The sequence below is a fragment of the Microbacterium sp. NPDC087868 genome, assembly GCF_044900755.1.
Classification (GTDB): Bacteria; Actinomycetota; Actinomycetes; order Actinomycetales; family Microbacteriaceae; genus Microbacterium; species Microbacterium galbinum.
The window spans coordinates 390,932-447,636 of the sequence record NZ_JBJDNO010000001.1 but is presented as its reverse complement, the minus strand read 5'-3'; the positions used below and the strand labels follow the sequence as shown (position 1 = coordinate 447,636).

General features: G+C 68.9%; 54 protein-coding genes and 4 tRNA genes (2 of these 58 running past the window's edge). 17 read left to right on the top strand and 41 right to left on the bottom strand.

The genetic code is table 11. The features are described 5' to 3' along the window. The 24 genes from pyrF to ACI2JZ_RS02135 all read right to left on the bottom strand — a co-directional run. Positions 1-283, bottom strand: partial view of an orotidine-5'-phosphate decarboxylase gene (gene pyrF / locus ACI2JZ_RS02250; protein WP_404596383.1) — the 5' end (the start) only. The gene continues 563 nt to the left of window position 1, outside the view; the window shows 283 of its 846 coding nt (coding positions 1-283); its start codon is at positions 281-283; the stop codon falls past the left edge of the window. Beyond that, positions 280-3,567: a carbamoyl-phosphate synthase large subunit gene (gene carB, locus ACI2JZ_RS02245; protein WP_404596382.1), complete on the bottom strand. Its 3,288-nt coding sequence runs from the start codon at positions 3,565-3,567 to the stop codon at positions 280-282. Before carB ends, pyrF begins: the two co-directional genes overlap by 4 nt. Further along, a complete protein-coding gene (gene carA / locus ACI2JZ_RS02240; protein WP_404596381.1) occupies positions 3,567-4,712 on the bottom strand; it encodes a glutamine-hydrolyzing carbamoyl-phosphate synthase small subunit in 1,146 nt (381 codons plus the stop codon). Before carA ends, carB begins: the two co-directional genes overlap by 1 nt. Continuing rightward, positions 4,709-5,221, bottom strand: coding sequence for a hypothetical protein (locus tag ACI2JZ_RS02235; protein WP_404596380.1), 513 nt, complete (start codon positions 5,219-5,221; stop codon positions 4,709-4,711). Before ACI2JZ_RS02235 ends, carA begins: the two co-directional genes overlap by 4 nt. Beyond that, positions 5,218-6,522, bottom strand: coding sequence for a dihydroorotase (locus tag ACI2JZ_RS02230; RefSeq protein WP_404596379.1), 1,305 nt, complete (start codon positions 6,520-6,522; stop codon positions 5,218-5,220). The genes ACI2JZ_RS02235 and ACI2JZ_RS02230 overlap by 4 nt, the downstream gene beginning before the upstream one ends. Beyond that, positions 6,519-7,484 (bottom strand): aspartate carbamoyltransferase catalytic subunit, encoded by a 966-nt coding sequence (locus tag ACI2JZ_RS02225; RefSeq protein WP_247622448.1) that lies wholly within the window; start codon positions 7,482-7,484, stop codon positions 6,519-6,521. Before ACI2JZ_RS02225 ends, ACI2JZ_RS02230 begins: the two co-directional genes overlap by 4 nt. Next, positions 7,481-8,011, bottom strand: coding sequence for a bifunctional pyr operon transcriptional regulator/uracil phosphoribosyltransferase PyrR (gene pyrR / locus ACI2JZ_RS02220; protein WP_404596378.1), 531 nt, complete (start codon positions 8,009-8,011; stop codon positions 7,481-7,483). Before pyrR ends, ACI2JZ_RS02225 begins: the two co-directional genes overlap by 4 nt. Positions 8,012-8,079: 68 nt before the next feature. Continuing rightward, on the bottom strand, positions 8,080-8,595 hold the full coding sequence (locus ACI2JZ_RS02215) for a hypothetical protein (RefSeq protein WP_404596377.1): 516 nt from the start codon (positions 8,593-8,595) through the stop codon (positions 8,080-8,082). A 4-nt stretch (positions 8,596-8,599) separates the two neighbouring features. Continuing rightward, a complete protein-coding gene (locus tag ACI2JZ_RS02210; protein ID WP_404596376.1) occupies positions 8,600-10,177 on the bottom strand; it encodes a Rieske 2Fe-2S domain-containing protein in 1,578 nt (525 codons plus the stop codon). A gap of 123 nt (positions 10,178-10,300) precedes the next feature. After that, complete coding sequence (locus tag ACI2JZ_RS02205; protein ID WP_404596374.1) at positions 10,301-13,267, bottom strand: DEAD/DEAH box helicase; 2,967 nt, start codon at positions 13,265-13,267, stop codon at positions 10,301-10,303. 54 nt (positions 13,268-13,321) lie between these two features. Further along, positions 13,322-13,732 (bottom strand): transcription antitermination factor NusB, encoded by a 411-nt coding sequence (gene nusB / locus ACI2JZ_RS02200; RefSeq protein ID WP_247622443.1) that lies wholly within the window; start codon positions 13,730-13,732, stop codon positions 13,322-13,324. A 3-nt stretch (positions 13,733-13,735) separates the two neighbouring features. Continuing rightward, entirely contained in the window at positions 13,736-14,296 is a 561-nt protein-coding gene (gene efp, locus ACI2JZ_RS02195; RefSeq protein WP_247622442.1) for an elongation factor P, read from the bottom strand. Positions 14,297-14,369: 73 nt separating this feature from the next. Further along, positions 14,370-14,807: a type II 3-dehydroquinate dehydratase gene (gene aroQ, locus ACI2JZ_RS02190; RefSeq protein ID WP_404596373.1), complete on the bottom strand. Its 438-nt coding sequence runs from the start codon at positions 14,805-14,807 to the stop codon at positions 14,370-14,372. Beyond that, positions 14,804-15,892 (bottom strand): 3-dehydroquinate synthase, encoded by a 1,089-nt coding sequence (gene aroB / locus ACI2JZ_RS02185; RefSeq protein ID WP_247622440.1) that lies wholly within the window; start codon positions 15,890-15,892, stop codon positions 14,804-14,806. Before aroB ends, aroQ begins: the two co-directional genes overlap by 4 nt. Then, positions 15,889-16,407 carry a shikimate kinase gene (locus ACI2JZ_RS02180; protein ID WP_247622439.1) on the bottom strand — a complete coding sequence of 173 codons (519 nt, stop codon included), beginning with the start codon at positions 16,405-16,407 and terminating at the stop codon, positions 15,889-15,891. The genes aroB and ACI2JZ_RS02180 overlap by 4 nt, the downstream gene beginning before the upstream one ends. Beyond that, on the bottom strand, positions 16,391-17,620 hold the full coding sequence (gene aroC, locus ACI2JZ_RS02175) for a chorismate synthase (protein ID WP_404596372.1): 1,230 nt from the start codon (positions 17,618-17,620) through the stop codon (positions 16,391-16,393). The genes ACI2JZ_RS02180 and aroC overlap by 17 nt, the downstream gene beginning before the upstream one ends. A 71-nt stretch (positions 17,621-17,691) precedes the next feature. Beyond that, positions 17,692-18,522 (bottom strand): shikimate dehydrogenase family protein, encoded by an 831-nt coding sequence (locus tag ACI2JZ_RS02170; RefSeq protein WP_404596371.1) that lies wholly within the window; start codon positions 18,520-18,522, stop codon positions 17,692-17,694. Then, on the bottom strand, positions 18,509-20,026 hold the full coding sequence (mltG, locus tag ACI2JZ_RS02165) for an endolytic transglycosylase MltG (RefSeq protein WP_404596370.1): 1,518 nt from the start codon (positions 20,024-20,026) through the stop codon (positions 18,509-18,511). Before mltG ends, ACI2JZ_RS02170 begins: the two co-directional genes overlap by 14 nt. 2 nt (positions 20,027-20,028) lie before the next feature. After that, positions 20,029-20,502, bottom strand: a complete 474-nt coding sequence (ruvX, locus tag ACI2JZ_RS02160) for a Holliday junction resolvase RuvX (protein WP_336640337.1) — start codon at positions 20,500-20,502, stop codon at positions 20,029-20,031. Then, positions 20,499-23,159, bottom strand: a complete 2,661-nt coding sequence (gene alaS / locus ACI2JZ_RS02155; RefSeq protein WP_404596369.1) for an alanine--tRNA ligase — start codon at positions 23,157-23,159, stop codon at positions 20,499-20,501. The genes ruvX and alaS overlap by 4 nt, the downstream gene beginning before the upstream one ends. 58 nt (positions 23,160-23,217) lie before the next feature. Next, on the bottom strand, positions 23,218-23,406 hold the full coding sequence (locus tag ACI2JZ_RS02150) for a hypothetical protein (protein WP_247622433.1): 189 nt from the start codon (positions 23,404-23,406) through the stop codon (positions 23,218-23,220). 121 nt (positions 23,407-23,527) lie between these two features. Then, on the bottom strand, positions 23,528-24,157 hold the full coding sequence (rpsD, locus tag ACI2JZ_RS02145) for a 30S ribosomal protein S4 (protein ID WP_247622432.1): 630 nt from the start codon (positions 24,155-24,157) through the stop codon (positions 23,528-23,530). A 150-nt stretch (positions 24,158-24,307) separates the two neighbouring features. Beyond that, positions 24,308-25,615, bottom strand: a complete 1,308-nt coding sequence (locus tag ACI2JZ_RS02140) for an acyltransferase (protein ID WP_404596368.1) — start codon at positions 25,613-25,615, stop codon at positions 24,308-24,310. 48 nt (positions 25,616-25,663) lie between these two features. Then, positions 25,664-27,103 carry a replication-associated recombination protein A gene (locus tag ACI2JZ_RS02135; RefSeq protein ID WP_404596367.1) on the bottom strand — a complete coding sequence of 480 codons (1,440 nt, stop codon included), beginning with the start codon at positions 27,101-27,103 and terminating at the stop codon, positions 25,664-25,666. Positions 27,104-27,190: 87 nt separating this feature from the next. On the opposite strand from ACI2JZ_RS02135, the gene ACI2JZ_RS02130 reads away from it, so the two are divergent. From ACI2JZ_RS02130 to ACI2JZ_RS02120, 3 genes are all read left to right on the top strand, one after another. Continuing rightward, a complete protein-coding gene (locus ACI2JZ_RS02130) occupies positions 27,191-27,490 on the top strand; it encodes a hypothetical protein (protein WP_247632177.1) in 300 nt (99 codons plus the stop codon). Between the two features lie 112 nt (positions 27,491-27,602). Then, positions 27,603-28,955 carry a DUF349 domain-containing protein gene (locus ACI2JZ_RS02125; protein ID WP_404596366.1) on the top strand — a complete coding sequence of 451 codons (1,353 nt, stop codon included), beginning with the start codon at positions 27,603-27,605 and terminating at the stop codon, positions 28,953-28,955. A 63-nt stretch (positions 28,956-29,018) separates the two neighbouring features. Further along, positions 29,019-29,570: a type IV toxin-antitoxin system AbiEi family antitoxin gene (locus ACI2JZ_RS02120; RefSeq protein WP_404596365.1), complete on the top strand. Its 552-nt coding sequence runs from the start codon at positions 29,019-29,021 to the stop codon at positions 29,568-29,570. On the opposite strand, the gene ACI2JZ_RS02115 is transcribed toward ACI2JZ_RS02120, so the two are convergent. From ACI2JZ_RS02115 to pdxS, 10 genes are all read right to left on the bottom strand, one after another. Continuing rightward, entirely contained in the window at positions 29,557-31,806 is a 2,250-nt protein-coding gene (locus tag ACI2JZ_RS02115; protein WP_404596363.1) for a RelA/SpoT family protein, read from the bottom strand. The two genes, ACI2JZ_RS02120 and ACI2JZ_RS02115, sit on opposite strands and share 14 nt — an antisense overlap. A 75-nt stretch (positions 31,807-31,881) precedes the next feature. Beyond that, positions 31,882-32,871 (bottom strand): protein translocase subunit SecF, encoded by a 990-nt coding sequence (gene secF / locus ACI2JZ_RS02110; RefSeq protein WP_247622425.1) that lies wholly within the window; start codon positions 32,869-32,871, stop codon positions 31,882-31,884. Next, positions 32,871-34,598 (bottom strand): protein translocase subunit SecD, encoded by a 1,728-nt coding sequence (secD, locus tag ACI2JZ_RS02105; protein WP_404596362.1) that lies wholly within the window; start codon positions 34,596-34,598, stop codon positions 32,871-32,873. The genes secF and secD overlap by 1 nt, the downstream gene beginning before the upstream one ends. Positions 34,599-34,653: 55 nt before the next feature. Beyond that, positions 34,654-35,046 (bottom strand): preprotein translocase subunit YajC, encoded by a 393-nt coding sequence (yajC, locus tag ACI2JZ_RS02100; protein WP_247632171.1) that lies wholly within the window; start codon positions 35,044-35,046, stop codon positions 34,654-34,656. Between the two features lie 73 nt (positions 35,047-35,119). Beyond that, positions 35,120-36,145 carry a Holliday junction branch migration DNA helicase RuvB gene (ruvB, locus tag ACI2JZ_RS02095; protein WP_404596361.1) on the bottom strand — a complete coding sequence of 342 codons (1,026 nt, stop codon included), beginning with the start codon at positions 36,143-36,145 and terminating at the stop codon, positions 35,120-35,122. Continuing rightward, entirely contained in the window at positions 36,138-36,740 is a 603-nt protein-coding gene (gene ruvA, locus ACI2JZ_RS02090) for a Holliday junction branch migration protein RuvA (RefSeq protein WP_404596360.1), read from the bottom strand. The genes ruvB and ruvA overlap by 8 nt, the downstream gene beginning before the upstream one ends. Before the next feature lie 9 nt (positions 36,741-36,749). Further along, positions 36,750-37,337 (bottom strand): crossover junction endodeoxyribonuclease RuvC, encoded by a 588-nt coding sequence (ruvC, locus tag ACI2JZ_RS02085; RefSeq protein ID WP_404596359.1) that lies wholly within the window; start codon positions 37,335-37,337, stop codon positions 36,750-36,752. Positions 37,338-37,382: 45 nt separating this feature from the next. Beyond that, positions 37,383-38,144 (bottom strand): YebC/PmpR family DNA-binding transcriptional regulator, encoded by a 762-nt coding sequence (locus tag ACI2JZ_RS02080; RefSeq protein ID WP_247624689.1) that lies wholly within the window; start codon positions 38,142-38,144, stop codon positions 37,383-37,385. 73 nt (positions 38,145-38,217) lie between these two features. Then, a complete protein-coding gene (pdxT, locus tag ACI2JZ_RS02075) occupies positions 38,218-38,826 on the bottom strand; it encodes a pyridoxal 5'-phosphate synthase glutaminase subunit PdxT (RefSeq protein ID WP_247622419.1) in 609 nt (202 codons plus the stop codon). Continuing rightward, on the bottom strand, positions 38,816-39,709 hold the full coding sequence (gene pdxS, locus ACI2JZ_RS02070; RefSeq protein WP_247622418.1) for a pyridoxal 5'-phosphate synthase lyase subunit PdxS: 894 nt from the start codon (positions 39,707-39,709) through the stop codon (positions 38,816-38,818). Before pdxS ends, pdxT begins: the two co-directional genes overlap by 11 nt. A 90-nt stretch (positions 39,710-39,799) precedes the next feature. Here pdxS and ACI2JZ_RS02065 point away from each other — a divergent pair, with 90 nt between their 5' ends. Both ACI2JZ_RS02065 and pdxY read left to right on the top strand, forming a co-directional pair. Then, on the top strand, positions 39,800-41,107 hold the full coding sequence (locus tag ACI2JZ_RS02065; RefSeq protein WP_404596358.1) for an aminotransferase class I/II-fold pyridoxal phosphate-dependent enzyme: 1,308 nt from the start codon (positions 39,800-39,802) through the stop codon (positions 41,105-41,107). Positions 41,108-41,153: 46 nt separating this feature from the next. Continuing rightward, positions 41,154-42,005, top strand: a complete 852-nt coding sequence (pdxY, locus tag ACI2JZ_RS02060) for a pyridoxal kinase PdxY (protein ID WP_404596357.1) — start codon at positions 41,154-41,156, stop codon at positions 42,003-42,005. A 2-nt stretch (positions 42,006-42,007) separates the two neighbouring features. Here the strand turns inward: pdxY and ACI2JZ_RS02055 are convergent, their stop codons facing one another. From ACI2JZ_RS02055 to ACI2JZ_RS02045, 3 genes are all read right to left on the bottom strand, one after another. Continuing rightward, positions 42,008-42,553 (bottom strand): HIT domain-containing protein, encoded by a 546-nt coding sequence (locus tag ACI2JZ_RS02055; protein WP_247622415.1) that lies wholly within the window; start codon positions 42,551-42,553, stop codon positions 42,008-42,010. Further along, positions 42,550-44,475 carry a threonine--tRNA ligase gene (gene thrS / locus ACI2JZ_RS02050; RefSeq protein WP_404596771.1) on the bottom strand — a complete coding sequence of 642 codons (1,926 nt, stop codon included), beginning with the start codon at positions 44,473-44,475 and terminating at the stop codon, positions 42,550-42,552. Before thrS ends, ACI2JZ_RS02055 begins: the two co-directional genes overlap by 4 nt. A gap of 121 nt (positions 44,476-44,596) precedes the next feature. Next, the gene (locus tag ACI2JZ_RS02045; protein ID WP_404596356.1) at positions 44,597-44,956 is read right to left on the bottom strand and encodes a YnfA family protein; all 360 of its coding nucleotides are present in this window, start codon (positions 44,954-44,956) and stop codon (positions 44,597-44,599) included. 149 nt (positions 44,957-45,105) lie between these two features. On the opposite strand from ACI2JZ_RS02045, the gene ACI2JZ_RS02040 reads away from it, so the two are divergent. The 5 genes from ACI2JZ_RS02040 to ACI2JZ_RS02020 all read left to right on the top strand — a co-directional run bounded on the left by ACI2JZ_RS02040 (position 45,106) and on the right by ACI2JZ_RS02020 (position 49,502). Beyond that, a complete protein-coding gene (locus ACI2JZ_RS02040) occupies positions 45,106-46,056 on the top strand; it encodes an alpha/beta fold hydrolase (RefSeq protein WP_404596355.1) in 951 nt (316 codons plus the stop codon). A gap of 19 nt (positions 46,057-46,075) precedes the next feature. Then, entirely contained in the window at positions 46,076-46,480 is a 405-nt protein-coding gene (locus ACI2JZ_RS02035) for a hypothetical protein (protein WP_247622412.1), read from the top strand. A gap of 38 nt (positions 46,481-46,518) precedes the next feature. Continuing rightward, positions 46,519-47,865 carry a cryptochrome/photolyase family protein gene (locus tag ACI2JZ_RS02030; protein ID WP_404596354.1) on the top strand — a complete coding sequence of 449 codons (1,347 nt, stop codon included), beginning with the start codon at positions 46,519-46,521 and terminating at the stop codon, positions 47,863-47,865. A gap of 91 nt (positions 47,866-47,956) precedes the next feature. Then, a complete protein-coding gene (locus tag ACI2JZ_RS02025) occupies positions 47,957-49,120 on the top strand; it encodes a MalY/PatB family protein (protein ID WP_404596353.1) in 1,164 nt (387 codons plus the stop codon). Positions 49,121-49,208: 88 nt separating this feature from the next. After that, positions 49,209-49,502, top strand: a complete 294-nt coding sequence (locus ACI2JZ_RS02020; protein ID WP_247632161.1) for a hypothetical protein — start codon at positions 49,209-49,211, stop codon at positions 49,500-49,502. A 77-nt stretch (positions 49,503-49,579) separates the two neighbouring features. Here ACI2JZ_RS02020 and ACI2JZ_RS02015 read toward each other — a convergent pair. The 3 genes from ACI2JZ_RS02015 to ACI2JZ_RS02005 all read right to left on the bottom strand — a co-directional run bounded on the left by ACI2JZ_RS02015 (position 49,580) and on the right by ACI2JZ_RS02005 (position 49,875). Next, positions 49,580-49,651 (bottom strand) — tRNA-Val (locus ACI2JZ_RS02015). 26 nt (positions 49,652-49,677) lie between these two features. Continuing rightward, positions 49,678-49,748, bottom strand: a tRNA-Cys gene (locus ACI2JZ_RS02010). 54 nt (positions 49,749-49,802) lie between these two features. Then, positions 49,803-49,875 (bottom strand) — tRNA-Gly (locus tag ACI2JZ_RS02005). 151 nt (positions 49,876-50,026) lie between these two features. Here ACI2JZ_RS02005 and ACI2JZ_RS02000 point away from each other — a divergent pair. From ACI2JZ_RS02000 to ACI2JZ_RS01970, 7 genes are all read left to right on the top strand, one after another. Then, a tRNA-Val gene (locus ACI2JZ_RS02000) sits at positions 50,027-50,099 on the top strand. Positions 50,100-50,229: 130 nt separating this feature from the next. Next, a complete protein-coding gene (locus ACI2JZ_RS01995; RefSeq protein ID WP_404596352.1) occupies positions 50,230-51,018 on the top strand; it encodes a helix-turn-helix domain-containing protein in 789 nt (262 codons plus the stop codon). Positions 51,019-51,123: 105 nt separating this feature from the next. Next, positions 51,124-52,089: an ABC transporter substrate-binding protein gene (locus tag ACI2JZ_RS01990; RefSeq protein WP_247622400.1), complete on the top strand. Its 966-nt coding sequence runs from the start codon at positions 51,124-51,126 to the stop codon at positions 52,087-52,089. Next, positions 52,086-52,976 (top strand): siderophore-interacting protein, encoded by an 891-nt coding sequence (locus ACI2JZ_RS01985; RefSeq protein ID WP_404596351.1) that lies wholly within the window; start codon positions 52,086-52,088, stop codon positions 52,974-52,976. Before ACI2JZ_RS01990 ends, ACI2JZ_RS01985 begins: the two co-directional genes overlap by 4 nt. Positions 52,977-52,986: 10 nt before the next feature. Further along, positions 52,987-54,015, top strand: a complete 1,029-nt coding sequence (locus ACI2JZ_RS01980; RefSeq protein ID WP_404596350.1) for an iron chelate uptake ABC transporter family permease subunit — start codon at positions 52,987-52,989, stop codon at positions 54,013-54,015. 56 nt (positions 54,016-54,071) lie between these two features. Then, positions 54,072-55,076, top strand: coding sequence for a FecCD family ABC transporter permease (locus tag ACI2JZ_RS01975; RefSeq protein ID WP_404596770.1), 1,005 nt, complete (start codon positions 54,072-54,074; stop codon positions 55,074-55,076). A 56-nt stretch (positions 55,077-55,132) separates the two neighbouring features. Further along, positions 55,133-55,921, top strand: a complete 789-nt coding sequence (locus tag ACI2JZ_RS01970) for an ABC transporter ATP-binding protein (RefSeq protein WP_404596769.1) — start codon at positions 55,133-55,135, stop codon at positions 55,919-55,921. Between the two features lie 9 nt (positions 55,922-55,930). Here the strand turns inward: ACI2JZ_RS01970 and ACI2JZ_RS01965 are convergent, their stop codons facing one another. Next, a protein-coding gene (locus tag ACI2JZ_RS01965) for an SDR family NAD(P)-dependent oxidoreductase (protein WP_404596349.1) crosses the window boundary here: on the bottom strand, positions 55,931-56,705 show its 3' portion. It continues 2 nt past the right edge of the window; the window shows 775 of its 777 coding nt (coding positions 3-777); the start codon is cut by the window's right edge — 1 of its three bases falls inside, at position 56,705; its stop codon occupies positions 55,931-55,933.

The window sequence follows — 56,705 nt, the reverse complement described above, 5'->3', positions numbered from 1 at the left end:
CGGCGATCACCAGCAGGCCTGCTCGCCGTGCAGCGGCCAGCACGTCCTCGAGGGCCGCGAAGCCCGACGAACCGAAACGCTCGAAGAACGAGACCTGCGGCTTCACGAATGCGACGCGCTCGGCGACGGCATCCACCGTGCGAAGACCGAACTCCCGCACGCCTCGGGCGTCGTCGGCCAGACCCCACGACGCCAGCAGCGCCGCGTGCGGATCGATACCGACGCAGAGCGGGCCGCGCGCGAGGATCCCCGCGCGCGCCCGCTCACCGAAACCTGCACTCACACCGTGGCCTGACGGTCGAGCGCATACTCCTGAAGGCTCTTCACCTGGAAGCCCTCGTCGGCCGCGTCCATACCGCTCACGGCAGCGCCGAGCACGGCCATGGTCGTGAACAGCGCCTTGTCGGCGGCGACGGCCGCCGCGCGGATCTCGTAGCCGTCGGCACGCGCCGTGCCACCCGAGGGGGTGTTCACGACGATGTCGATCGCTCCGTCGTTGATCAGGTCGACGATGTTCTGCGCGCCCGACTCCTGGGTCTCGCTGAACTTCTCCACGACCTGCACCGCGATGCCGTTGCGGGAGAGGATCTCCGCCGTACCCTCGGTCGCGACGATCGTGAAACCGAGCTGCTGCAGCCTGTGCGCGGGCAGGATGACCGCCCGCTTGTCGGAGTCGGCGACCGAGATGAACACGGTGCCCGAGGTGGGCATGCCTCCGTATGCCGCCGCCTGGCTCTTGGCGAAGGCCGTCGGGAAGTCCTTGTCGATGCCCATGACCTCACCGGTCGAGCGCATCTCCGGTCCGAGCACGGAGTCGACGATCTTGCCGTCCTTGGTGCGGAAGCGCTTGAACGGGAGCACGGCTTCCTTCACCGCGACGGGCGAGCCGAGCGGCACCCGCGAACCGTCGTTCTCGGGCAGCATTCCCTCGGACTTCAGCTCGGCGATCGTGGAGCCGGCCATGACGCGACTGGCCGCCTTCGCGAGCGGGATCCCCAGCGCCTTCGAGACGAACGGGACAGTCCGGCTGGCGCGCGGGTTGGCCTCGATCACGTAGAGCACGCCGGCGCTGATCGCGAACTGCACGTTCAGCAGGCCGCGGACTCCGACGCCCTGGGCGATCGCGAGCGTCGCCGTGCGCACCCGATCGATGTCGCTGCGTCCGAGCGAGATGGGCGGAAGGGTGCAGCTCGAGTCGCCGGAGTGGATGCCGGCCTCCTCGAGGTGCTCCATCACGCCGCCGATGTAGAGCTCGGTGCCGTCGAACAGCGCGTCGACGTCGATCTCGATCGCGTCGTCGAGGAAGCGGTCGACGAGAAGGGGCTTGCCCTCCTCGATGACGACCTCGCCGGCGGTGCGCACGAAGTAGTCGCGCAGGCTCTCGGTGTCGTAGACGATCTCCATGCCGCGACCGCCGAGCACGAAGCTCGGGCGCACGAGCACCGGGTAGCCGATGTCCTCGGCGACCGCCACGGCGCCGTCGACGTCGATCGCGGTACCGTGGCGCGGGGCCACGAGCCCGGCGGCGTCGAGGATGCCGCTGAACAGCGCCCGCTCCTCCGCGAGGTCGATCGCGGCAGGACTCGTGCCGAGGATCGTGTACCCCGCCGCCTCGATGCCCTTCGCGAGCCCCAGCGGGGTCTGGCCGCCGAGCTGGCAGACGACACCCAGGATGGTGCCGCTGGCGGCCTCGGCGTCGAGGACCTCGAGGACGTCTTCGAGCGTCAGGGGCTCGAAGTACAGACGGTCCGAGGTGTCGTAGTCGGTCGACACGGTCTCCGGGTTGCAGTTGACCATGACGGTCTCGTACCCGGCATCCGACAGCGCGAACGACGCGTGCACGCACGAGTAGTCGAACTCGACGCCCTGTCCGATGCGGTTCGGTCCCGAGCCGATGATGACGACCTTGGTGCGTTCGGAGGGCTCGACCTCGGTCTCGAAGTCGTAGCTCGAGTAGTGGTACGGCGTGAGGGCGGGGAACTCGCCGGCGCAGGTGTCGACGGTCTTGTAGACCGGGCGGATGCCGAGGCCGCGGCGCACGCCACGGATCTCGTCCTCGCTCTCGCCGCGGATCTCGGCCAGCTGCGCGTCGGAGAAGCCGTGCTCCTTCGCGTAGCGCAGGGTGGCGGCGTCGAGCTCGGGAGCGGTGCGCACGATCTCGGCGACCTCGTTGATGAGGACGATCTGGTCCAGGAACCAGGGGTCGATCGCGGTCGCGTCGAAGGCCTGCTCGATCGTCGCGCCCTTGCGCAGCGCCTGCTGCAGCACCACGATGCGACCGTCCGTCGGCGTCTTCGAGATCTCGAGGAGCTCTTCGACGGAGCGCTCCTCCGGACCCCAGTGGAAGCTCGAGCCGCGCTTCTCGAGCGAACGCAGCGCCTTCTGCAGGGCCGTGGCGTAGTTGCGACCGATGGCCATCGCCTCGCCGACCGACTTCATGGTGGTCGTGAGGGTGACGTCGGCGGCCGGGAACTTCTCGAACGCGAAGCGGGGCACCTTCACCACGACGTAATCGAGCGTGGGCTCGAAGCTCGCCGGCGTCACGCCGGTGATGTCGTTCGGGATCTCGTCGAGGCGGTAGCCGAGGGCGAGCTTCGCCGCGAGCTTCGCGATCGGGAATCCGGTCGCCTTCGAGGCCAGCGCGCTCGAACGCGAGACGCGGGGGTTCATCTCGATCACGATGATGCGCCCGTTCTCGGGGTTCACCGCGAACTGGATGTTGCAGCCACCGGTGTCGACGCCGACGGCGCGGATGATGTCGATGCCGATGTCGCGCAGCTTCTGGTACTCGCGGTCGGTGAGCGTGAGCGCCGGAGCGACGGTGATCGAGTCGCCGGTGTGCACGCCGACCGGGTCGACGTTCTCGATCGAGCAGACGACGACCGTGTTGTCGGACGTGTCGCGCATGAGCTCGAGCTCGTACTCCTTCCAGCCGAGGATCGACTCCTCGAGGAGCACCTCGTTGGTGGGCGAGTCGTGCAGACCCGCGCCGGCGATGCGCCGCAGGTCCTCCTCGTCGTAGGCGAATCCGGAGCCGAGGCCGCCCATGGTGAAGCTCGGGCGCACCACGAGCGGGTACCCGAGCTCGTCGGCGGCCGCCAGCACCTCGTCCATGGTGTGCGCGATGCGCGAGTCGGCGACGTCGGCGCCGGCGTCGAGCACGAGCTGCTTGAAGATCTGGCGGTCCTCGCCCTTGTTGATCGCCTCGAAGTTCGCGCCGATCAGCTCGACGTCGTACTTCTCGAGGATGCCGTGGTTGTGGAGCTGGATCGCCGCGTTGAGCGCGGTCTGGCCGCCGAGGGTCGGAAGGATCGCGTCGGGGCGCTCCTTCGCGATGATGGTCTCGATGACCTCCCAGGTGATCGGCTCGACGTACGTGGCATCGGCGAAGTCCGGGTCGGTCATGATCGTCGCGGGGTTCGAGTTCACGAGGATGACGCGCACGCCCTCCTCGCGGAGCACGCGGCACGCCTGGGTGCCGGAGTAGTCGAACTCGCAGGCCTGGCCGATGACGATCGGGCCGGAGCCGATGACGAGGACGGAGTTGATGTCGTCGCGCTTGGGCATTACTTGGCGTCCTTCTGGCTGGCGATGACCAGGTCGCGGAACCGGTCGAAGAGGTAGTTGGCGTCGTGCGGTCCTGCCGCGGCCTCCGGGTGGTACTGCACCGAGAAGGCGGGGATGTCGAGAGCGCGGAGGCCCTCGACCACGTTGTCGTTGAGGCCGACGTGGCTGACCTCGACCTTGCCGTAGCCGTTCGGGCTGTCGAACGCGCCGTCGAGCGGAGCGTCGACCGCGAACCCGTGGTTGTGCGCGGTGATCTCGACGCGCCCGGTGGACTTGTCGAGCACGGGCTGGTTGATGCCGCGGTGCCCGAACGGCAGCTTGTAGGTGCCGAGGCCGAGCGCGCGCCCCAGCAGCTGGTTGCCGAAGCAGATGCCGAAGAACGGCAGGCCGTCGTCGAGCACGGCGCGCAGGAGCTCGACGTGGTCGCCGGATGCCGCGGGATCACCCGGGCCGTTCGAGTAGAAGACGGCGACGGGGTCGATCGCGCGGATGTCGTCGATGGTCGACGTCTGCGGCATCACGTGCACCTCGAAACCGCGGGAGGCGAGGTTGTCGATCGTGGCCTGCTTGACCCCGAGGTCGAGGACGGCGAGGTTGCCGACCCGCTCCCCCAGCGCCGTCGTGATCGTGACGGCGTCGACCGAGACCTCGGCCGACAGGTTCTGACCCGCCATCTGCGGCGCTTCGCGCACGATGCGCACCTGCTCCTCGGCGTCGAGCGCGGCATCCGCTCCCGAGAAGATGCCGCCGCGCATGGAGCCGGCGGAACGGATGTGGCGCGTGATGGCGCGGGTGTCGATACCGCTGATGCCCACGATCCCGTCCCGCACGAGGACGTCGTCGAGCGAAGCGTTCGCGCGCCAGTTCGAGACGACGCGCGAGGGGTCGCGCACGATGTAGCCGGCGACCCAGATGCGGCGGGACTCGGGGTCCTCGTCGTTCATCCCCGTGTTGCCGATGTGGGGTGCGGTCTGCAGCACGATCTGGCCGGCGTACGACGGGTCGGTGATCGTCTCCTGGTAACCGGACATTCCGGTCGAGAAGACGACCTCGCCGAGGGTGGTGCCGCGCGCGCCGTAGGCGCGGCCGGTGTAACGGGTGCCGTCCTCGAGGACGAGCACGGCGGATTCGGGAAGAGCGGTCATTCTGTGGCTCCTGTGTCGTGAGCGGCGGGGATGAGCCGTCGCAGGTCGGAGATGAGGTTCTGGGGATCGCCGGTGGCGAGTCGCAGGTAGGAGTCGACGACGGTGTGGTCGTCGGCCCGCCAGTCGATCCGCACGAGTCCGCCCGGCTCGACCACGCGGTCGATGGTGACGGTCGCGCGGCCGATGTCGACCAAGCGGGAGGAGGCGAGGAACACGGTCGGTGCCCCGTCGAGGCAGAGCGCCACGCCGCGGTCCGTGATCGCGAGCTCACCGCGTGCGCGGTAGGCCAGCGGCGAGATCGCGAGGCGCTCGAGGGGCTGGTCGTGCTTGGTCGTCGAGACGTAGAGCACTTCGTGACGCGACGCGACCTCGGCGTGCTCGGGCACTCCCAGCGGAGCGACGATCGCCGAATCGCGTCGCTGCCGTCGTCGCCACGAGAGCAGCATCGTCAGCAGGACGAGGAGGGCGACGACGATGGTGATCGCGATCGCGATGTCCCGTGCGCTCATGCGTTCAGGCCCTCGACCAGCGAGCCGGCGTCGACCGTCAGCCGTCCGCCGTGCACCGTGTACTCCACCCGACCGGGCAGGGCCCGACCGAGGTAGGGAGAGTTGGTGCTGCGCCCGTGCAGGTCCCCCTCGCTGAAGACGCCCTCGACCGAGGCGTCGTAGAGCGCGAGCTGCGCGGGCTGCCCGGCGAGGAGCGGTGTGCCGTGACCGGTGAGACGACCGATCCTGGCGGGGGTCGCGCTCATCACCCGAGCGACGTCCTCCCAGCCGAGCAGTCCGGTCTGCACCATCGACTGGTGCACGACGCGCAGGGCGCTCTCGAGCCCCACCATGCCGTTCGCGGCGGCCTGCCACTCGCACGCCTTCGCCTCGCTCGGGTGCGGCGCGTGATCGGTGGCCACGATGTCGATCGTGCCGTCGGCGAGGCCCTCGCGCACGGCGAGCACGTCCTCCTCGCGGCGCAGCGGCGGGTTGACCTTGTAACGGGCGTCGTATCCTCGCACGAGCTCGTCGGTGAGGAGCAGGTGGTGAGGGGTGACCTCGGCGGTCACCGCGATCCCGCGCTTCTTGGCCCAGCGGATGATATCCACCGACCCGGCCGTCGACAGATGGCAGACGTGCAGGCGCGACCCGACGTGCTCGGCGAGCAGCACGTCGCGCGCGATGATCGACTCCTCCGCGACCGCGGGCCAACCCGTGAGCCCGAGCTCCGCCGAGACGGTGCCCTCGTTCATCTGGGCGCCCTCGGTGAGGCGCGGATCCTGTGCGTGCTGGGCGATGACGCCGTCGAAGGACTTCACGTACTCGAGCGCGCGCCGCATGATGAGCGGATCGAAGACGCAGAAGCCGTCGTCGCTGAAGACGCGTACCCGGGCGCGCGAGGAGGCCATCGCGCCGAGCTCGGCCAGCCGCTCGCCCTTCTGCCCGACGGTGACCGCGCCGATCGGCTGCACGGTGGCGTAGCCGGCGGCCTCGCCCAGGGCGAGCTCCTGCTCGACGACACCGGCGGTGTCCGCGACCGGCGAGGTGTTCGGCATCGCGAAGACGGCCGTGAACCCGCCGGATGCCGCGGCCCGCGTGCCGGTGAGGATGGTCTCGGATGCCTCGTAGCCGGGCTCCCGCAGGTGGGTGTGGAGGTCGACCAGGCCCGGCAGTGCGACCAGGCCCTCGGCGTCGATGACTCGAGCGCCGGCGCGGCTGAGACCGCTGCCGATCTCGGCGATCAGGCCGTCCTCGATGATGATGTCGGCACTGACCGTGCCGAGCAGCTTCGCACCGGTGATGACGAGGGTCTCGCTCACAGGTCTCCCCCTCGTTCGTCGTCTCGTTCCCCTGCCAGCAGCAGGTACAGCACCGCCATGCGCACGGATACTCCGTTGGTGACCTGCTCCAGCACCGTGGAGCGGGGCGAATCGGCCGCTTCGGAGGAGATCTCCAGTCCGCGGTTCATCGGTCCAGGGTGCATCACAATGCTACCGTCCGGAAGACCGGCCACACGCCGTGCGTCGAGTCCCCAGCGCCGTGAATACTCCCGCTCAGTGGGGAAATACGCGGCATTCATCCGTTCGAGCTGGATCCGCAGCATCATGACCGCGTCCGGTTCGCCGGCCAGCGCCTCGTCGAGGTCGTAGACCACGCGGATCGGCCACAGCGATACGTTCTGCGGCACGAGCGTCGGCGGCGCGACGACGGTGACGTCGGCGCCGAGGGTCGTGAGGAGCCAGACGTTCGAGCGCGCGACCCGGGAGTGCAGCACGTCGCCGACGATCACGACGCGCACGCCGGAGAGGTCGCGACCGCGGCTGTCGGCACCGAACCGCCGCTTGCGGATCGTGAACGCGTCGAGCAGCGCCTGAGTGGGGTGCTCGTGCGTTCCATCGCCGGCGTTGACGACACCGGCGGAGATCCATCCGCTCGTCGCCAGCGTCTGCGGGGCACCGGAGCCGGGGTGGCGGATGACGACCGCGTCGGCGCCGATCGCCTCGAGGGTCTGGGCCGTGTCCTTGAGGCTCTCGCCCTTCGACACGCTGGAGCCCTTGGCGGCGAAGTTGATGACATCGGCCGAGAGACGCTTGGCCGCGGCTTCGAACGAGATGCGCGTCCGCGTCGAGTCCTCGAAGAAGAGGTTCACGACGGTCTTGCCCCGCAGGGTCGGGAGCTTCTTGACCTCGCGGGACTGCGTGTCGGACATGTCCTCGGCGACATCGAGGATGCGCAGGGCGGTGGCGCGATCGAGGGTGCGGGTATCCAGGAGGTGCCTCATTCGCCGATCGTCACCTCCTCGGCCCCGTCGTTCTCGACGAGACGCACGTTGACGCGCTCGGTGCGCGCGGAGGGGATGTTCTTGCCGACGAAATCGGGACGGATCGGCAGCTCGCGGTGGCCGCGGTCGACCAGGATCGCCAGTCGCACGACGGACGGGCGGCCGATCGACTGGATCGCGTCGAGCGCGGCACGGATGCTCCGACCGGAGAAGAGCACGTCGTCGACGAGCACGACCGTGCGCCCCTCGATACCGCCGGCGGGGATGTCGGTCGGACGCGGAGAACGCGTCGGATGCTTCGCCAGATCGTCGCGGAAGAGCGTGACATCGAGGGCGCCCACCGGAACGGGACGCTGAGCGATGTCGCTGATCAGAGCGCCGAGGCGATGGGCGAGCGTCACTCCGCGGGTCGGGATGCCCAGCAGGACGAGGTCATCGGCCCCTCGATTCGATTCGAGGATCTCGTGCGCGATACGGGTCAGAGCCCGCGAGATATCGGCTTCGTGCAAGACGGTGCGTGCACTCATCAGCCGCTCCCTTCTCCGCCTCACAGGACGGTGTTAAAGGTTGCTTTCCTCACCAGTCTAGCGGGGTGTCAGCGCCATCCGAGCACGTCGCGGGCCCTCGCGTCCGAAGCGGGGCATTCATCCTCGGGCACGGAGCGGAGGCGCTCGTGTGAAAGCATCGCCGACTCGGCACCGGCCGCAGAGGTGATCGCCGCGAGCGCGGCTGCGATGGGAGCCGCCGCCGTCTCGACGATCGCGGGAGCACTCTCCGGCGCGGCGTGCGGATAGACGACGAGCTCGGCTATCCCGCTCGACACGCGCCGTGCCGTCGCGATGATGACGACCTGCGGCGTGCCGGACCGAGAGGATTCCTCCCGGCGTCCGGCCAGGAAGCTCGCCAGGCGACTCCGCCGGTGCGCCGCCGCCCCTCGTCCGCTCGCTTCGAAGGCGACCGCGATCCATCCCGCCTCGTCGGCGGTATCGGCGAACGCGGACTCTCGTACGGCGAAACCCTGCTCGGCGAAGAAGTCCGTTGCGATGCGCAGGAGTCGATCGGTCGTCGAACGCACCACCCACCGCGCGCCCTCGAGGGCCGGGAGCGTCACGCGGTCAGCTCGCCTCGGCGAGCACGTCGCCGGCCGGCTCCTCGAGCTTCGAGGAGCGGATCGGGTGACCGCTCGTCGACAGGCAGCGACCGGTCTTCAGGTCCCACTTCCAGTCGTGCATGCTGCACGTGAGGATGCCGTCGCCGTCGACCGTTCCGGTGCGGGTGAGGTCGGCGCGCAGGTGCGGGCACCGACGCTGCACGAGCCAGTCGCCGATCTCGGCGTCCTCGGTCTGGTCGGTCTGCTCCTGGTACCAGTTCTCGACGTACTCGATGCGGTCGACCGACAGGCACTTGAGGAACGTCGTCAGGAACTCGTTGAACTTGCCGCTGCGCCCGACCTGGAACTGCATCGACAGGAAGATCGAGTTCGACCAGTCGATCTCGTGATCACGGATGTTCGTCGAGACGAGGTCGGCGGGGATCGTGTACCAGTAGACGCACTCCTCCCCCGCGTACTCGCGCACCTTGGCGCGCGGGAAGTCGACCACCATGTCGAGGTCGCCGATCCGGAACCGCACGTTGCCGCCGACGCCGAGACGGATCGTGCGGGACTTCTTCAGCAGCGGCTCCCACCAGTCCTTGATCGCCGCGAGGATCTCCTCCGCGGGCAGCGCCTCGGCGCGCGAGGCCTCTTCGTCGCGGATCTCCTGCTGACGGCTGGCCCGCTGCTCCTCGAGGTAGTCCCACTTCTCGTCGAAGATGTGCGAGATCTCGGCATCCGTGTACAGCGTCTGCTCTGTCGTGACGTCACCCGAGGCGACCGTGACGACCGTGCCGGGGATGAAGAGCTGACCGTCGTACTGCGGCGCCAGCTCCTTCATGTGCGCGAGGAACTGCTTCTGGTCGGTGAAGATCGATTCGCCGCTGCGCCCCGTGCCGTTGAAGTCGAAGAGCTCGTCGCGCAGGAACATGGGCGGTCCCGCCATCGGGAACACGTGCGGCGCATCGACCTTCTCGATGTAGTACATCGCGCGCTTGTTCTGCGCCTCGCGCTTGAGCTGGGCGAAGTTCTGTTTCGCATCCATCGGGAGGTCGTAGACCATCGGCCACCAGATCGCGCCCGAGACCTGGGTGAAATACGCGTCGGGCTTGCCGAAGTGCAGCAGGCTGTCGAGGTCGAGCGGGTGCGAATCGTTCTGGTTCAGCACCGACCCGGTGCCGTCGTCGACGCTGAGCGAGGAGTCGCCGATCGGGCCGTCGCTGGGGGCGCGCAGCGGGGTGATCATGATCTTGAGGTCGCCGCGCTCGATGATCTCGCCCGCGGGCGCGTACGTGATGTTGGTGTAACCGAGGGCGCGGATGTCCTGCTCGAGGTCATCGATCGGGTACTCGGGCAGCAGCACCTCGATGTCCTTGCGGATGTACCGCTCGAGCAGCTTCGGGTCGAAGTGGTCGCGGTGACGGTGCGAGATGTAGAGGAAGTCCGCTTCCCTCCCGAAGCGCTCCCAGTCGAGCGCGCGGTTGTCGGGGAAGGGGAACCAGGAGCCGAAGAAGGACGGTCCGAGCACGGGGTCGCAGATGATGTTCCCGCCGACCGTCTCGATGAACATCCCGGCGTGGCCGAGTCCCGTGATCCGCATTGCGCTCCTCCTGGTGCATCCCGGACGCCCCTGTTCGGGCGCCCTCCTGGACGGCACCGATTCTACCCGCGCCCCGCTGTGCGTCCGCGGCGACCGGGCCGTGGATAACCCGGTGCCGGAGACTCAGTCGTCGAAGAGTCCGCGGATGTCGTCCGCGGTGAGCGCCTGGGCGAAGAGGGCCTCGTCGTCCATCACGGCCGAGAAGAGCCGTGCCTTGCGTCGCTGCAGGTCGAGCACCTTCTCCTCGATCGTGCCCACCGAGATCATGCGATAGACGAAGACCTGCGAGGACTGTCCGATGCGGTGCGTGCGGTCGACGGCCTGCGCCTCGGCCGCCGGGTTCCACCACGGGTCCAGCAGGAAGACGTAGTCGGCCTCGGTGAGCGTCAGGCCGAACCCACCCGCTTTGAGGCTGATGAGGAAGACCGGCTGCGTGCCGTCCCGGAAGCCGTCGACGATCTCCTGTCGGCGCAGGGACGCTCCGTCGAGATGCGCATACGGGATGCCGGCGGCGGTGAGCCGTTCGGCTGCGAGGTCGAGGAACGACGTGAACTGGCTGAAGACGAGGGCGCGGTGGCCCTCCTCCTGCAGTTCGGCCACCCTCTCCAGGAGAACGTCGAGCTTGCGCGACCCGATCCGGCGATCGTTCGCATCGATGAGGGCCGGCGACAGGCTCAGCATCCGCAGCAGCGTCAGCGAACGGAACACGATGAACCGGTTGCGATCGAGATCGGGCAGCAGACCGAGCACCTTCTGACGCTCGCGCTGCAGCACGGCCTGGTACAGCGCGCGATGCGAGGCGCTGAGCTCGACTTCGAGGATCTGCTCCTGCTTCGAGGGGAGGTCGGGGGCCACGTGCTCCTTGGTGCGCCGCAGCACCAGGGGGCGGATCCGTCGCCGCAGCTGCGCGAGACGACGCTGACGGTAGGGGCCGCCCTCCTCGTTCTCGGGGACCTTGCCCAGCTCGATCGGCTGGAGGTAGCGCTCACGGAACTTTCGGGCGGAGGGGAAGAGACCGGGTGCGGTGAGCTGGAGCAGCGCCCAGAGCTCGGTGAGGCTGTTCTCGAGGGGGGTTCCGGTCACGGCGATCGTCACGTCCGAGCGGAAGCCCGCGATCGCGCGGTGCAATTTGGTCGCGGGATTCTTGACGAACTGGGCCTCATCGAGCACGATCCCCGCCCACTCGACCGCGGCGAAGGCATCCGCGTCGAGACGGGCGACCGCGTAGGTGGTGACGACCACGTCGGCGCCGAACGGCTCGGCCAGACCGGACGAGCGCGTCGCGCCGCGCACCTGCACCGTCAGCCCGGGGGCGAACCTGGCCGCCTCGGAATGCCACGTTCCGGCGACCGACGTCGGCGCGATCACGAGGAACGGCCGGCGCTCCCCCGTCTCGCGGGCATGCGCGATCAGCGTGAGGATCTGGAGTGTCTTCCCCAGGCCCATGTCGTCGGCGAGGATCCCGCCCAACCGGTGCTGCCAGAGGAAGGCGAGCCAGTCGAATCCCTCCTTCTGATACGGACGCAGCTCGGCGGTGATCCCCTGCGGCATCGGTGCGGACGGCACACCCGTGGCAGCGCGCAGCCCTTCGGCCGTGGCCCGCCAGGTGACGGCGGGGAGAGCCTGATCGGCGAGATCCTCGAACTCCTCCCAGAGGTCGGTCTGATGACGGCTGATGCGGGGCCCGGTCTCCCACTCGTCGAGGTCGGCGGCCTCCTCGAGCAGTTCGCGCAAGCGATCCAGCGCAGGATGCTGCAGCGAGAAGTAGCTCCCGTCGACGAGGAGAAGTTTCCTACGCCCCTTCGTCAGAGCGGTGAAGAGCGGTTCGAACGGAATCAGTCGGCCGTCGATGCGCACGAGCACGCCGAGGTCGAACCAGTCGGGGTCGGCGGATTCGACCGTCGAGACCGTCACCTCCGGTTCGCCGGTGAGCTCGTGATACGTCTTGCGTCGACCGGACACCCCGACGAGCACCCCCTCGACCTCGAGACGGGGGACGAGATGCGTGACGAACTCGGCGGCTTCGACGTCGTGGAACGCACCCGTCGATGTGAAGCGCTCCCCTGTCGCCCGCTGCCAGACCGCGAGGATCGGTTCGAGGATTGCCGTCTCGGCCGCCCGATCGCGCACGCCGTGGGTGGACTCGTCGAGAGGCACGCGACCGAAGCCCCGGTACTCCCATTCGAACGCGAAGGCGATCGTGTCGCCGCGACGGAACGTGAGCTGGAGCACCGGTGTCGGCAGGGGCAACGGAGGAAGATCGACCCGCGCACTGCCGCGCACCTCGATGCGCCGCGCCAGCAGCGGATACGCCTCGCGCAGGAACGCCTCTTCTTCGGCATGCGGCACGACCAGGGGGCCGGGAGCGGCGACCAGCGCGTGCACCGAGTCGCTGAGCGGTATCTCGGCCAGGACCACCCGCACCCGGTGCCCGCGGGAGGTCACGACGTAGACGCCGCTGCGTCCGATCGGGCGGATGTCTGCGTCGCCGATGGTCTCGCCGTCGAACTCGACCACGGCCGACACCTCGAGGTCGCCCTCGTCGTTCCTGGCGATGTCCGCGCGCACACCCGCACGGTCGGCCAGCACGACCTCGACATCCTTCTGCGTCGGGACGAGCGGGATGCCGAGTGCCGCGCCCGCGCGGAGGTGGGACCACAGCAGACGGGATTCGAGGTGGTCGACCAGCAACCAGTCACCCGCGGTGCCCGAGAGCAGTGAATCGCGCGCGATGCTCAGGAGGTCCGCGAACCAGCGCGAACGCTCACGCCCGTACCGCGCCGACGACCGCCGAACGGCGTCCCACGTGGCGCCGCCCTGCACCCACGCACCGCTGGCGGCGCTGCGCTCCAGAGGACGGATGCCGAGGAGTATCTCCCCCGTGCGCCGGGCGACGTCGCGAGGTGTCGCCGCACGGAGCGGTCGGGCCGCCCAGGGGTTGCCCCCGCGCGACTCGCGGTAGCGGAGCTCGACACCGAGGGCGAGCGGAGCGAGGTCGTCGTCAGCGTCGTCGCGCGAACCGAGCAGCGCGCGCCATCCGTCGTCCGGACGCGACGGGTCGCGTCGCGCGGGATCGATCGGGAGCGCCATGGACCTCATCCTCCCCCGCACCTCCGACACGCGGCGGAGGTGCGATCAGAGCGTTCAGGCCGCGCGGGACACCCGACCGAGGACACCGTGCACGAACGCGCCCGAGTCATCGGTCGAGAACTCCTTGGCGAGCTCCACGGCCTCGTCGATCGCGACGGCCGTCGGGACCTCGTCGTTGTGCAGGATCTCCCAGACGGCGATGCGCAGGAGTGCGCGGTCGACCGCCGGCATCCGCTCGATCTTCCACTCACGGCTGTGCGTGGTGATCTGCTCGTCTATCTCGTCGCGGTGATCGATGATGCCGTCGACGATCTCACGGGCGTACAGCCAGGAGGCCTCGCGAGCAGGTTCGCTCGCCGCCCGCTTGGCCTCAGCCGCGAGGGCGATGGCGACGTCGTCTCCGCGCACGTCGGCGGAGAAGAGGATGTCGAGTGCGCGCTTGCGCGCCTTCGTCCGAGCGCTCACGCCTTACTTCTCGCGACCCAGGTACTCACCCGTGCGGGTGTCGACCTTGATCTTGGTGCCCGTCTCGAGGAACAGTGGAACCTGCATCTCGTAGCCGGTCTCGAGGGTGGCGGGCTTCGTGCCGGCCGACGAGCGGTCGCCCTGCAGACCGGGCTCGGTGTACGTCACCTCGAGGATGACCGACGCCGGAAGGTCGATGTACAGCGGGTTGCCGTTGTTCAGAGCGATCGTGACCTGCTGGTTCTCGAGCAGGAAGTTCTTCGCATCGCCGACCGTGGCCGCGCCGACCGTGAGCTGGTCGAAGTCGGTGGCGTCCATGAAGACGAAGCCGTCGCCGTCGTTGTACAGATAGGTGAAGTCGCGGCGGTCGACGTTCTCGATGTCGATCTTCGCGCCCGCGTTGTAGGTGCGGTCGACGACCTTGCCGGAGACGACGTTCTTGAGCTTGGTGCGCACGAACGCACCGCCCTTTCCGGGCTTCACGTGCTGGAACTCGATGACGCTCCAGAGCTGCCCGTCGATGCTGAGGACGACGCCGTTCTTGATGTCTGCGGTAGATGCCATGCGCTGAGAGTTCCGTTCCTGTGTGGTTTTCGCGGCCGCCCTCGCAGGGCGCGGACCCGGCCGACAGTAGATTCTACGGGATGAGGGCGGTGAGCCGTCGCACGGCCTCGGCGTACCCCTCCACGCCGCGCCCGATCACCCGCACGGCGGCGACGTCCTCGAGGTAGGAGTGGTGGCGGAACTCCTCGCGCGCGTGCACGTCCGAGATGTGCACCTCGGCGAAGGGCAGGGCGATCCCGGTCAATGCGTCACGCAGCGCCACGGACGTGTGGGTGAGCCCGCCGGGGTTGATCACGATCGCGGCGCAGTCCTCGCGGGCGGCCTGGATCGCATCGATCAGGACGCCCTCGTGATTGCTCTGGATCGCCCGGATCTCGTAGCCCGCGGCGGCGGCGGCATCGGTCGCGAGACGCTCGACGTCGGAGAGCGTCGCCGTGCCGTAGACCTCGGGCTCGCGCGTGCCGAGCAGATTGAGGTTGGGGCCGTTGACCAGCAGGATCCGAGCGCTCACGCGCCGACCTCCTGGTAGGCGGCGAAGAGCAGCGACTCGTCGGGAGCCTGGAGAACGGTCGGCTTGGCGATGTCGTCGAGCAGGATGAAGCGGAGCATTCCGCCGCGGCTCTTCTTGTCGCGCTGCATCGTGGCCAGGAGCTGCGGCCAGGCGCCCGCGCGGTACGAGGTCGGGAGCCCGAGCGACTCGAGAACCGCGCGGTGGCGCAGCGCCGCCTCGTCGGAGAGGCGCCCGGCGAGACGGGAGAGCTCGGCGGCGAAGAGCATCCCCACCGAGATCGCCGCGCCGTGGCGCCAGCGGTAGCGCTCGGCATGCTCGATGGCGTGTCCGAGCGTGTGGCCGTAGTTGAGGATCTCACGCTGCCCGGCCTCTCGGAAGTCCTCCGAGACGACGGCGGCCTTCATCCCGATCGCGAGCTCGACGGCGCGGCGGAACTCGTCAGAGGCCGGATCCACGGCGCGTGCGGGATCAGCCTCGACGATGTCGAGGATCTCCGGCGCCCAGATGAAGCCGGCCTTCACGACCTCGGCGAACCCGGCCGTCGCCTCGTTGGCGCTGAGGCTGCGCAGCTCGTCGAGGTCGCCGATCACCGCACGCGGCGCCCAGAACGCCCCGACGAGGTTCTTTCCCTCCGCGGTGTTGATCCCGGTCTTGCCCCCGACGGAGGCGTCGACGAGACCGAGGACGGTGGTGGGCACCTGCACGAGCTGAATGCCGCGCAGCCAGGTCGCGGCCACGAAACCGGCGAGGTCGGTCACCGCTCCCCCGCCGTAGCCGATCACGGCATCCGTGCGCGTGAAGTCCGCCTGACCCATCACCTGCCAGCAGAAGGCCGCCACCTCGATGCGCTTGCCCTGCTCGGCATCCGGGATCTCTGCGAGCAGAACCTCGCGCGGACCGTTCTCGGTGTCGGCGAGGAGTCTGTCGCGCAGTTCGGCCGCCCGCGCGGCGAGCGTCGGAGGGTGCACCACGAGAATCTTGCGCACCGTGGGCGTCAGCGCCTCCGACACGCGGTCGAGGATGTCCCGACCGATCACGATGTCGTAGGCATCGTCTCCGGTGACGCTGATGGTCGTGGTGGTCATCGCTGCTCTCTCCTCCAAATGACGATCTCGTCTGCGATCTTCTGCATCGGCCGGCGCGACGTGTCGAACGTCGCCGTGGCCACTTCCTCGTACCAGTCCCGGCGCGCCTCGAAGATCGAGGTCCATCGCTCCAGGGGATCCTCCGACTCGAGCAGCGGGCGCCCGGCTCCGCGGATCCGATCCGCGACCGCCTCGGGACTCACCGTGAGGAAGACCACGGGATGCGCGCCCAGCAGCGCGCGGGTTCCGGCATCCGTCACGGCGCCGCCGCCGAGGGAGATCACGCCGCCCTCCGCGAGCGCGTCGGCGACCGCGAGCCGTTCCAGCTCGCGGAAGTGATCCTCGCCATGCTCGGCGAAGATCACGGGGATCTGGCCGTGGGCGGCGACGATGCGCTTGTCGGTGTCGATGAACGGCACGCCCAGGCGGCGTGCGACACGCCGCCCCACACTGGTCTTGCCCGCAGCCATGGGACCGACGAGCACCAGTGTGAGCGGATCAGTGCTGTTCGTCATGCGCGAGCAGCGCGGCCTCGGATGCCGGCGCGGTGCGCAGCTCCGCCGGGATCGCTGCGAGGTATCCCTCGAGGTTGCGACGGGTCTCGCCGACGCTGTCGCCGCCGAACTTCTCGAGCACGGCCCGGGCGAGCTCGATGGCGACCATCGCCTCGGCCACGACGCCCGCCGCGGGTACGGCGCACACGTCGGAGCGCTGGTGGTGGGCCGTCGCGTCGTCGCCGGTCGCGATGTCGATCGTGCGCAGCGCATGCGGCACCGTGGCGATCGGCTTCATGCCGGCGCGCACGCGCAGCACGGTGCCGGTCGACATCCCGCCCTCGGTTCCGCCGGCACGGTCGGAGCCGCGGGTGATGCCGCCGTCGGTCGCGAAGAGCTCGTCGTGGGCGGCTGAGCCGCGCCGACGTGTGGTCTCGAATCCGTCGCCGACCTCGACCCCCTTGATGGCCTGGATGCTCATGAGCGCCTGGGCGAGGCGGGCATCGAGCCGTCGGTCCCAGTGCACGTGCGAGCCGAGCCCCGGCGGAAGGCCGTAGGCGAGCACCTCGACGATGCCGCCGAGGGTGTCACCGTCCTTCTTCGCGTCGTCGACCTCGGCGACCATCAGCGCGGAGGTGGCGGCGTCGAAGCACCGGAGCGGATCGGCGTCGAGGGCGTCGACGTCGTCCGGCGTCGGCAGCGGTGACTCCGCAGGCACGGCGACCGGGCCGATCGAGAGGGTGTGGCTCACGAGACGGATGCCGAGCTCGCTGAGGAAGGAACGGGCGACGGCACCCAGCGCGACGCGGGCGGCGGTCTCCCGAGCACTCGCACGCTCGAGGATCGGGCGGGCCTCGTCGAAGTCGTACTTCTGCATGCCCACGAGGTCGGCGTGACCCGGGCGGGGGCGTGTGAGCGGGGCGCCGCGGCCGCGCGACTTGTCGGTGAGCTCGGCGGGCTCGGGGTTCATCACCTCGGTCCACTTCGGCCACTCGGTGTTGCCGATCCGCAACGCGATCGGACTCCCCAGGGTCCTGCCGTGGCGGACGCCGCCGGAGATGCTCAGCTCGTCCTGCTCGAACTTCATGCGCGAGCCGCGCCCGTAGCCGAGTTTCCGACGCTGGAGGTCGGCCTGGATCGCCTCGGAGGAGATCGGGACACCGGAGGGAAGGCCCTCCATGATGGCGATGAGTTCGGGGCCGTGCGATTCGCCGGCCGTCAGCACGCGGAGCATTCCTCTAGTCTCCCATGCGCGGCCGCGCCCGCCGTCCGCGTTTCAGCGTCGTGTCACAGAGCGGTGCGGAGTCAGAGAGCAGCGCGCATCGCGGCCAGGACGGATGCCTCGTCGTCGAGCACGTGCGCCGGGTCACCGTGCAGGAAGACGCGGATCTGACGGATCGCCTGATGGAGCAGCATCCCGAGGCCCGACACGACGGGTGCGTTGCTCCACACCGCCGCCAGCGCCGAGGGCCAGGGCGCGTAGGCGGCATCGAACAGCACTCCCCCGTCATCCGCCAAAGGCAGGGCGACGTCTGCGGGAAGCGATGTACCCGACGGGAGCGTCGCGACCGTCAGATCCACCGGGGTGGGAGGCGAATCGAACGAGGCGACGGAGACAGTCACGCCGAGACTGCCGCCGAGATCGACCAGTGCCGCAGCGCGATCCGGCCGTCGCGCGCGGATCTCCGCACGCTCGGCACCGATCTCCGCCGCAGCGACCAGGGCGGATGCCGCCGTCGCCCCGGCACCGAGGATGCGCACGGTGCTCGCCGCCCGCATCCCGTCATCGGCCAGGGCGTCGACGATCCCCCCGACGTCGGTGTTGAACCCCGCCGGCCCGCCGTCGAGCAGGAGCGTGTTCACGGCTCCCGTGAGCGTCGCATGGCGATCGCGCACCGCCGCGGCCCGGAACGCCTGTTCCTTGAGGGGCATAGTGAGCGAGAGTCCACGCCACGATCCGTCGAGACCGGACAGCGCCGACGGCAGGTCGTCGGCGCTCACGCGGCGGCGGTCGTAATCCCAGTCCAGCCCGAGCACACGATAGGCCGCGGCATGGAGCGCCGGAGACTTCGAGTGCGCGATCGGATCCCCCCACACCGCGAGCCGGTGGGGGGAACGAGCGTCAGCAGCCGGCATCCGGATTCGCCCGGCACCATTCGCGCCACTTCTCGATGCCGGCCTGGTGCTCCTCGTACGTCTCCGAGAACTGCGTCTCGCCCGTCGACAGGTCGATCGTGACGAAGTACAGCCAGGGACCGTCCTCGGGGTGCAGCGCGGCATCGATCGCGGCGAAGCTCGGACTCGCGATCGGCGTCACCGGAAGCCCCGTGCGCACGTAGGTGTTCCAGTCGTTGTCGTCTTCCAGAGCCTCGGTCGAGCTCGACACGACTCCCTCGTGCAGCGAGCCGTACCCGTACTGGGCCGTCGAGTCCATCTGCAGCTTCATGTCGATGTCGAGACGGTTCTCGATCACGCGGCTCACCTTCGCGAAGTCGGCCGTGCGGCCCTCGCGCTGGATGATCGACGCGATCGTCAGGATGCGCTCGGCGTCGGTATCGGGAACGCCCGCTTCGGTCAACGCCTCCCGCGTGCGATCGACCATGCGCTGGATGACCTGCGTCGCCGTCACCTCGGGATCGAAGGTGTACACGGCCGGGAACAGCCACCCCTCGAGGCTCGGCGCGTCGACGCCGTAGGCGGAGGGATCGGCGACGGCGGCTTCGAAGTCCTCCACCGGCAGACCGAGCGACTCGGCCATCGCCGCCAGGGAGGACTCGATCGTGCCGCCCTCCGACACCGACGCCGTGTTCTCGAGCTTGTTGTCTTCGTTGCCCAGCTCCTCAAGCGCGGCCGCGGCGGTCATCTTCTTCTGCAGGCGGTACACACCCGGGTAGAAGGTGACAGCGATGTTCTCCTCGATCAGGTAGTCGTAGAACACGTCCTCGGTTTTGGTGACACCGGCCTCGTAGAGTGCCGTCGACACCGGGCGTCCGGTATCGCCGTCCTTGATCGTGACGAAGGCTTCGCCGGAGGCTTCGCCGTCTTCGTAGTCCTTCGGCTCACCCCAGCCCATGATGTCGTTGATCTGCTCGCCGTAGGTGTTCATCGCCCAGGCGCCGGCGGCGGCGATACCGCCGACGATCACCAGGATGACGAGCAGCGCGATCAGACATCCGCGACGTCGCTTCTTCGGTGCCTTCGCCAGAGCGCGATCGTCATCGGGAGCCACGAAGAGAGCGTCGAGGCCTCCGCCGATCGGGGCCTCTCCCTGGACGGCTTCGGCGGTGGGAGCGGCGACGGGTGCCGGTTCCCTGCCTGCCGGCACGATCCGCACCTCTTCGGCGGACGGACGCACGGGCTCGGCAGCCGACGTCACCGGTTCGACCGCCGATGTCGCGGGCTCGACTGCCGGGACGGGGGCGCCGACCGGGTCCACGGCGTCGGGCAGCGCGGCGGGAGTCGTCTCGGGTGACGCGTCGCCTCGGCGCGCGGCCTCACGGGCGGCGCGCCGGGAGCCGGGCGCCGGGCCGCTGTAATCGGCCGTCGGATGCTGCTGCGTCGGCTCGGGGAGGTTCGCGAAGAGATCGCCGAGCGGCTCGTTCGCATCGGGCGCGGGGGACGCGCCATCGCGTTCGGACATGTTCAGGGATGCTCCTCGTCGGACGGGACAGCGGCACCGGCCGGGTTTCCGGTGCTCTTCTCCGTGTCGATCGCCTGCTGCAGCAGCACCACCGCGGCGACCTGATCCACAATGCTACGAGAGTTCTTCTGATTTCGACCTGAAGAACGCAGGGCCGCGTGCGCGGACACCGTGCTGAGCCGTTCGTCGACGAGCCGTACCGGGACACCGGTGCGCGTGCGAAGGGCTGCGGCGAACTCCCGTGCGTCCACCGTCGACGCGGTGTCCGCGCCCTGCATGTTCACCGGGAGACCGACGACGAACTCCATCGGCTCGTACTCGGCCGCGAGCTCCACGAGCCGATCGATCGAGGTCTCCGAGCGCGGCACCGTCTCGACGGGGACGGCGAGCATTCCGTCGGGATCGCACCGCGCGACGCCGACGCGGGCGCGCCCGACATCGATGCCGAGGCGCACCCCGCGTCGGAAACCGCTCACGCTGCGTGCAGCTCCTGGACGATGGCGTCGAGAGCGGCGGGCAGTGCCGCGGCATCCGTTCCGCCGCCCTGCGCGACGTCGTCACGACCGCCGCCGCCTCCGCCGAGCACTCCGGCGGCGCGCTTCGCGAGCGCTCCCGCCTTCGCACCTGCGGTGCGAGCGGCGTCGTTGGTGGCGACGACCACGACCGGACGACCGTTCACGACGGCGCCGAGTGCGACGACCGCAGCATCGGAGCCGAGGCGGTCGCGGACGCCGAGCACGAGTTCGCGCAGATCGTCGGCCGAGGCCAGCTCACCGAGCGACTCCGTGGCGACGTGGAACGCGGCGATCCGGCGCGCCGCGTCGGCGATCGCGGGAATCTGTCCCGCGCGCTCCTTGGACTCGAACTGAGCGATGCGCTTCTCCGCCGCCTTGAGGTTCGCAGCGAGGTCGGAGATGCGCTCGGCGAGCTGATCGCGCGGCGTCTTCAGCGAACTCGTGAGCTGCGAGACGATCGCACGCTCGGCAGCGAGCTCACGGAAGGCGTCGACGCCGACGAGGGCTTCGATGCGACGGTTGGATGCTCCCACCGACGATTCTCCGACGAGGCTGACGAGGCCGACCTCGGCGCTGGAGCCGACGTGGGTCCCCGCGCAGAGCTCACGCGACCACGGACCACCGATGTCGACCATGCGCACCACGTCGCCGTATTTCTCGCCGAACAGCGCCATGGCGCCGGCTTCCTTCGCCTCGTCGAGCGAGACGATGCGCGTGGTGACCTCGAGGGCGTCGTGGACGGCCCGGTTCGTGATCTCCTCGATCTCGGTGCGCGTGTCGACTGACAGCGCCTGCGACCAGGAGAAATCGAAGCGCATGTAGCCGGCGCGGTTCAACGAGCCCGCCTGCGTGGCGGTCGGACCGAGCGTGTCGCGGAGCGCAGCATGCACGAGGTGCGTCGCGGAGTGCGCCTGACGCGCCGCGCGACGGTTGGCCGCATCGACGACCGTGGTGGCGGCGTCGTCGACGGCGACCGATCCGGTGCTCACCTGCACCGTGTGGCTGATGAGCCCGGGCACGGGACGCTGCACGTCGAGCACTTCGAGTTCGAAGCCGGGGCCCACGATCGTTCCCTTGTCGGCGACCTGACCTCCGGACTCGGCGTACAGGGTCGTCTCGGCGAGGACGACCTCGGCGATCTGGCCCTCCGATGCGCTGCGCACCGGCTGCCCGTCGACGAGGATGCCCAGGATGCGGGACTGCACCTCGAGTTCGGTGTACCCGTCGAAGCCGGTCTCGCCGAGAGCGCGCAGCTCCCGGTAGACGGAGACATCCGCGAGCTGACGCTTGCGGTTGCGTGCGTCTGCCTTGGCGCGGTCGCGCTGCTCGCGCATGAGCGTGTCGAACGCGCCGCGGTCGACCTCGAGCCCGGCTTCCTCGGCGACCTCGAGCGTGAGGTCGATCGGGAATCCGTAGGTGTCGTGCAGCAGGAAGGCCTCCGGGCCGCTCAGCGCCGTCTTGCCCTCCTTCTTGGTCTCGTCGAGCGCCAGGTCGAGGATCGTCGATCCCTGGGCCAGCGTGCGACGGAAGGTCTCCTCCTCGGCGAACGCCGACGCGGAGAGGGTCGACCAGTCGCGCTCGAGCTCGGGGTACGACGACTTCATCGCGTCGCGCGAGGTGGCGAAGAGTTCGGGGAAGACCGGCTCGTCGACGCCGAGCAGTCGCATCGCACGCACCGAGCGGCGCATGAGGCGACGGAGGATGTAGCCGCGGCCCTCGTTCGACGGACGCACGCCGTCGGAGAGCAGCATGAGCGAGGAGCGCACGTGGTCGGCGATGACGCGGAAGCGCACGTCGTCCTCGTGGACCTTGCCGTAGGTGCGGCCCGAGAGCTCGACGGCACGATCGAGGACGGGGCGCACCTGGTCGATCTCGTACATGTTCTCGACGCCCTGCTTGAGGAAGGCGACGCGCTCGAGACCCATGCCGGTGTCGATGTTCTTCTGCGGGAGCTCGCCCACGATGTCGAACTCGGTCTTTCCGCGGATGTTCTCGATGAAGTCCTGCATGAACACGAGGTTCCAGATCTCCAGGAACCGCGAATCGTCGGCCGCGGGGCCGCCGTCCTTGCCGTAGGCCGGTCCCCGGTCGAAGAAGATCTCGGAGTCGGGGCCACCCGGGCCGGGCTGCCCCGTGTTCCAGTAGTTGTCGGCGCGTCCGAGGCGCTGGATGCGCTCGGGCTTCAGTCCGATGATGTCGCGCCAGATCGACTCGGCCTCGTCATCGGTCTCGTAGACCGTGACCCAGAGGTCCTTCTCGTCGAATGCGAAGCCGCCATCGGCCTCGCTGCTGGTGAGGAGTTCCCAGGCGTAGCGGATCGCGCCCTCTTTGAAGTAATCGCCGAACGACCAGTTGCCGAGCATCTGGAAGAACGTGCCGTGACGGGCGGTCTTGCCGACCTCTTCGATGTCGTTCGTGCGGATGCACTTCTGCAGGTCGGCGATCCGCGGATGCGGCGACGGCACGACGCCCGTGAGGTACGGGACGAAGGGCACCATGCCCGCGACCGTGAACATCAGTGACGGATCGTCGCTGACGAGCGAGGCGGAGGGGACGATGACGTGGTCGTTCTTCTCGAAGAAGTCGAGATAGCGCTGCGCGATTTCCGCAGAATTCATAAGGGTGCCCGGGTGTCCTTGTTCGGAGGTGAGAAGTTCCGCGCGGTTGCGCGAGGGGTCAGTGGTCTTCCGGCTCGGTGAGCCGGGCCTCCTGCGCGCGGTACGCGTCGCCGATGAGCGCGGTGAAGCCGTTGATCCTGGCATCGACCTCGGCGAGGATGTCGTGCCCGCGGGGGTCCTTGTTCATGAAATGCGCAGCGACGAAGCCGCCGATCACGCCGATCAGGAACCACACCATGTTCTTCATGTCGTCATCCTTGCCTTGACCCGCGAAGGCGCGGTGTCTCCATCGTATGCAAAAACGACGAGAGGCGTCGGGTCACCCCGACGCCTCTCGTTTCGAACGCTGAGATCAGCGCCCTGTGGGCTCAGCGAGCCGCGTAGTACTCGACGACGAGCTGCACTTCGCAGGTCACGGGGACCTCGGCGCGCTTCGGACGACGGACCAGGCGGGCCTGGAGCTTGTCGAGCTCGACCTCGAGGTAGCCCGGAACCGGGGGCAGGACCTCGGCGTGACCGCCGGCTGCTGCCACCTGGAAGGGCTCGGTGCCCTCGCTCTTGGCCTTGACGTGGATGAGCTGTCCGGCCTTCACGCGGAAGGACGGGCGGTCGACGAGCTGGCCGTCGACGAGGATGTGGCGGTGCACGACGAGCTGGCGGGCCTGCGCCGTCGTACGGGCGAAACCGGCGCGCAGCACGAGAGCGTCGAGACGCATCTCGAGGAGCTCGACCAGGTTCTCACCGGTCAGCCCCTCCTGGCGGCGGGCTTCGTTGAAGGTGTTGCGCATCTGCTTCTCGCGGATGCCGTACTGCTCGCGCAGACGCTGCTTCTCACGCAGACGGACGGCGTAGTCGCTGTCAGCCTTGCGCTTGGTGCGGCCGTGCTCACCCGGAGCGTAGGGACGCTTCTCGAGGTAGCGGGCGGCCTTCGGGGTGAGAGCGATGCCGAGGGCACGGCTCAGACGCACCTTGCGGCGGTCCTGGGACTTCGTGGTCACGAAGCTGTCCTTCCGATAACGTGGTCGCGTCTCTCGCGACTCACGGACGTATCACCCGCGCTCTTCCTCGGGGCGCACGCCGGGGCGCCGTCGAGGTGTGGTGTGAACGAGGAGATGCCCGAAAACTCGGTTTCGAGCCGCTCAAGTCTATCAGAGGCGCCGCGCGTCCCGCGATGCGCCGGATTCCGCCGCATCCTCCAGAGGCTCCGACTCTCGATCCGGACCGGGCCCGCCGACGGTGAGCCACGCGATCGCGAATGCGATCGCCGCCAGAGCCACGGCGGTTCCGAGCGTGAGATAGCCCTGGGTGAGCACCCACCCGACGCCCGCCACGAGAAGCGCTGTCGCCGCGATCGCCGCCGGCAGCGGCATGGTGCGCGCCCTCTCGACCGGCCAGATCCGTTCGATCCGGGGGACGGTCGCGCAGAGCACGGCGAGCACCGCCACGATCGCGAGCACCCACGGGATGCGTGTGATCCACCATGTGGGGGTGAGTACCGGCGGGAACGGCAGCCCCAGCGCCTGCTGTGCACCGACGACGATCGCCATCGCGACCGTATGCCACAGGTAGATGACCATTCCGTACATTCCGAGGGCGCCGATGATCACGAGCGCGGGGCGCAGACGCATGAGCGCGCGGATCGCCGGCTGAAGGAGCGTGAACAGGTAGACCTGCGCCAGACCGAGCAGGAGCAGGAGCACGGTCGGCGGGTTGAGGTTGGCGATCATGTCGGGGTCGTAGCCCAGCCCGAAGACGGCGACGCACATGAGGCCGTAGGCGGCGACGGCCAGCAGCAGGAGCAACCACCGCGGACGGCGCGAGTACCACTGATCCCGCACGCCGAAGCCGAGTTGCTGCACGAAGAGCCAGACGAAGAGCCAATTGAGGGCGCCGATCGGCAGACCCCCGAAACGAGAGACGAGATCGACGATCACGACCAGCGCGGCCAGGGTGAAGTACGTCGTCCAGGCCGCACGGCGGTGCAGCGCGGCCATCAGCGGTACGAACGAGGTGCAGATCGCGTACACCGCGATGAACCAGAGCGGTTCGGCGAGCCGGAACGCGAAGGTCCGGAGGAACTCGGCATCGGCTCCGCAGACCGCCATCACCGCGAGGGTGAGGAGCACGCCGAGCATCGCGAGGAACACCGGGCGCGCGAGTCGGAGGGCTCGGACGCGGATGTACTCCCCCGCCGTCTCCCCTCTCTTCTCGAGTCGGCGCCAGGTCGTGATACCGGCGAAGCCTCCGGCGATGAAGAACGTGGGCATGATCATCCCGATCCAGGTGATCCAGGCCAGCGGCGTCCACTCCGCGAGTGCGTTGAAGGCACGGGGCGGATCGCCCTCGATGCCCATCTGGATCGCATGCAGCACGACCACCACCGGGAGGCAGATCGCGCGGACGAAGTCGATCGAGAGATCACGATCGGGCGGAATGCGAAGAGGAGAACGCGTCACCCGCACACTGTAGAGGGTCAGGCGTCCGCTGCGGGCAGGGGCTGCGGGTCAGCGCCCGTCGAGGATGCGGCGGATCTTCTCGAGCCGCGCCGAGACATCGCGCTCGGCCCCCAGAGCCTTCGGCGCGTAGTAGCGGCGCCCCTGCAACTCGTCGGGGAGGTACTGCTGGGCCACGATGCCGAACTCGTTGTCGTGCGGGTACGCGTAGCCGCGGCCATGACCGAGCCGCTTCGCCCCCGGATAGTGCGCATCGCGCAGGTGGAGCGGGACCCGGCCGAAGCCGCCCTTCCGGATGTCGGCGATCGCGGCGTCGATGCCCGCATACGCCGCATTCGACTTGGCCGTCGTCGCGAGGTAGACGGTCGCCTCGGCGAGCGGGATGCGCCCCTCCGGCATCCCGATGAAGGCCACGGCGTCGGCGGCGGCGACGGCGATCACCAACGCCTGCGGATCGGCGAGGCCCACGTCTTCGGAGGCGGAGATCACGAGCCGCCGAGCGATGAACCGGGGATCCTCTCCCGCCTCGATCATCCGGGCGAGGTAGTGCAACGCCGCATCGGCATCCGACCCGCGAATCGACTTGATGAACGCACTGATGACGTCGTAGTGCTCGTCTCCCTGACGGTCGTAGCGCAACAGCGCTCGGTCGACGGCCTGCGCGACGTCGTCGGCGGAGACTTCCGGAACGACGGATGCCGCACCGGCGGCTTCTTCCCCGGTATCGTCGCTCTCCATGTCGGCTTCGACGTCGTCGGCGTCTTCAGCGTCCTCATCGTCGTCGCCCGCGTCTTCCGCGTCAGGCGGGCTCCCGTGCGAGAGCGCGACGGCCGCACCGGCCTCGAGGCCGGTGAGGGCACGGCGCGCGTCGCCGGAGGCGAGACGGATGAGCGCGGCCCGCGCCTCATCGCTGAGCGTCACCGCGCCGTGCAGGCCGCGAGCATCGGTGACGGCACGATCGACGAGCAGACCGATGTCGTCGTCGGTGAGAGGTTGCAGGGTGAGTAGGAGCGATCGCGAGAGCAGCGGCGAGATCACCGAGAACGACGGGTTCTCGGTCGTCGCAGCGATCAGGATCACCCAGCCGTTCTCGACACCGGGCAGGAGAGCGTCCTGCTGCGCCTTCGTGAAGCGGTGGATCTCGTCGAGGAACAGGATCGTCGTCTGACCGTAGAGGTCGCGCTGCGTGATCGCCTCCTGCATGACCTCGCGCACGTCCTTCACACCCGCCGTGATCGCCGAGAGCTCGACGAAGCGGCGACCGGACGAACGGGCGATGGCCTGCGCGAGCGTCGTCTTACCGGTACCGGGAGGCCCCCAGAGGATGATGGAGACCGCGCCGGGCGACGATGCCTCGGGGTCGGCGAGGGCGACGATCGGCGAGCCGGAACGGAGCAGGTGCCGCTGACCGGCCACCTCGTCGAGCGAGACGGGACGCATGCGCACGGCGAGCGGCGTCTGCCCCGAGAGCAGGGCGGCGGCAGGGGTCATCCCTCCAGGCTAATGCGGTCCACCGACACCGGCGACGATATGCTCTGAGACGACGTCGCCCGGCGGCGTCGATGAGAGGAGCACGCAATGGCGGCACGCGGTTCGAAGAGCGCGCAGGAGCGCACCCAGGCCGAGCGCGCGCGGGTCTACGCGGCGCGCACGGCTCAGCACCAGGAGAAGATCCGTCGCCGCGTGCGCGACAACGTGATCGCCGGCGTGGGTGGCGCGGTCCTCGTGCTCGCAGCGATCGCGAGCCAGGTGGCGCACGCACAGGTCACGGCACCGGAGCCCACGCCCACTCCCTCCTCGTCCGTCGAGCCAAGCGCTCCGGTGGAGACCCCCGCGCCCACCGAGGCACCCGCTCCCGAGGAGACCCCGGCGGAGTGATCAGCGCCCGCTCCGACGCGGAGCGGAACGTCACCGCATCGCATCGTCGCGGCGTACTAGGCTGAACATCGTCCTTTCCGCCTCCCGCGGCCAACCGCGCAAGGAGAACACTGTGTCTGCCAACGAGTCCTCGAAGCCGACTCCCCCCGTCCCCGCTCCCCCGGCGAAGCCGCTGCCGCGCAAGCTGCCCGCCCCCGCCGCCGCCGTTCCGGCCGCGTCCACCGCCCCCGTCTCCAGCGATGCTGCGAAGTGGGGTCGCGTCAGCGAGGACGGCACGGTCGAGGTGCGCGAGGGTGAGAACTGGCGCGTCGTCGGTCAGTACCCCGACGGCACGCCCGACGAGGCGCTCGCCTACTTCGTGCGCAAGTACGAGGACATCGCGTTCAAGGTGCAGACCCTCGAACAGCGTCACCAGGCCGGCGGCGCGACCGCCAGCGATCTGGTCAAGCAGGCCGGGCACCTGGTCGACGAAGCCACGGATGCCGCCGCCGTCGGTGACCTCGCCGGTCTTCTCGAGCGCCTGCACACGCTAACCGCGTCCCTTTCCGAGGCCACGGCCGAGGAGCAGCAGCGTGCGAAGGAGCTGCTCGACCAGGCCATCGCCGAGCGCACCGCACTGGTGGAGCGCGCCGAGGCGATCGCCGCACGCGACCTCTCGAAGGTGCAGTGGAAGCAGGTCACCGCCGAGCTCGGTGAGCTCTTCGACGCGTGGCAGGCTCAGCAGCAGAACGGCCCGCGCCTGTCGAAGGGCCTGTCGCAGCAGCTGTGGAAGCGATTCCGCGACGCTCGTTCGGTCGTCGACAAGCACCGTCGTGCGTTCTACTCGGAGCTCGACGACACGCACAAGGCCGCCCGCGATGCGAAGACCCGCCTCATCGAGCGCGCCGAAGCCCTCGCCCCGCGCGGCACCGACGGGATTCCCGCCTACCGCACGCTGCTCGACGACTGGAAGGCCGCCGGCCGCGCAGGTCGCAAGGCGGACGACGCCCTCTGGGCCCGGTTCAAGGCCGCCGGAGACGCGCTCTACGCCGCGCGTGCCGAGCAGTCCGCCGCCGAAGAGACCGAGTCCGCTCCCAAGATCGAGGCGCGTCAGGCTCTTCTGGAAGAGGCCAAGGCCGTTGCCGACGAGTCCAACATCAAGCGCGCCCGCGCCCTGCTCACGCGAATCCAGCGGCAGTGGGATGAGGTCGGCCGCATCTTCCCCCGCGACAAGGAGCGCGCGCTCGACGACAAGCTCCGCGTCATCGAGCAGGCCCTCAAGGCCCGCGAAGAGGTCGACTGGAAGAAGAACAACCCCGAGACCAAGGCGCGCGCCAACGACATGAGCTCGCAGCTCCTCGAGGCGATCGAGAAGCTCGAGTCCGAGCTCGCCACGGCCGAGAAGTCGGGTGACAAGAAGGCGATCAAGGAAGCGTCCGACGCTCTCGAGGCGCGCCGCGCCTGGCTGAGCGCCCTCGGCGGCTGACGAGTTCTCCACAGCTCCCGTCCGAGCACACGACAGCGGGATGCCCTGGGCCACACTGGCCTGGTGCATCCCGCTTTCCTGTATCTGCCCGGCCAACGCCTGACACTGCCCGAGCTCACCGCCGCCCGCCTCGACGGCGACGTCGTCGACATCGGCGAGGCCTTCGTCCCCGCAGATCTCGTCGAGGGCGCCGACGTGCGGGCAGCGTCGATCGCCACGATCGTGCACCCGGGCACCGCGGTCTGCGGGCCGAGCGCGGTATGGGTGCACGGTGCATGCGATGCGCCGCCGAACCCGCATCATCTTCGCCGAGCGGTGGCGAGGCGCATCCGCGCCGTGCAGAGTCCACGGGTGCGATATCACGACACGCCACTCCCGGCCGAGGACCTCATCTTCATCGGCGGCATCCCGATCACGACTCCCGAACGCACGCTGATCGACCTCGCGCTCGGGAGCCACCGGGAACCCGCTCTGGATCGCTGGGCGCACATGCTCATCGAGCACGACCCGGGTCTCATCGGGACCGCGCGGGAACGCATCCGCACCCTGCGGCGCGTGCCAGGCTCTCGACGTGCCCTGGAACTTCTCGAGGAACTCGGTATCAGGAGGACGTGACGCGGTACACGTCGTACACCGCGTCGATCCTGCGCACGGCGTTGAGAACGCGGTCGAGGTGCACGGCGTCGCCCATCTCGAACACGAACCGACTGATCGCCAGTCGGTCGTCATTGGTGTTGACCGTGGCGGAGAGGATGTTGACGTGGTGCTCGCTCAGTACGCGCGTGACGTCGGACAGCAGACCGGAGCGGTCGAGGGCCTCGACCTGGATCTGCACGCGGAACACGCTCTTGGTGGTCGGCGCCCACGACACCTCGACGAATCGGTCCTGCTCGCTGCTCAGGGCCTTGACGTTGACGCAATCGCTGCGGTGCACCGAGACGCCACTGCCGCGCGTGACGAAGCCGACGATCGGATCCCCGGGAACCGGCGTGCAGCACTTCGCGAGTTTCACGAGGATGTCGGCGGCGCCGCGGACGAGAACGCCGGAGTCGCCCGCACGCGGTTCGCGGGTCGGCACGCTGCCCGGCAGGTCGATGGCGCCGGTCGTGGTGTCGTTCGCGGCGACGTTGGCCGTGACCTTCTCGAGCACCGACTGGGTCGAGATATGCCCCTCGCCCACGGCCGCGTACAGCGCCGAGACGTCTTCGTAGCGCAGCTGCTGGGCGACCTCGGCGAACGAGTCCTGGCTCATCAGACGCTGCAGGGGCAGGTTCTGCCGGCGCATCGCGCGCGCGATCGCCTCCTTGCCCTGTTCGATGGCCTCTTCGCGCCGCTCCTTCGTGAACCAGCCACGGATCTTGTTGCGCGCACGGGTGCTCTTGACGAATCCGAGCCAGTCCTGGCTCGGTCCGGCATCCGGGTTCTTCGAGGTGAAGACCTCGACGACGTCGCCGCTCTTCAGCTCGGACTCCAGCGGCACCAGGCGCCCGTTCACCTTCGCACCCATCGTGCGATGGCCGATCTCGGTGTGCACCGCATACGCGAAGTCGACGGGAGTCGCACCGGCCGGAAGACCGACGACGCGCCCCTTCGGCGTGAAGACGTAGACCTCCTTCGCGCCGATCTCGAACCGCAGCGAGTCGAGGAACTCCCCGGGGTCGGCCGTCTCGGCCTGCCAGTCGGAGATGTGCGCGAGCCAGGCCATGTCGGTGTCGGATGCCCGCACCTCGGCCTTGCCGCCGTTCATCCGCTCCTTGTACATCCAGTGCGCCGCAACGCCGTACTCGGCCTGCTGGTGCATCTCGTGCGTACGGATCTGGATCTCGACCGTGCGCCCCGCGGGGCCGATCACGGTCGTGTGCAGCGACTGATAGAGATTGAACTTCGGGGTGGCGATGTAGTCCTTGAAGCGACCGGGCAGCGGCGTCCACCGCGCATGGATCGCACCCAGCACGGCGTAGCAGTCGCGCACCGAAGCGACGAGCACGCGGATGCCGATCAGGTCGTAGATGTCGTCGAACTCGCGACCCCGCACCACCATCTTCTGGTACACGGAGTAGAGCTGCTTCGGTCGGCCTGAGACCTTGCCGCGGATGCGCAGATCACGCAGATCCTCGTCGATCTCCTCGACGACCTGGCTCAGATACTTCTCGCGCTGCGGAGTGCGCTGTGCGATGAGGCTGTGGATCTCGTTGTAGATCTTGGGGTGCAGCACCGCGAACGAGAGGTCTTCGAGCTCGGACTTGATCGCCTGGATACCGAGACGATTGGCCAGGGGCGCGTAGATCTCGAGCGTCTCCTTGGCCTTCTTCGCCGCCTTCTCCGGCGGGACGAAGCCCCAGGTACGAGCATTGTGCAGACGGTCGGCGAGCTTGATCAGGAGCACGCGGATGTCCTTCGACATCGCCACGATCATCTTGCGGACGGTCTCGGCCTGGGCGCTCTCGCCGTACTTGACCTTGTCGAGCTTGGTGACGCCGTCGACCAGCATCGCGACCTCGTCGCCGAACTCGGCGGTGAGATCGGTAAGCGCGTAGCCGGTGTCTTCGACCGTGTCGTGCAGGAGCGCCGCCGCGATGGCGCGCGGCCCGAGACCGAGCTCGGCGAGGATCTGCGCGACGGCGAGCGGATGCGTGATGTACGGCTCGCCGCTCTGACGCTGCTGGCCGGTGTGCTTGTCCTTGGCGACCGTGTACGCGCGCTCGATCACCGAGAAATCACCGCGGGGGTGGTTGGCCCGGACGGTGCGGATCAGGTTGTCGAGGTCGTTGACCCTGGACGCGCGCGAGAAGATGCGGGGAACCAGACGCCGCAGGCTCGATCCCTGCGCCGGCGACTGCGCTTCCGCCATCCGCTCACCTCCGAATCAGAACATCAGACAATCCTACGTCCGTCCGGCGGGAGCGGCTCCCACCGGACGGATACGTCAGGCTTCGACCGTCGCGCGCAGGCGCGCTTCGCGGATCCGGGCGTCGCGCTCGCGGATCTGCGGCTCGTTCTCGCGGAAGAGCGAGTAGAGCGGAGCGGCGACGAACAGTGTCGAATACGTCGCCACGAGGATGCCGACGAAGATCGACAGCGAGATGTCGGTGAGGGTCTCGGCACCGAGCCACAGCGATCCGATGAAGAGGATCGCTCCGACCGGGAGCGCCGCGACCACCGAGGTGTTGATCGATCGCACGAGGGTCTGGTTCACCGCCAGGTTGACGGACTCCCCGAACAGACGCGCCGATTTCTCGCCGTCTTCATGTGTGTTCTCTCGGATCTTGTCGAAGACGACCGTCGTGTCGTACAAGGAGTACGCCAAGATCGTGAGGAATCCGATCACCGCCGCCGGCGAGATCTCGAAGCCGGCCAGCGCGTACACGCCGACGGTGATCACGAGCACGTCGAGCAGACCGATGATCGCCGCGGCCGACATCTTCCAGGTTCGGAAGTAGATCGCCAGGATCAGGAAGGTGAGGGCGAGGAAGATCGCCAGGCCCCACAGCGATTGACGCGTGACGCTCTCGCCCCAGGCCGGACCGATGAACGACGACGTCACCTCCGCAGTGTCGACGCCGTACGCGTCGGCGAGTGCCGCGGTGACCTGCTGCGTCTCATCGGCCGTCATCTGGTCGGTCTGGACGCGGATGTCGTCGCCGTTCACCACGACGACCTTGGTCGCCGATTCGGGCACGACCGACTTGACCGCGTCGGTGGCGATCTGCTGATCGGTGCTGTCGGGCGCCGCGACGGTGAACTGCGACCCGCCGGTGAACTCGATCGAGAACTGGATCGGACGGATCAGCGGCACCAGAGCCGAGCCCACGACCAGGATGATCGCGATGATGAACCACAGGCGGCGGCGACCGACGAACGGGAAAGAGGTCTTCCCCGTGTACAGGTTGTTGCCGAACTCATTCATGGAAGGCATCAGGCGTCTCCCTCACTTCCGGCGTTGGTGGGTCTGTCACCCGCGAGAGCCTCCGCGCGCTTGCGCTCGGCGATGGTCTGACGACGCTCCGCCTCGCCGCGCGAACGCGAGTTGCGCGCGCCACGGCCGGCGGATGCCGTCGCGACCTCGCGGAACTGCGACCGATTGCGGTAGACGGCGCCCAGTGCTTCGGGGTCGAGCCCCGAGAGCTTGTGGCCGCCTCCGAAGAAGCGCGTGCGAGCGAGCAGTTGCATCACCGGGTGCGTGAAGATCACGAAGATGAACACGTCGATGATGGTCGTGAGGCCGAGCGTGAACGCGAACCCCTTCACCGTCGAGTCGGCCAGGATGTACAGCACGAGCGCGGCGAGGATGTTGATCGACTTCGAGATGTAGATCGTGCGCTTGGCGCGACCCCATCCGTCTTCGACCGCGGAGGTGATCGACTTGCCGTCTCGCAGTTCGTCTCGGATTCTCTCGAAGTAGACGATGAAGGAGTCGGCGGTGAATCCGATCGACACGATCAGACCGGCCACACCGGCCAGCGAGAGGCGGAAGCCGAGGCGCCACGCCAGGATGCAGATGACGATGTAGGTCAGCACACCCATCACCGCGATGGACGCGATGATCACCGTCCCGAGGGCTCGGTAGACGATGAGCGAATAGATCGCGACGAGGATCAGGCCGATGAGACCGGCGATGAGACCGATCTGCAGCTGCTGCGTACCGAGCGTCGCCGACACGGTGTCGGAGCTCTGCACGGTGAAGCTCAGCGGCAGCGCTCCGTACTTGAGCTGATCGGCGAGAGTCGTGGCCGACTCCTGCGTGAAGCTGCCCGAGATGCTCGGCCGGCCATCGAGGATCACACCGTTCATGCGGGGCGCCGAGATGACGACGCCGTCGAGCACGAAAGCGAACTGGTCGCGCGGCGACAGGCCGTCGATGCGGTTCTGGTTGAGGCGGGTGCTGACCTTGCCGAACTTGTCGGCCCCATCCGGGTTCATCGTGAGCTGCACGAGCCACGCGCCGTTCTGCGGGTCACGACCGCTCGCGGCGTCGTCGATCGCCGTCCCGTCGAGCTCGGTCGGGCCGAGCAGGAACTTGGCCTGACCGGTCTCGTCGCAGGCGATCATCGGCTGCTCGCTCGGCACGTTGGTGGGGTTGTCGGGGTTCGCGCAGTCGTAGGCGAGGAACTCGGCCTGCAGCTTGGGCGTGGCCCAGTTGAGGTCGCTGCCGTCGGTCGGCTCGGCCGTCGGCGTCGCCTCGAGCGAGGGGTCGGGGCTGGGGTACGGCGTCTCGTTACCGTCGTCACCGACGAAGGACGTCGTCGCGGCGGTCGTGGCCAGCACCGCCCGGAACTCGAGCTGCGCGCTGCTGGTGATCCGCTCGCGCGTCTGGTCGTCGGCGACACCCGGGATCTGGACGACGATGTTCCGTCCGCCCTCGGTGGTGATGTCGGCCTCCGCCACGCCCGAGGCATCGACGCGCTGGCGGATGATCGAGGCTGCCTGGTCGAGCTGTTCCGCGGACGGCGCTGCTCCCTCGTCGGTCTCGGCCTGCAGCACGATCTGGGTGCCGCCCTGGAGGTCGAGCGCGAGCTCCGGAGCCCACGAGCTCTTCCCGAAGACGTACACCCCGGCCGCGTTGATGCCGAAGAGGACACCCGTCACGAGGAGCAGGCCGAGAAGGACCCGCCAGGCGTGACGGACAGGAGAGGATGAAGCCACGTGAGTTCAGCTTTCTGAGAGGCCGGATTCCGGGGTGCGGTCGAACGCCGCGGACTTACTTGTCGTCGGCGTCGCGGTCGAGGCGCGCGCGCGTCTCTTCCGGGGTCTCGGCGATCGGAGCGTCGGCTTCGACGACCAGGTCGTCGTCAGCGAGCTCGGTGTCGTCGGCGACGATGTCCTTGGGCTCGACGATGCGGAGGATCGCCTGGCTGTGCACCTCGATCACGACACCGGGGGCGACCTCGACCGACGCGGGGTGGTCGAGGTCATCGGGGTCGTAGGAGACGATCGTGCCGTAGATGCCGCCCTGCAGGAGCACACGCACGCCGGGAACCGTCTTCGTCGCCTTCTCCTCCTGCTCGGCCTTCATCTGCTTCTGACGCTTGCGCGTGTTGAAGATCATGAAGACGAGGAGGACGGCCAGGAGACCGAAGAGGATGATTTCCATGGGGCGGAGCGCCTTTCTGAGGTGCACGCACCATCAACGGGCGCACAGAAGTTTCGGGGGAAGTCTTCTGTGATTATAGGTCATCGAAGCGAAGCGCTCCGTCGGGATGCGCCACACCCAGATGCGCATACGCCTCAGGCATGGCGACGCGCCCCCGCGGAGTGCGACCGAGGAAACCGATCCGGACGAGATAGGGCTCGACGACGCTCTCGACGGTCTCGGCTTCTTCGCCGACGGCGACGGCGAGGGTGCTCAGTCCCACCGGCCCCCCACGGAACCGCCGCACGAGCGCTTCGAGAACGGCGCGGTCGAGGCGGTCCAGCCCGATGGGGTCGACGTCGTACAGTTCGAGAGCGGCGCGGACGTCGGCGATGGTCGCCGCTCCCCCACCGTGCACGAGCGCGTAGTCGCGCACGCGTCGGAGAAGGCGGTTCGCGATGCGGGGCGTCCCGCGCGATCGGCGGGCGATCTCGGACAGCGAATCGGACGGCAGATCGACGCCGAGGACCGCCGCGGATCGCGCGATCACCCGCTCGAGCTCGCCCTCCTCGTAGAACTCCAGATGACCGGTGAACCCGAATCGATCGCGCAGCGGATTCGGTAGCAGGCCCGACCGCGTCGTCGCTCCCACCAGGGTGAACGGTGCGAGTTCGAGCGGGATGCTGGTGGCCCCCGCCCCCTTGCCCACCATGATGTCGATGCGGAAATCCTCCATCGCGAGATAGAGCATCTCCTCGGCGGAGCGCGCCATCCGGTGGATCTCGTCGATGAAGAGCACCTCGCCGGGAACGAGGCTCGACAGGAGCGCAGCGAGATCGCCGGCGTGCTGGATGGCCGGTCCGCTCGACAGGCGCAGGGGGCGATCGCTCTCGTGCGCGACGATCATCGCCAGCGTCGTCTTGCCGAGTCCGGGCGGGCCCGCGAGAAGGATGTGATCGGCGGGTCGGCTCTGGATGCGTGCGGCCTCGAGGAGGAGCTGGAGCTGGCCGCGCACCTTCTGCTGTCCGACGAACTCGCCGAGACTCGTCGGACGCAGGGCGCCCTCGATCGCGAGCTCGGTCTCGTCGACGGGCTCGGAGGCATCGAGTGCGTCAGCCACGTGCCGGCCCCAGCAGGGCAAGAGTGCGGCGGAGGAGCGGTGCGACGGCCGAACGCTCGGCATCGGATGCCTCTGCGGCCGTCTGCGCGGCGGCTTCGGCGGCGACCTTCTCCGACCATCCGAGTCCGACGAGGGCGGCCGCGACCTGACCCACCACGTCCACGGCGCCCGAGGGACTCGGCGCTGCCGCGACCGTCGGCTGCACCTTACCGGCGAGCTGCACGACGATGAGCTTCGCGGTCTTGGGACCGATTCCGGACACGCGACGGAAAGGCGCGTCGTCCTCGGCGTTCACCGCCTCTGCGATCTGGTCGACGGTCAGGTGCGACAGCACCCCCAGGGCGGATTTCGGCCCGACGCCCGTCACGCTGATGAGGAGCCCGAAGACCTCGAGCTCGTCGCGCTCGGCGAACCCGAAGAGCGAGAGCGCGTCCTCGCGCACGATCAGGCTCGTGTGCAACCGCAACTGCTCCCCCACCGTCGCGGTGTGCGCGACGTCGGCCGGGACGGCGACGGAGAAGCCGACGCCGCCCACCTCGACGACGACCTGGTCGGAGGTCGAGTGCAGCACTGTGCCGTGCAGGGAGGAGATCATCCTCCCAGCCTAGGCCCCGCGTCGTACGTATGTTCGAGCGACACGCTCCGCGTCCGCCCAGGCGCGCTGGGCCGGCGTGAGCCCGCCCGCTGCGGATGCCGCCCCCGCGCCGCCTCGGCGCCAGGCGTGGCAGAGGGCGATGGCGATGGCATCCGCGGCATCCGCCGGCTGCGGAGGCGCGTCGAGGCGCAGGATCCGGGCGATCATCGCCTGCACCTGGCGCTTGTCGGCAGAACCGTAACCGGTCACGGCGGCCTTGACCTCGCTCGGCGTGTGGGTCGCGGCGGGAAGACCCGCCTCTGCCGCGAGCAGCAGCGCGACTCCGCTGGCCTGAGCCGTGCCCATCACCGTGTGCGTGTTCTGCTGCGCGAACACGCGCTCGACCGCGACCGCCTGCGGAGAATGCGCGCTGATGACCTCACGGATGCCGGCGGCGACGATCGCGAGACGCTCGCCGATCGGCGCATCCGGAGACGAACGGATCACCCCGACGTGCACGAGCGTGCCGCGACGCGATCCGTCGACGTCGACGATGCCCACACCGCATCGCGTGAGGCCCGGGTCGATCCCGAGAACGCGCAGCGAGGAGGAGGTCACTCCCCCAGGCTAGGCGGCACCGTCGACGTCGGGCGCGTGGCGCGCCTAGCTGTCGTCGTTCTCGAGCTCGGCCTGCACCTCGGACGAGAGGTCGAAGTTGCTGAAGACGTTCTGCACGTCCTCGCTGTCCTCGAGCGCGTCGATGAGGCGGAAGACCTTGCGCGCGGTGTCGGCGTCGATCTCGACCTTGAGGTTCGGCACGAACTCGACGTCGGCGGATTCGTAGTCGATGCCCGCCTCCTGCAGCGCGCTGCGCACGGTGACCAGGTCGGTCGCCTCGGTGATGATCTCGAAGCCCTCGGAGTGCGGCTCGATCTCCTCGGCACCCGCCTCGAGCGCCGCCATCATGACGTCGTCCTCGGTGGTCCCCTCGGCACCGACGACGATGACGCCCTTGCGCGAGAAGTTGTAAGCGACGCTGCCCGGGTCGGCCAGCGTTCCCCCGTTGCGGCTGAGAGCCGTGCGCACCTCGGCGGCGGCACGGTTCTTGTTGTCGGTCAGACACTCGATCATGAGCGCCACGCCGTTCGGTCCGTATCCCTCGTACATGATCGAGGTGTACTCGACGGCCTCGCCGCCGATTCCGGCTCCACGCTTGACCGCGCGGTCGATGTTGTCCTTCGGGACGGAGGTCTTCTTCGCCTTCTGCACCGCGTCGAACAGCGTGGGGTTGCCCGCGAGGTCGGCGCCGCCGAGCTTGGCCGCGACCTCGATGTTCTTGATGAGCTTGGCCCAGGACTTGGCGCGCCTGGAGTCGATGATGGCCTTCTTGTGCTTCGTGGTGGCCCACTTGGAATGCCCGGACATAAGTCTCCACTCGTCGTATCCGCCCGTGGGCACGGCCCAGGGCATCGTCCAGTCTAACGAATCGAGACGTCGCCTACCGGGGTGCGCTCGCGTAGCGTCGTGCCTCGTCGAGGAAGAGCGCGTGGAATCCGGGCTCACCGTCCATCTCGGGATGGAAGCTCGTGCCGAGCAACGGCCCCTGGCGCACCGCGACCACCGCGCCGTCGGGCAGGGCGGCGAGCACCTCCACCGCGGCCCCCGAGCGTTCCACGATCGGCGCCCGGATGAACGTCGCAGACACCGGGGCATCGCCGAGCACCGGCACGTCGAGGTCGATCTCGAACGATTCGGACTGACGACCGAAGGCGTTGCGCCGCACGTCGACGTCGAGGCCGCCGAAGGACTGCTGTCCCTCGATCGCGTCGAGCACGGTATCGGCCAGGAGGATGAGCCCCGCGCACGTGCCGTACATCGGCATCCCCGCGCGGATCGCCGCGCGAATCGGCTGCTGGAGCCCGAACAGTCGCGCCAGCTTGTCGATGACGCTGGACTCTCCACCCGGCAGGACGAGCCCATCGATCGCGTCGAGTTCTTCCGGGCGGCGCACGAGCACCACCTCCGCACCGAGCTCCGCGAGCAGGGCGGCATGCTCGCGCACGTCGCCCTGCAGCGCGAGGACGCCGACGGTCGGACTACCAGCCACGCTCGGACAGCCGGTGCGGCGCGGGGAGGTCGGACACGTTGATCCCCACCATCGCCTCGCCCAGCCCGCGCGAGACCTCGGCGATCACACTCGGATCGTCGTGGAACGTGGTGGCCTTCACGATCGCCGCGGCGCGCTGGGCGGGGTTGCCCGACTTGAAGATGCCGGAGCCGACGAACACACCGTCCGCTCCCATCTGCATCATCATCGCGGCGTCCGCGGGTGTTGCCACGCCTCCCGCGACGAACAGCACGACCGGCAGCTTGCCCGTCGCCGCGACCTCGACGACGAGGTCGTAGGGCGCCTGCAGCTCCTTGGCCGCCACGTAGAGCTCGTCCTTGGTCATCGAACGCAGCACGTTGATCTCGCTCGTGATCTTGCGGATGTGCTTGGTCGCCTCCGAGACGTCACCGGTGCCGGCCTCGCCCTTCGACCGGATCATCGCGGCGCCCTCGTTGATGCGGCGCAGGGCCTCGCCGAGGTTCGTCGCCCCGCACACGAAGGGCACGGTGAAGCCGAACTTGTCGATGTGGTTGACGTAGTCCGCCGGCGACAGCACCTCGGACTCGTCGATGTAGTCGACTCCGAGCTCCTGCAGGATCTGCGCCTCGACGAAGTGGCCGATGCGCGCCTTCGCCATCACGGGGATCGAGACGGCGTCGATGATGCTGTCGATCATGTCGGGGTCGCTCATGCGCGAGACACCGCCCTGCGCACGGATGTCGGCGGGGACCCGCTCGAGAGCCATCACGGCGACGGCGCCGGCGTCCTCGGCGATCTTGGCCTGCTCGGCCGTGACGACGTCCATGATGACGCCGCCCTTTAGCATCTCGGCGAGACCTCGCTTGACCCGCGCGGATCCGGTGGTTGCCTGGTCGTTCATCGCATTCCTCTCGGCTGAGCCAATGACTCGTTTGATCTATGTCAAACCGTAGCATCGTCCCGGACGTTCTAGAATCGGTGTCGAGGACCCATGAGCGCCGAGATCACCGGAACGACCGCAGCAGACATCGCCGACAGCGTGCGCGCCCTGCGCGACCGCGGAACACTCCGCCCCGGCGATGCGCTCCCCCCTGTGCGCGAACTCGCCGCCACTCTCGGCGTGAACCGCAACACCGCGGTGGCCGCCTACCGCCAGCTCGCGCAGGCGGGGCTCGTCGTCTCGCGCGGGCGCGCCGGCACCACGATCGCCGGCGTCGAGGCGGTCGCCCAGGAGGGCTACGCGGCGGACACGGTCCTCCGCGACGTCGGCACGGGCAACCCCGACCCCCGGCTCATCCCCGACCCGTCCCCCGCGCTCGCCCGCGTCACGGGGCGACCGGTGCTGTACGGCGAGCCCGTGATCGACCGCGGCCTCGACTCCTGGGCGCACGAGTGGATCGCCACCGACCTCGACCAGTCCGACTTCCGCGTCACCGTCACCAGCGGCGCGGTCGATGCCGTCGAGCGACTCCTCGCCCAGGCGCTCACCCGCGATGACGCGGTCGCGCTCGAGGACCCCTGCTTCCTCGCGAGCATCCACACGGTGCGACTCGGAGGGTACCGCGCCGTGCCCGTCCCGGTCGACGGCGAGGGGATGACGGTCGTCGGCCTCCGCGCGGCGCTCGACGCCGGCATCCGCGCCATCATCTGCACTCCGCGCGCGCAGAACCCCACCGGCAGCAGCCTGACGGCTGCGCGCGCGGCCGAGCTCCGCGCCGTGCTCGCCGACCACCCCTACGTGCTGATCATCGAGGACGACCACTTCTCGATGCTCTCGCAGCGCCCCTACGAGACCTTGATCGGACCGGGGCACCGGCGGTTCGCCCTCGTGCGCTCCGTCTCGAAGTTCCTCGGCCCCGACATGTGCCTGGCGCTCGCGGCCACCGACCCCGAGACGGCCGAGCGTCTGTCGATGCGGCTCAGCCCGGGGACGACCTGGGTGAGCCATCTCCTCCAGCGACTCACCCACGCCCAGCTGACCGACCCTTCCGCGCTCGCGACGATCGGTACGGCGGCCGCGCACTACGCCGAGCGCAACGCCGCTTTCGCACAGCTCCTGCGCACTCACGGAATCGATGCCCCCGACTCCGACGGTCTCAGTCTCTGGGTCGAGCTCCCGCGGCCTGCGCGCGCCGTCGCCGAGAAGCTCATGCGCCGCGGCTGGCTGGCCCGCACCGGCGACGAGTTCGCCCTCGACGAGAAGGCCGAGCCATCGCGGCATCTGCGGCTGACCGTCCATGATCTGTCCGACGCGGATGCCGCGGCCTTCGTCGCCGACCTCGTCGCGGCTTCCCGATGACCACCCGAAGCGGGAACGCACCCGCACTGAAAGAAAGGATCGGGAGATGAAGATCCTCTCCATCCAGTCCGCTGTCGCCTACGGTCACGTCGGCAACTCCGCCGCGGTGTTCCCGCTGCAGCGCATCGGCGTCGAGGTCCTCCCGGTCTACACCGTGAACTTCTCGAACCACACCGGGTACGGCGCCTGGCGCGGCCCGATGATCGATCCCGCCGAGGTGCGCGAGGTCATCACCGGCATCCAGGACCGTGGCGTCTTCGGCGGCATCGATGCGGTGCTCAGCGGATACCAGGGCGGTGAGGGCATCGGCGACGTGATCATCGACGCCGTCGCCCGGGTCAAGGCGGAGAACCCGAATGCGATCTACGCGTGCGACCCCGTGATGGGCAACGCCAAGTCCGGCTGCTTCGTGGCGCCCGCGATCCCCGTGCTGCTGCGGGAGCGGGTCGTGCCGGTGGCGGACATCATCACCCCGAACCAGTTCGAGCTCGGCTTCCTCACCGAGACCGAGCCCGACACGCTCGAGTCCACGCTGGCCTCGGTCGACCTGGCGCGCGCGATGGGACCGCGCACGGTGCTCGTCACGAGCGTCGAGCGGCCGGACCGCGAGGAGGGAACCATCGAGATGCTCGCGGTCGACGAGGAGGGTGCCTGGATCGTGCAGACGCCGCACCTTCCGATGAAGGCCAACGGGTCGGGCGATGTGACCGCTGCGCTCTTCACCGCGCACTACGTCGAGACCGGCAGTGCGCAGGTCGCCCTCGAGCGCACCGCATCGAGCGTCTACGACCTGCTGAAGGCGACGCTCGACTCCGGGGAGCGCGAGCTGCAGCTCGTCGAGGCGCAGGAGTTCTACGCGCACCCGCGCATGCAGTTCAGCGCCCGTCAGGTGCGCTGAACTCAGGCCGCAGGCCAGGCGTTCGCGACGGCCTCCCGCACCTCACCGAGCAGCTGCGGGAGTGCCTTCGTCTTCGCGATGATCGGGAAGAAGTTCGCATCGGAGCGCCACCGCGGCACGACGTGCTGGTGCAGGTGCCCGTCGACACCCGCGCCGGCGACGGCACCCTGATTCATCCCGATGTTGAAGCCGTCGCAGCGCGACACCTCCGTCAGGACGCGCATCGCCGTCTGCGTCAGAGCGCCGATCTCGGCGACCTCCTCCGGGGTGGCCTGGTCGTACGTCGCGATGTGGCGGTACGGGCACACGAGCAGGTGACCCGAGTTGTACGGGAACAGGTTCAGCAGCACGTATGCCGTCTCACCGCGCGCGACGATCAGCCGCTCGGCATCCGGGTGCTTCGGCGCCTCGCAGAAGGGGCACTCCTCGCGCAGCGGCTCGGGCCCCGCCTGGATGTAGGCCATCCGGTGCGGGGTCCAGAGCCGCTGGAACTCGTCGGGGACTCCGGCGAAGTCCGACGCCGGCTCCAGCGGCTCCTCCGGGGTCACGCCAGGTCCCCCGCCGTCTGCACGAGCGCGTGCTCGGCGATCGCGGTGCGGATGCGGGCCACGGCATCCGCGATCGGGACACCGTTCTCCTGGGTGCCGTCGCGGTAGCGGAACGAGACCGTGCCGGCGGCGCGGTCCTGCTCACCGGCGATGAGCAGCAGCGGAACCTTGCCGGTCGTGTGCGTGCGGATCTTCTTCTGCATCCGGTCGTCCGACGTGTCGAGCTCGGCGCGCACGCCCGAGTCGCGGAGCGTCGTGATGACCTCGCCGAGGTAGTCGGCGTAGTCCTCGGCCACGGGGATGCCGACCACCTGCACCGGCGAGAGCCACACCGGGAAGTCGCCGGCGTAGTGCTCGAGCAGGATCGCGAAGAAACGCTCGATCGAACCGAAGAGCGCGCGGTGGATCATGATCGGGCGCTTCTTCTGCCCGTCCTTGTCCATGAACTCGAGATCGAAGCGCTCCGGCAGGTTCGGGTCGACCTGGACGGTCGACAACTGCCAGGTGCGACCGATCGCATCGCGGGTCTTGAGGTCGATCTTCGGGCCGTAGAACGCGGCCTCACCCGGGACCTCGGTGAGCTTGAGTCCCGAGGCGACGGCGACGCGACGCAGGGCGTCGGTCGACGACTCCCAGAACTCGTCAGAACCGATCCACTTCGACTTCTCGTCGTCCTTCATCGACAGCTCGAGCTCGAAATCGGTGAGGCCGAAGTCCCGCAGCATCGAGAGGATGAAGTCGAGGACCTTCGCGACCTCTCCCTCGAGCTGGTCGGGCGTGACGAAGAGGTGCGAGTCGTCCTGAGTGAACCCGCGCACACGGGTGAGACCGTGCAGCGCCCCCGAGAGCTCGTTGCGGTAGACCGTGCCGTTCTCGGCGAACCGCAGCGGCAGATCGCGGTAGCTGCGCGCGCGCTCCTTGTAGATCAGGATGTGCATCGGGCAGTTCATCGGCTTCAGGTAGTAGTCCTGGCCCTGCTTGGTGATGTTGCCCTCGTCGTCGCGCTCCTCGTCCATGACGATCGGCGGGAACATGCCGTCCTTGTAGGTGACGAGGTGGTTCGAGGTCAGGAAGAGGTCTTCCTTCGAGATGTGCGGGGTGTACACGTAGGTGTAGCCGCCCTCGATGTGACGCTTGCGCGCGTGCTGCTCCATCTCGCCGCGGATCATGCCGCCGCGCGGGTGCCAGACCGAGAGCCCGGATCCGATCTCCTCCGGGAAGGAGAACAGGTCGAGCTCCTTGCCGAGGCGACGGTGGTCGCGCTTCGCGGCCTCTTCGAGGCGGTGCTGATATGCCCGCAGCTCGTCCTTCGACGGCCAGGCGGTGCCGTAGATGCGCTGCAGCTGCGGGTTCTTCTCACTGCCGCGCCAGTAGGCGGCGGCGATGCGGGTGAGGTCCCAGCCGTTGCCGATCATGCGCGTGTTCGGCAGATGCGGGCCGCGGCAGAGGTCCTTCCAGACCACCTCGCCGTCGCGGGTGGTGTTGTCGTAGATCGTGAGTTCGCCCTCGCCGACCTCGACCGAGGCGCCCTCCGCCGCTTCCTTGCCGCCCTTGAGCCCGATGAGCTCGAGCTTGAACGGCTCGTCGGCGAGTTCGGCGCGGGCCTCGTCATCGGTCACCACGCGGCGAACGAAGCGCTGGCCCTCGCGGACGATGCGCTGCATCTCCTTGGTGATTGCCTTGAGGTCCTCGGGCGTGAACGGCGAATCGACGCCGAAGTCGTAGTAGAAGCCGTCGGTGATGGGCGGGCCGATGCCGAGGTTCGCCTGCGGATTGATGCGCTGCACCGCCTGGGCGAGCACGTGCGCGGTCGAGTGGCGCAGGATACCGAGGCCGTCGGGGCTGTCGATCGTAACCGCCTCGACCTCGTCGGCGTCGGTCACTGTGGTCGCGAGGTCCTTGAGGATGCCGTTGACGCGCATGGCGACGACGGATCGGTCAGAGAACAGGGCGAAGCCGTCTTTCGGCTGGGCGTTTTCAGGCACTGATCACTCCATCTGGGTCTGGATCTAGGCTACTCGCATGGCCGGGTCGTGCTGACCGTCACGCCCCCGGCTCGGTGGCCGTCTGCGCGACGACCGGAGCGAGGATGATGATCGCGGCTCCCACGAGGGCGATGGATGACCCCACCCAGTCCCAGACGGTCGGCTTGAAGCCGTCGACGATGATGCCCCACGCGAGCGATCCCGCGATGAAGACCCCACCGTACGCGGCCAGCACCCGGCCGAAGTTGGCGTCCGGCTGGAGTGCCGCGATGAATCCGTAGGCGCCGAGGGCCATCACCCCGAGCACGGCGAGGATCCAGCCGCGCTCCTCCTTGACCGCCTGCCAGATCAGCCATGCTCCGCCGATCTCCGCGACGGCGGCCAGCACGAAGAGCACGATGATGCGGAACACGGTCATGCGGCCAGTCTGGCAGTCGCGTACCACCGGGCACGAGCGTCCGCTACCGCCGATGCGGTACGCCGGAGTCCGCGTCCGGTCGATGTGCGCGCACGCGCCGTCGCGCGACGCTGGATCTGCGGCGCAGAGCGCGCCCGGAGAGGCTGGCGATGAAGAAGTTCGTGAAGAGAGGGTTCGTCACCCTCGTGGCCGTCACCGCGACGATCACCCTGGGGCTGGCGACGACGACCGTCGTGAACGTCGTCGCATCGGAGATCGAGAAGGAGGCGATCGAGCCGTACGGGACCTTCGTCATCGTCGACGGTCATCGGATGAACGTCGTGATCACCGGCTCCGGTCCCACGGATGTCGTGCTCCTCCCCGGATTCGGCACGGCCTCACCCGCGATCGACTTCTCCCCCCTCGTCGACGACCTCGCGACAGATCATCGCGTCGTCGTGATCGAGCCCCTCGGGTACGGATTGAGCGACGGCACCGATCGCGCGCGGACGACCGAGAACATCGTCGCGGAGGTGCACGACGCCCTCGAGCAGCTCGACATCGACTCGTACGTGCTCATGGGGCACTCCATCGCGGGCATCTACGCACTCGAGCTGGCCGCGACGCACCCCGAGGAGCTCCAGGGGTTCGTCGGGATCGACTCCAGCGTGCCGGGGCAGCCGCACATGGACACCGAGTTCCCGACAGGACTCATGGGCGCCGCCCGAACTCTGGGACTCGCACGGCTGTTGCTCGCGGTGGGCGGGGTCGGGCATGAGGGTGGGGCCTACTCCGATCATGACCGGGAGCAGATCGCGATGATCTCCAACCGCACGTCGATGGCGCCCACGTACCTCGACGAGATGGCGCACATCGCCCCGAACTTCGCGCAGGCCGAGGGACGCACCTTTCCCGATGATCTCCCCGTGCTGCTGTTCGCCGTAGCCGACAACGAGAAGAATCCGGACTGGGTCGCCCTGCACGAGGCGCAGGCGGCGAGCGTCGCCGACGGCACGGTGATACCCGTCGACGGCGATCACTATCTCCATCACACGCATGCGGCGGAGATCGCGGACGCATTCCGGAGCTGGGCGGCCGAACGGATGCCGTTTCCGCAGTGAACCGGGGTAGCGTGAGCGGATGACCCGTACGATCGCCCGGTGGATCCTCGCCGCAGGACTCGGCGCGATCGGCGTCCTGCACTTCGTCCAGACGCGCGGCTTCCGCGTGGTCGTGCCGGACTGGGCGACGCGCATGTCCGGGCTCGACAAGGAGACGATCGTGGTCGCCTCCGGTGCGGTCGAGATCGGGCTCGCCGCGGGGTTGGTCGCCCTTCCTCGGGAGCGCGCGCGGATCGGATGGGCCACTGCGCTGTTCTTCGCCGCCGTGCTGCCCGGCAACGTGCACCAGTGGCGCACCGGCCGTTCCACGCCCGGGCTCGACACCGACCGCCGTCGATTCGGGCGGCTGTTCCTGCAGCCGCTCCTCATGGCGTGGGCGGTGTGGGCCACCAGCGCCGAGGGTCGAAGTCAAGGCCGACGCTGACATTTCTCCGATCGCACGACGAGCGCCAGAATGGGGCGATGTCCTCCCCCTCGATCGTGTGGTTCCGTGATGATCTGCGTCTCGCCGACAACCCCGCGTTGCGCGCCGCGATCGATCGCGGGGAGCCGATCCTCGCCGTCTACGTGCTCGACGAGGAATCCCCCGGCATCCGACCGCTCGGCGGAGCGGCCCGCTGGTGGTTGCATCACTCACTCGCCTCGCTGAGCGAACGGCTGCGGGAGCGTGGGGGCGCACTGGTGCTGCGCCGCGGTCCCGCCGCCCGCGTGATCCCCCAGGTCGTGGCGGATACCGACGCCGGCGCCGTCTTCTGGAATCGCCGGTACGGCCGACCCGAGCGCGACATCGACGCCGAGCTGAAGACCGCTCTGCGGAACGACGGCGTCGAGGTCGCCTCCTTCGCGGGATCCCTTCTCCACGAGCCCTGGACGGTGACGACGGGGGCCGGCACGCACTTCTCCGTGTTCACCCCCTTCTGGCGGGCATGCCTCTCGCTGCCCGCACCGCGACTCCCCCTCCCCGAGCCACGCGAGATCGACGGCATCCGCTCGGCTCCGGCATCGGACGACCTCGACGACTGGGCTCTGCTGCCCACCCGTCCGGACTGGGCGGAGGGACTGCGCGAGACCTGGGAACCCGGGGAACCCGCCGCTCGACGTCGACTGCGCTCCTTCCTCGACGAGGACCTCGGATCGTACGACCGCGCACGCGACGAGCCTTCGGCCGGAGCCACCTCGCTCCTGTCCCCCCGCCTGCGCTGGGGAGAGATCAGCCCGTTCACGGTCTGGCACGAGGCGGTCTCCGCGGACGACGCGGGCGGGTTCCTCTCGGAGCTCGGGTGGCGCGAGTTCGCGTGGCACACGCTCTTCCACTTCCCCGACCTCGCGACGAAGAACCTGCGCCCCGAGTTCGACGCCTTCCCGTGGCCGCGGCTGAAGCCGTCGCACCTCGACGCGTGGCAGCGCGGCGAGACCGGCGTGCCCCTGGTCGACGCCGGAATGCGCGAACTCTGGCGCACCGGGTACATGCACAACCGGGTGCGGATGGTCACTGCGTCGTTCCTCGTGAAGAACCTCCTCATCGACTGGCACCGCGGCGAGGAGTGGTTCTGGGACACCCTCGTCGATGCCGATGGGGCGAACAACCCGTTCAACTGGCAGTGGGTCGCGGGCTCCGGTGCGGATGCCGCGCCCTACTTCCGCATCTTCAACCCCGAGCTCCAGGCCAAGAAATTCGATCCGAACCACCTGTACATCTCGCAATGGGCATCGGATGCCCCCGCCGAGCCGATCGTCGACCTCGGGGAGACGCGGAAGGCGGCGCTCGCCGCGTACGACATCGTCAAACGCGCACCCCGCGATCGGTGACCCGCCGCGGGGTCGACCCTCCGGCCCCGGCAGGGCGCGCTCCCCGTACGATCGAGGGAGCCCCCTCTCCCCTGCCGTGAAGGATCCCCGTATGTCCGTCGACCGCATCGACACCCTCACCGAGAACGATCTGCGAGAGGCGGGGAGCGTCAAGTGGACGACCTTCCCCGACACGATCGGCGCCTTCGTCGCCGAGATGGATTTCGGGGTCGCGCCCGCGGTGAAGGACGCGGTGGGCGATGCCCTCGAGCAGGGCCTCACGGGCTACCTTCCACAGCATCTCGCCGACGAGCTCGCCGCCGCGACGGCCACCTGGTACGCCGCTCGCTACGGCTGGGAGATCTCGTCAGCGCAGGTGAAGCAGGTCCCCGACGTGATCACCGCTTACGAGTACGCGATCGAGCAATACACGGCTCCGGGGGCCGCCGTGATCGTCCCGACGCCGGCGTACATGCCGTTCCTCATGGTTCCCCCGATGCACGGGCGACGGGTCATCGAGGTGCCGAGCATCGTCGAGAACGGGCGCTGGGTGCTCGACCACGACGCGGTGGCCGCGGCCTTCGCCGAGGGCGGCGAGCTGCTCGTGCTGTGCAATCCGCACAACCCGCTCGGAACGGTCGCGACGCGCGAAGAACTCGAACGGGTGGCGGAGACCGTGCACGACGCCGGCGGACGCGTGTTCTCGGACGAGATCCACGCGCCGATCGTCTACGCCCCCGCCCAGCACATCCCCTACGCCTCGATCTCCGATGTCGCCGCAGGTCACACCCTCACCGCCACCTCCGCGTCCAAGGCGTGGAACCTCGCCGGGCTCAAGTGCGCGCAGATCATCGTCTCGAACGAGCGGGATGCGGAGCTCTGGGAACGCGAAGGAGCGTGGTCGGGGCACGGCACCTCGACGATCGGAGCGGTCGCCAACGTCGCCGCGTACGCCGATGGGGGCGAGTGGCTGCACGAGACGGTCGCCTATCTCGACGGTAATCGCCGAGCACTGGCCGCCCTGGTCGCCGAGCACCTTCCCCAGGTGCGGATGACCGTTCCGGAGGGAACCTACATCGCGCTCCTCGACTTCCGGGAGACCGGGCTGACGGGCGATCTGGGCGAGTGGTTCCGCGAGAACGCTGGCGTCGCGATGACGGACGGCGCCGCCTGCGGGGTCGCCGCGATCGGTTTCACCCGGTTCGTCTTCGCCCTGCCTCGGCCGCTCCTCGAGGAGGCGGTGCGCCGGATCGCAGCCGCGCTCAGCGCCCGCTGACCTGTGGAATGCTCCCGAGCTCTTCCGCTGGGCGGCTCGGCGTGGTTTGCTGTGGGCGGAGGGGTACCACTGGGGAAAGGGTACCGAAATGGGCGAAGCCGATTCGCACGCCGACGCGCAGTTCGCAGCGGTCTGGACCGCCATCACGAGCCCGGTCGGGGGTCTCGCCGCCGGGATCATCGTCGCGCCCGCCATTCAGGACTACTGCCGGACGGGCTGGCTCGCGGGTGCGTGGGAGAGCGATTCTCCCGCGGGATGCGCGCTCTTCCCCACGTGGATGTACGGAAGCAGCGCCTTCCCGACGGCACTCGGATTCGTCGCAGCGGCGGTGGTCGGGGTGGTCGTCTGGCTCTTCGCGTACTTCGGCCACGAGAGTCACTGAAGTCCAGTAGTCTCTCGGGCGAGCACTTCGACGGCCGGAAACGCAAAAACCCCCGGCTGGACCGGGGGTTTCGTCTGTGCGCGATACTGGGATCGAACCAGTGACCTCTTCCGTGTCAGGGAAGCGCGCTACCGCTGCGCCAATCGCGCCTATGAAGGCTATTCAGTTCTCAGTGAGGTGGCGACGGGATTCGAACCCGTGTAAACGGCTTTGCAGGCCGGTGCCTAGCCGCTCGGCCACGCCACCGTGTGGATTGACCCCACGTGCGGAAGGCCTTCCGAAGAAGACCCTCTGCACTCGAGCGGATGACGAGACTCGAACTCGCGACCCCAACCTTGGCAAGGTTGTGCGCTACCAACTGCGCTACATCCGCATTTCGTTCCCGGTTGTCCCGGGCACTTATGAAACATTAGCCGATGATTCGCGACTGTCCAAACCGGAAGCGAATCTCGCGCGTGTCTCGCCGGATGGTCATCACGGCCCGCGCGCGTCCGGTAGTATCGTTTCTCGACCCCCTGGGTCATGGGCGATTGGCGCAGTTGGTAGCGCGCTTCCTTCACACGGAAGAGGTCATCGGTTCGAGTCCGGTATCGCCCACACATCAGAGCCCCGCACGTCGCCTCGACGGAGCGGGGCTTCTTCGTTCCGCCCCATCCCTCGGCGAGACGAGCGCGCGTGCTAACTTAGGGTGTCCTAATCTACCCACGGGAAGGCAAGCGGAGGCTCCATGTCGCTCACCGACACCGACTCCGAGGAGAGCGTCGCCTGGCGCATCGGAACGAACGAGTTCGACGTGGTCGACGGGGCCGCTTGGGACACCCACACCCACCCCGACCGTCACGAACTGCTCTGGGGGGCGCGGGGCGTTCTCACCGCCGAGACCGAGCACGGACACTTCGCCATCCCCGCCACGCAGGGTCTCTGGATTCCCGCCGAGACGTCCCATCGCGTGATCGCCGCGGCCGGCACCTCGTTCCGCTGCACCTTCATCGACGGCGACATCGCCTCCCCCTCGCCGCGCACGACCGCGGTCGCCCTGCCCGACGTGATGCGCGCCGTGCTCGACCGACTCGAGGCTCCGCCGTACCTCGCTGCGGCACCGCGCCTGCATGCGGAGGAACTCGTGGTCAGCCTGCTCGAACCCGTCGAAGCATCCGTCGTCGACCTTCCCCTCCCCCTCGACCTGCGTACCCGAGCGATCGCCGAGGCGCTGCTCTCCGACCCCGCCGACGATCGCTCGATCGAGGAGTGGGGACATCACGTGGGCGCCAGCGCGCGGAACCTCTCACGCCTGTTCGTCGCCGAGACCGGCCTGAGCTTCTCCACCTGGCGCACCCGAGCACGCATGCGCCGCGCCATCGAATGGCTCTCCGCCGACTACACGGTCGCGCACGTGAGCCGGCGCTCCGGCTACGCGACGCCGAGTGCGTTCGTGCAAGCCTTCCGCCGGGAAGTCGGGCGCACGCCCGGCGAGTACGCCGCGCGACGCGACGAGGATTCCGCGAAGTCGGCGTGACCTCGACACGGTGTGGCATCTCCGCGACATCGGACGGATCCATACTGGGTAAGCCGAGCCTTACCTAAGCCCCGGCTCCCCGATCCTCTTCCGGAAGACCCTCCCATGCGCTCTACGCCCGTGTCCCTCGTCGCGCTCGCAGCGACCTGCCTCCTCCTGACTTCGTGCGCCGCCTCCTCCGCCGGCGGCTCCTCCACCGCGGACGACACGGTGGAGCTCACGACTCCGACCGGCGTCGACATCACGATCCCGGCCGAGCCGACGGCGGCGCTCGGCTTCTACACGACCGACCTCGACATCCTCATCACGCTCGGTTTCGACCTCGCCGGCACACAGCCGATCCGCGACGACTTCACGGCCTTCCCCGACTTCTTCCCTCAGGAGGAATTGGAGGGGCTGGAGACCTTCGGGAACTTCCCGGAATTCAACCTGGAGGCCGTGCTCGAGGCCGAACCGGACTTCATCCTCAGCGGCCTCGGCTACGAGGAGGACCTCGACGGGCAGCTCCAGAAGATCGCACCGACCTACACGTACAACGCATTCGACGGCGGCGACTGGCGAGACGTCGTCGCGAAGGCCGCGACCGATCTCGGACGCGAGGAGCAGTGGCAGGAGTGGGTCGACCAGTACGAGGCCCGCATCGCCGACATCCGCTCCCGCCTCGACGCCGCCGACATCCACCCCGTCGTCGCAGACGTCGGCTACTGGGACGGTCAGGTCACGACGTCCTGCTACGGCGTGCCCTGCCTCGTCTTCGCCGACCTCGGTCTGGAGATGGCGCCCCTGATGAACGCGACGGAGGACGGCCTGCCCGCGAGCGACGAGTACGCGGAACTGAGCCCCGAGCAGCTCGGACAGCTCGAGGGCATCGACGTCGTGTTCACCGGAGCCGAAGAGGATGGCACCGTCTGGGTCGAGGAGGACGAGGCCCTGCAGCAGAACGCGATCTGGCAGAACCTCTCGTTCGTCCAGAGCGGCGAGTACTACCCCTACAACTACGAGATGATCTACGGCTCCCCCAGCGGCATGGACGCGTTCCTCACCGTCGTCGAGAAGGCGCTCCTCGGATGACCGTCAACCTCGTGCACCGCATCGTGGTGCAGCGCGTCGAACGGCTGAGCCCGGGCATGATGCGGGTCGTCTTCGGCGGCGAAGGTCTCGATGGATTCGTGACCACCGGGGTGGGCGATGAGTACTTCCGCGTCTTCTTCCCGACCGAGGGGCAGATCGAGCCGAACCTGCCGTTCCCGACCGACGACGGCTACTGGGACTTCCCGGAGGGTGTGGATCCGGCCCCGATGCGCACGTACACGGTGCGGGACTGGGATGCCGCGGCGCGCGAGCTCACCATCGACTTCGTCGTGCACGACGGGGGGATCGCGGCGGCGTGGACCCTGCGCGCCCAGCCGGGGGACGTGCTCGGGGTCAACACGCCGAAGGCGCTCTACGCGGCGCCCGCCGACATCGAGTGGCAGCTGCTGATCGCCGACGCCACCGGCCTGCCGGCAGCCGCTCGCCTCGCTGAGAACGCGCCGAGCGGCGTCCGCACCCGTGTGGTCGTCGAGGTCGCGACGGCCGAGGACGAGCTGTCCCTGACCACCCCGGACGGAGTGGAGCTGCACTGGGTGCACGGTGGCAACGGGCACGGTCCCACGCGCATCGAGGAGATCCTGCGCGCATCCGAGCTTCCGACGGGGCGCGGGTACGTCTGGGTCGCCGGTGAGACGAAGGCCACGCGCGGCGTGCGCAAGCACCTCCGTCACGACCTGAAGCTCCCGGCGACCGACTACAAGGTCCTCGGCTACTGGACCGAGAACGCCGAAGCCTGGCGCGAGCGCTACGAATCCCTCGACGAGGGCACCCACGCGCGACTCATGGCCATGTGGAATGACGACGGCCGCTCCGAGGAGGAGATCGAGGACGCCTACGACGCCGAGCTGGAGAAGCTCGGGCTGTGAGGTGCGCGGTATGACCTCGACGCTCGTCGAGGAGAGAGCACCGCAGGTTTCGGGGGCACGCCGCGGCCTGGTGGTGCTCCTCCTCGCCGGCGCGCTCGCGCTCGTCTGCGTGGCGAGCGTGCTGTTCGGCTCGCAGCGGATCTCTCCGGTCGACGTCTGGCACGGCCTCACGGTCGGCACGGGTGACGCCGGGGCCATCGTGCAGGGCATGCGCGTCCCGCGCACGATCGTGGGCCTCGCGGTCGGCGCGGCGCTGGGCATCGCCGGAGCACTGATCCAGGGCTTCACCCGCAACCCGTTGGCCGATCCCGGCATCCTGGGGGTGAATGCGGGAGCGAGCCTGGGCGTCGTGATCGGCGTCGCCTTCTTCGGCGTGAGCGCCGCGAGTGGATACATCTGGTTCTCGTTCGCCGGCGCGATCGCGGCGACGGTCCTCGTGTACCTGATCGGTTCGGCAGGCCGCACCGCCCCGGATCCGTTGCGGATGACCTTGTCCGGTGTCGCGCTCGGCGCCGTGATGGGCGGCGTCGTGGCGGCGATCGGTCTCCTCAACCCGAGCGTCTTCGACCGGATGCGCAGCTGGAACGCGGGCTCGCTCACCTCGCTCACCCCGGACGTCTACGCCGTGCTGCCCTTCGTGTTCATCGGCCTCGTCCTCGCCTTCTGCCTCGCGCCGTCACTCAACGCTCTCGCGCTGGGCGACGATCTCGCGACCGCCCTCGGATCCCGGGTCGCCCTCACGCGTGTGCTCTCGATCGTGGCGGTGACCCTGCTCTGCGGTGCGGCCACCGCCGCGGCCGGTCCGATCGCCTTCGTCGGCCTGATGGTGCCGCACGCCGTGCGCTGGTTCGTCGGGCCCCATCAGGGCTGGATCCTCCTCGGCACCGTCTTCGCCGCACCGCTGCTGCTTCTCACCGCAGACGTGGCGGGTCGACTCGTGCTCCGCACGGGCGAACTGCCCGTCTCGGTCGTGACGGCCGTCATCGGCGCCCCGGTCCTCATCGCCCTCGTGCGTCGCCGGAAGGTGAGGGGGCTGTGAGCGCCGACCTCCTGACCACGCCGGTGGATGCCGGCCGTCGTGTCTTCACGCCGCAGATGTCCTTCTTCTCCCGACGCATCGGTGTGCGGGCGACGATCGTCGCCCTCGCCTCCACGGCGCTCGCGATCGCGGTGGGCGTGTTCGCGCTCACCCTGGGCGACGCGGTCTTCAGTCCGGGCGAGGTCGTCGCGACGCTCCTCGGCTTCGGGGAACCCCGGGCCGAGCTCGTGATCATCGAGTGGCGGCTCCCGCGAGTGCTGGGCGCACTCGTCTTCGGCGCCGCCCTCGGCATCGGCGGCGCGATCTTCCAATCGCTCACGCGCAACCCTCTGGGCAGCCCCGACGTGATCGGCTTCGACGCCGGGGCCTACACCGGCGCGTTGATCGTGATCACGACGTTCGGCGTCAGCGTCGCATCGACCGCCGCCGCCGCGCTCGTCGGCGGCTCCGCGACGGCACTGGTCGTATACCTGCTGGCGTTCCGCCGCGGGTTCACCGGGTTCCGGCTCATCATCGTCGGCATCGGAATCGCGTCGATGCTCGCCTCGGTGAACACCTGGATCATCCTCAACGCGAACCTGAACGTCGCCCTGCTCGCCGGCGCCTGGGGCGCCGGCTCGCTCAACCTCATCACGGCAGAGCAGGTCGGCATCGCCGCGTGCGTGATCATCCCGATCGCGATCGCGGTCGCGATGCTCGCCGATCGTCTCCACATGCTCGAGCTCGGCGACGACGCGGCGACCGCCCTCGGGGTGCGCACCGGAGGGGTGCGTCTGACGCTCGTGATCCTCGGCGTGGGACTCACCGCGGTCGTCACGGCGATGGCGGGACCGATCGCCTTCATCTCGCTCGCGGCACCCCAGATCGCCCGCCGCCTCACCGGTTCGGCGAGCGTCACGCTCACGGCATCCGCCGCTCTCGGCGCACTGCTGCTGGTCGCGAGCGATGTGCTCGCGCAGCGGCTGTTCGCCCCGACGCAGATCCCGGTCGGCCTCGTCACCGTCTGCCTCGGCGGCGTCTACCTGGTCTGGCTGCTCATCCAGGAAGCGAGAAGCCGATGAGCGAGAAGCCGATGACCGAGAAGACGATGACCGAGAAGACGATGACCGAGAAGACGATGACCGAGACCCTCACCCGAGCCCGCTTGCAGGGCGCCGACCTCACGATCGGCTACGACGGCCGCGTGGTGTCTGCGCATCTCGACGTCGAGATCCCCGCGGGCTCGTTCACGGTCATCGTCGGCCCGAACGCCTGCGGCAAGTCGACGCTGCTGCGTGCGCTCGCGCGTCTGCTGCGCCCCACGACCGGGCAGGTGCTGCTCGACGGTCGAGCGATCTCGGACCTGCCGACGAAGGAGATCGCGCGGCGACTCGGGTTGCTCCCCCAGACGTCGCTCGCCCCGGACGGCATCCGCGTCTCCGACCTCGTCGCCCGCGGTCGACACCCCCACCAGACGATCCTCCGCCAGTGGTCGCACACCGACCAGGCCGCCGTGGCCGCCGCCCTCGCGGCGACGGGCACGACCGAGCTCGCGGGGCGTCTGGTCGACGAGCTCTCCGGCGGACAACGCCAGCGCGTCTGGGTGGCGATGCTGCTCGCGCAGGAGTCGCCGACGATGCTGTTGGACGAGCCGACGACGTTCCTCGACATCGCGCACCAGTACGACCTGTTGCGCCTGTTCCACGGCCTCCACGCCGAGGGACGCACGGTCGTCGCCGTGCTCCACGATCTCAACCAGGCCGCGCGCTTCGCCGATCACATGATCATGATGCGCGATGGCGAGATCGTGGCCTCCGGGGATCCGTCGACGATCGTCACGGCCGAGCGGGTCGAGGAGGTCTTCGGACTCGCCTGCTCCGTGATCCCCGACCCGCACGCCGGGACGCCCCTGGTCGTGCCGCTGTGAGCCGTCGGCTCAGCCCATGAAGGCGCGCAGGTCCGGGTAGCCGGTCGTCGCCCATGCACCGTCGACGACGATGTTCTCGCCGTTGACGTACGACGCGTCGGCCGACGCGAGGAACAGCGCGACGCCCGCGATCTCGTCGGGATCGGCGGCGCGCTTCGCGGGGATGCGATCCAGGTAGGTGTCCATGACTCCCGGGACGGCCAGCAGTCCGCCCGTGAGCGGCGTGGCGACCAGGCCGGGCGAGATCGCGTTCACTCGGATGCCCTGCTCGGCGAGCTCGAGCGCGGCGTTCTTCGTGAGCATCACGACACCGGCCTTCGCGGTCGAGTACCCGGCACCGGAATGCATCGGCACCTGGGAGTTCAACGATGCGATGTTCACGATCGAACCCGCGCCGCCCTGGGCGAGGAACTGCTTCGCGCCGAGCTTCGTGCCCAGGAACGCGCCGTAGAGGTTCAGCTTGATGTTGAAGTCCCAGGTCGCGAGATCCATGTCGATGACGCGGCCCGGCTTCGAGCCGCCGGCGACGTTGTACACCGCATCGATCCGGCCGAATCGTTCGACGGCGGCGGCGAAGAGCGCCTCCATCGACTGCTCGTCGGTGACATCGGTGCGCAGGCCCGCCACGTTCTCGCCGAACGTCTCGGTGGCGGCGGCCACGGCATCCGCGTTGATGTCGGCGACGAACACCTTCGCACCCCGATCGACCAGGCGGCGCGTGATCGCCGCTCCGATCCCCGACACTCCGCCGGTGACGACCGCGACGCTGTTCTCGAACCCTGAC

Coding starts and splice junctions, on each gene's coding strand:
- carB (WP_404596382.1), bottom strand. CDS start 3,567: ATGCCCAAGCGCGACGACATCAACTCCGTCCTCGTCATCGGCTCCGGC.
- carA (WP_404596381.1), bottom strand. CDS start 4,712: ATGACCGCTCTTCCCGAATCCGCCGTGCTCGTCCTCGAGGACGGCACC.
- ACI2JZ_RS02235 (WP_404596380.1), bottom strand. CDS start 5,221: ATGAGCGCACGGGACATCGCGATCGCGATCACCATCGTCGTCGCCCTC.
- ACI2JZ_RS02225 (WP_247622448.1), bottom strand. CDS start 7,484: ATGAGGCACCTCCTGGATACCCGCACCCTCGATCGCGCCACCGCCCTG.
- pyrR (WP_404596378.1), bottom strand. CDS start 8,011: ATGAGTGCACGCACCGTCTTGCACGAAGCCGATATCTCGCGGGCTCTG.
- ACI2JZ_RS02210 (WP_404596376.1), bottom strand. CDS start 10,177: ATGCGGATCACGGGACTCGGCCACGCCGGGATGTTCATCGAGACGGTC.
- ACI2JZ_RS02205 (WP_404596374.1), bottom strand. CDS start 13,267: ATGGCGCTCCCGATCGATCCCGCGCGACGCGACCCGTCGCGTCCGGAC.
- efp (WP_247622442.1), bottom strand. CDS start 14,296: ATGGCATCTACCGCAGACATCAAGAACGGCGTCGTCCTCAGCATCGAC.
- aroB (WP_247622440.1), bottom strand. CDS start 15,892: ATGACCACCACGACCATCAGCGTCACCGGAGACGATGCCTACGACATC.
- ACI2JZ_RS02180 (WP_247622439.1), bottom strand. CDS start 16,407: ATGACGAACAGCACTGATCCGCTCACACTGGTGCTCGTCGGTCCCATG.
- aroC (WP_404596372.1), bottom strand. CDS start 17,620: ATGCTCCGCGTGCTGACGGCCGGCGAATCGCACGGCCCCGAACTCATC.
- ACI2JZ_RS02170 (WP_404596371.1), bottom strand. CDS start 18,522: ATGCCGGCTGCTGACGCTCGTTCCCCCCACCGGCTCGCGGTGTGGGGG.
- mltG (WP_404596370.1), bottom strand. CDS start 20,026: ATGTCCGAACGCGATGGCGCGTCCCCCGCGCCCGATGCGAACGAGCCG.
- alaS (WP_404596369.1), bottom strand. CDS start 23,159: ATGAATTCTGCGGAAATCGCGCAGCGCTATCTCGACTTCTTCGAGAAG.
- ACI2JZ_RS02150 (WP_247622433.1), bottom strand. CDS start 23,406: ATGAAGAACATGGTGTGGTTCCTGATCGGCGTGATCGGCGGCTTCGTC.
- ACI2JZ_RS02135 (WP_404596367.1), bottom strand. CDS start 27,103: ATGACCCCTGCCGCCGCCCTGCTCTCGGGGCAGACGCCGCTCGCCGTG.
- ACI2JZ_RS02130 (WP_247632177.1), top strand. CDS start 27,191: ATGGCGGCACGCGGTTCGAAGAGCGCGCAGGAGCGCACCCAGGCCGAG.
- ACI2JZ_RS02115 (WP_404596363.1), bottom strand. CDS start 31,806: ATGGCGGAAGCGCAGTCGCCGGCGCAGGGATCGAGCCTGCGGCGTCTG.
- secF (WP_247622425.1), bottom strand. CDS start 32,871: ATGCCTTCCATGAATGAGTTCGGCAACAACCTGTACACGGGGAAGACC.
- yajC (WP_247632171.1), bottom strand. CDS start 35,046: ATGGAAATCATCCTCTTCGGTCTCCTGGCCGTCCTCCTCGTCTTCATG.
- ruvA (WP_404596360.1), bottom strand. CDS start 36,740: ATGATCTCCTCCCTGCACGGCACAGTGCTGCACTCGACCTCCGACCAG.
- ACI2JZ_RS02080 (WP_247624689.1), bottom strand. CDS start 38,144: ATGTCCGGGCATTCCAAGTGGGCCACCACGAAGCACAAGAAGGCCATC.
- pdxS (WP_247622418.1), bottom strand. CDS start 39,709: ATGAACGACCAGGCAACCACCGGATCCGCGCGGGTCAAGCGAGGTCTC.
- ACI2JZ_RS02065 (WP_404596358.1), top strand. CDS start 39,800: ATGAGCGCCGAGATCACCGGAACGACCGCAGCAGACATCGCCGACAGC.
- pdxY (WP_404596357.1), top strand. CDS start 41,154: ATGAAGATCCTCTCCATCCAGTCCGCTGTCGCCTACGGTCACGTCGGC.
- thrS (WP_404596771.1), bottom strand. CDS start 44,475: ATGCGCGTCAACGGCATCCTCAAGGACCTCGCGACCACAGTGACCGAC.
- ACI2JZ_RS02045 (WP_404596356.1), bottom strand. CDS start 44,956: ATGACCGTGTTCCGCATCATCGTGCTCTTCGTGCTGGCCGCCGTCGCG.
- ACI2JZ_RS02040 (WP_404596355.1), top strand. CDS start 45,106: ATGAAGAAGTTCGTGAAGAGAGGGTTCGTCACCCTCGTGGCCGTCACC.
- ACI2JZ_RS02035 (WP_247622412.1), top strand. CDS start 46,076: ATGACCCGTACGATCGCCCGGTGGATCCTCGCCGCAGGACTCGGCGCG.
- ACI2JZ_RS02030 (WP_404596354.1), top strand. CDS start 46,519: ATGTCCTCCCCCTCGATCGTGTGGTTCCGTGATGATCTGCGTCTCGCC.
- ACI2JZ_RS02025 (WP_404596353.1), top strand. CDS start 47,957: ATGTCCGTCGACCGCATCGACACCCTCACCGAGAACGATCTGCGAGAG.
- ACI2JZ_RS02020 (WP_247632161.1), top strand. CDS start 49,209: ATGGGCGAAGCCGATTCGCACGCCGACGCGCAGTTCGCAGCGGTCTGG.
- ACI2JZ_RS01995 (WP_404596352.1), top strand. CDS start 50,230: ATGTCGCTCACCGACACCGACTCCGAGGAGAGCGTCGCCTGGCGCATC.
- ACI2JZ_RS01990 (WP_247622400.1), top strand. CDS start 51,124: ATGCGCTCTACGCCCGTGTCCCTCGTCGCGCTCGCAGCGACCTGCCTC.
- ACI2JZ_RS01985 (WP_404596351.1), top strand. CDS start 52,086: ATGACCGTCAACCTCGTGCACCGCATCGTGGTGCAGCGCGTCGAACGG.
- ACI2JZ_RS01980 (WP_404596350.1), top strand. CDS start 52,987: ATGACCTCGACGCTCGTCGAGGAGAGAGCACCGCAGGTTTCGGGGGCA.
- ACI2JZ_RS01975 (WP_404596770.1), top strand. CDS start 54,072: ATGTCCTTCTTCTCCCGACGCATCGGTGTGCGGGCGACGATCGTCGCC.
- ACI2JZ_RS01970 (WP_404596769.1), top strand. CDS start 55,133: ATGACCGAGACCCTCACCCGAGCCCGCTTGCAGGGCGCCGACCTCACG.